The sequence below is a fragment of the Micromonospora sp. WMMD956 genome (assembly GCF_029626125.1).
GTDB classification, from domain to species: domain Bacteria; phylum Actinomycetota; class Actinomycetes; order Mycobacteriales; family Micromonosporaceae; genus Micromonospora; species Micromonospora carbonacea.
Genome location: NZ_JARUBI010000005.1, coordinates 6,410,001 through 6,467,671, shown reverse-complemented (window position 1 = coordinate 6,467,671; position 57,671 = coordinate 6,410,001). Strand labels below are relative to the sequence as shown.

Below are 57,671 nucleotides of genomic sequence, written 5' to 3'. Positions count from 1 at the left end.
CAGGTCGAAGATCGTCGCCCGCAGCTGCGGCAGCCGGCGGCAGAACTCGATCGGGAACGCCCCGGCCCCGCCGCCGACGTCGAGCAGCCGGGTGTGCGCCCCGAAGTCGTACGCGTCGGCCAGCGCGCGGGCGGTGAAGCTGGAGGTGGAGAACATGGCGTCCCAGAACTGCGCCAGCATCTCCGGGTCGACGGTGTCGAACAGCGACTCCTGCGCCTGCGGGTCCCAGGTCAGCGGCCGGTTGGTGCGCAGCGCGTCGGCGATGCGGTGCCACGGCAGATAGGTGCGCAGGTCGGAGTAGCGCACCTGGGCGCCGAAGTAGTAGGGCCGCCCCTCCACCAGGAACTGCTCGGCCAGCTCGGTGTTGCGGTAGCCGTCGCCGGCCCGCTCCAGCAGGCCGAGGGACGCGCTCGCGGCCAGCAGGAGGTCGGCGGGGCGCTCGTCGAGCCCGAACTCGGCGGCGGCCTCGGCGAGGGTGATCGTCCGGCCGCCCGCGAGGCGGGTGAACAGCCCGAACTCGACGCCGACGGCGAGGGTCTTGAATCCCCACACGCCGGCCACCAGGCGCATGAGAGGAGAGGGATTGATCATGAAAGCATGAGATCACAGCCCTCGCCTGATCCACAGTAGACACTCCGGGGCGGGTCGCCCGGCCACCGGCCGGGCCCGCCGCCGCGGGCACTCGGGTGACGGCGGGCACCCGCGCGGGCCACCTGCGCGCCTGCCGCCGCGGGCGCTCAGGTCGGGGCGGGCACCCGCGCGGGCCACCCGTGCGCCCGCCGCAACGACCGGCCGCGCCGCCGCCCCGACGCCCCGCCGGATCGCGCGGGAACCACGCCGCGCCGCCGAGCGACTATCCGTACATGCGGTGCGAGCGGTGGCGGGAGATGCTGTCGGCCCAGTTGGACGGGGAGGAGACCCCGGCCGAGCGGGTCGCGGCCGAGGGGCATTTGATCACGTGCGGTGACTGCCGGGTGTGGTTCGAGACGGCCGCGGCCGTGACCCGCCGGGCGCGTACCCGGGTGGTGACGGCGACGCCCGACCTGGCCGACGCGGTGCTCGCCGCCGTGGCCGGCGGGCCGCCGCGACGGCCACGGCGGTGGGCGCAACGGTGGCGGGAGCGGCTGGTCGCCGGGCTGCGGGCAACGCTGGGGCTGGTGGGGGCGGTGCAGGTGGTGCTGGGCCTGGTGCAGGTCGGCCGGGGCACCAGCGTCGCCCACGCGCACGCCACCGGGCAGCACCTGTGGCACGAGTCGGCGGCGTGGAACGTCGCCGTGGGCGCCGGATTCCTGTTCGTGGCGGTACGCCGGTTTCCGCCGACCGGCGTGCTGCCGATGCTCAGCGCCTTCGTCGCGACCCTGGTGCTGCTGTCGGTCAACGACCTGGTGACCGGCCAGGTCGCCGTGTCGCGGCTGGTCAGCCACGCGATCCTGGTGTTCGGCTGGGTGCTCACCGCGCTGCTGTCGCGCCCCGGTCTGCGGCCGGGTGGGCCCGCGCCCCGGCAGGGCCGGTCGCCGGGATCCCGCTGGCGGGTCGAGCTGGACGCGCCCGAGCCGTCGACGCCGACGCTGCGGCTGCTGCCCCCGCACCCGTACTCGGCGCAGGCCCTCGCCCGCGGCGGCGCGGCCGGCGGGGGGCGGGACGACCGACGGGCCGCCTGACCGGGCTGCGGGGGGGTCGGCTTCAGCCGGCCCGCGTCGACCGGGTGTCGGCGTGCCAGGCGGCGACGAGGTCCTCCCGCGCCCGCGCGACCCGGGAGCGGATCGTCCCGACGGGGCAGCCGCAGACCTGCGCCGCCTCGGCGTACGACAGGCCGGCGACCTGGGTGGCGACGAACGCCTCCCGGCGCTCCGGGGCCAGGTCCGCGATGAGCTGGCGCAGGACGACCCCGTCCTCGGCCCCCGGCCCGGTCGCGGTCGCGTCCTCCGCCGCCGCCTGCCAGTCCGGCAGCGCCGCCGTGCGCGGGCGGGTCATCGCCGTGCGGACGTGGTCGACGGCGACCCGGCGGGCGATGCTGAACACCCAGGTGCGGGCCGAGGAGCGCCCGGCGAAGCCGGGCAGGCTGCGCAGGGCGCGCAGGAACGTCTCCTGGGTCAGGTCGTCGGCCTCCCCCGGCCCGGCGAGGTGGGCCAGGAACCGCCACACCGGGCCCTGGAGCGCCCGGACGAAGGCGGCGGCAGCCGGCTGGTCGCCCGCGCCGGCCAGCCGCGCCCAGCGGGTCACCTGCTCGTCGTCGGCCCCCGCGCCGACCGCCCACCCGGGGCCGCTCACGGGCAGCCGTCCGTGCCGGTGCCGATCGTCGGCCGCGACGGGCGGTGCCGTCGGGCGCTCACCTGGACCGGTACGGTCCGCGACGCTGCTCGGTTCACGTGGTCTGTCTCCCGGCCCAGCTCCGGCGGTTGGCACCCCCCGCCGGAGCGGAGGGCCGTTCTCGATACGCCGCCCGGAAGCGCCGCACCCCGGTTGGTCGGTGGCCGGGGCGGAAAAGTTCCCGGACCCGACGCGCCGGGCCGCCTGCCCGTGGGCCGCCGCCCGGCCGGATGGCGGTGGTGGCGGCGCGCCGCCACCACATCGGACGACCACCCGGCGCACCCTATTGGACTAATTCCGGCAATTCGGTCTATAGTTGACAGGTGCCTACGTTACTCGCGTCGCTGGGCGTCGCCCTGACCCTCGCCCGGGTCGCCGCCCCGGTCGAGGGGGTGGCCCCGCCCCGCACCGTCCAGCTCGCCCTCACCGTGGGCATCGACATCACGGTGCCCGCCTCGGCCAACCTCGGCACCGGTTTCGTGGGCGGCGTGCTCACCGGCCAGCTGGGCACGGTCCAGGTGCGCGACCAGCGCGGCAACGTGAATCCCAACCTCTGGGTCGCGACCGTGAGCGCGACGGCCTTCACCACCGCGGGCGGCGGGACGCAGCGCACCATCACCAACGGGCAGATCGCGTACTGGTCCGGGCCGGTGGTCCACAGCTCCGGGGGCGGCACCCTGGTGCCGGGCCAGCCCACCTCGGCCCAGGCGGTGACGCTCAACGTGACCCGCGAGGCGTTCCGCAAGACCGCCGGCAACGGCAACAACACGGTGAGCTGGGCGCCGACGATCCGGGTGACCGTGCCGGCCACGGTCGTCGCGGGCACCTACCAGGGCACTATCACCCACTCTGTCGCCTAATGGGCGAATTTCCCTGTTCCTGCACGCCGGCCGGCCCGCCGGCCCCTACCTTCGCGGTCATGAGGAAACCACTTCTTACCCTGTCCGCCGCCGCGGCCGCCGTGCTGGCCCTGGCCGCGCCCGCCGCCGCCGCGCCGTCCGGCGACACCATCGTCACCTTCACCATCTCGACCGCGAACCTGGACATCGCGGTGCCGCCCTCGGTCAACCTCGGCGCCGTGTTCGCCGGCTCCACGGTGAACGGCCAGCTCGGCAACGTCACCGTCACGGACAGCCGGGCCGCCCTCAGCGCCACCTGGACCGCGACCGTCAGCAGCACCGCGTTCACCACCGGCAGCGGCAGCCCTGCGGAGACGATCCTGCCCAACCTGGTGGAGTACTGGTCCGGTCCGGCGATCTCCACCACGGGCACCGGCACGTTCGTGCCGGGCCAGCTCACCTCCGCGGACGCGGTGACGCTGAACTTCCCGCGCACGGCGTTCAGCAAGACCTCCGGCAGCGGCAACAACTCCGCGACCTGGAACCCGACGTTGCGCATCACCATCCCGGCCGACGCGGTCGGCGGCACCTACACAGGGGTGATCACCCATTCGGTGGCATGAACTCCGCCGCGCCCGCGCGCTGGCGGTCGTCCTCGCGGTCGCCGGGGCGGCCGTGCCCGGCCCGGCGACCGCCGGGCCCGTCGAGGCGGTCACGACGCAAGCGGGCGCGCCCGATCCGGGCCGGGCCCCCGGGCGGGACGGCTCGCCCCGGCCCTCGCCCGGCAACGCCGACGAGGACGTGCCGGCTGCCGTCGGCGTGCGGCTGCTCGACGCTCCGCTCAACCGGCGCGACGACACCCGCGCGCACAAGTACATCGTGGACCACGTCCGCCCCGGCACCACCATCCGGCGACGCATCGTGGTGGAGAACGCCTCACCGGTCAGCCGCACCGTCGACATCTACCCCGCGGCGGCGGAGGTCACCGACGAGGGCTTCGTCCTCGCGCCCGGCCGGACCGAGAACGAGCTCAGCAGCTGGATCAGCGTCGACGAGACCCAGGCCGAGCTGGGCCCGGACGACGAGACCACGGTCTGGGTCACCATCGAGGTGCCGAAGCGGGCCGAGGCCGGCGAACGGTACGCGGTCGTCTGGGCCGAGACCACCGGCGGCGGCGACAAGACGGTGCAGCAGGTGGCCCGCGCCGGGATCCGCGTCTACCTGTCGGTGGGGCCGGGCGGCGAGCCACCCTCCGGCTTCGAGGTGGCTCCGCTCACGGGTGGGCGGGACGCGGACGGCACCCCGTTCGTCGCCGCCGAGGTGCACAACACCGGCCGGCGCGCCCTGGATCTGGCCGGCGAGCTGTGGCTGGCCGACGGGCCCGGCGGGCTGTCGGTCGGACCGGTGCGGGCCGAGGCGAGGACGCTCCCGCTCGACGGCCGGACCACGATCCGGGTCGCGCTGGACCGCCGGCTGCCCGACGGCCCCTGGCAGGCGCGGCTGGCGCTGGCCAGCGGGTGGACGAAGCGGACCGCGACCGGCGAGGTGAGCTTCGGTGTCGTCCCGGCGGCGGCCGCGGCGAAGGTGGACCGTTCCCGGCTCGCGCTCGCCTCCGGGGCCGCCGCCTCGCTGCTGGTCCTGCTGCTGTTCGGCCTCCACACCTACCGCCGTCGGGCGCGCCAGCCGAGGCGGGTCGTCGGCTCGGGCAGGTCCGGTATTCCCCTGCCCGATTAGCGGCCGGACACACCCGTGCGGGCCGCCCCTCACCGGGACGGCCCGCACGGGTGTGCCGTTACCGGCCGGCTCAGTCGTCGTCGCGGTCGTCGGCGTCGTCGCCGTGGTCGTCGCGGTCGTCCGCGTCGTCGTGGTCGTCGTCGGCGTCGACCGGCTCCCGCTCGGCGTCGACCACGGTGCCGTCGTTGCGGTCGACGTCGATCTCGTGCTCGGTCTGCCCGTCGACGATCTCGACGCTCCACACCGCCCGGCCGTTCTCGTCGTCGGCCTCGATCTCGACGATCCGCCCGCCGCCGGCCCGCGCGAGGGCGATCTCGCCGGCCCGCTGCCGGTCGACCTTGGCGGCCGGGGCGCCGGTCTCCGCCGGGGCGCCGGTGGCCGACGGCACGCCGGTGGCCGAGGGAGCACCGGTCGGGGTGCCGGTCGCGCCGTCGCCCGGGGTCGTGGTGTCCGCCGGGGCGGCGGTGGCGGCGGTCAGGGTGGTGCGGGCCACCCGGTCGTCGGCGGCGGTGACGCCGACGGCCACCCCGGCCGCCGCCAGCATCGCCGCGCCGCCCAGGGACGCCATGATCAGGGAGTTGCGCTTCATCTCGGGCACCTTTCCTCGTGGTTCCTGCCAAGAAGGATCGGTCCCGGCGCGATAGCGGCGCGCTGCACCGACGCTAAGGCCCGGTTAAGGCCGCGGCGGCGCTAGGAGCGCGGCGGCGCGCCGAGCCAGAGCCGCACCTCCGCACCGCCGCCGGGGGCGGTGCGCAGCTCCAGCCGGCCCCCGGCGGCCTCCGCCGCCCGCCGGGCGATGTCCAGGCCCAGGCCGGTCGACCCGGCCGGGCTCGCGCCCCGGGCCACGGTGGCCGCGGGCATGCCGGGGCCGGAGTCGGCAACGGCGAGCAGCACCCGCCCGTCCCGCCGGGCGAGCCGGACGGTGAACGCGGTGCCGTCCGGGGTGTGCGCGAAGACGTTGCCGAGCAGCGCGTCGACCGCGGCGGCCAGCTCGTCGGCGGGCACCCCGACCGGCAGCGGCCCGCCGGCCAGGTCACGGTGGACCTCCCGCCCGGTGTCCTCGGCCAGCACCGACCAGAAGGCCACCCGGTCGGCGACCACGGCCGCCGCGTCGCAGGCGGCCGGGGCGGCGGCCGGTGACCGGTCGCGGCGGGCCTGGCGGATCAGGCCGGTCACGGCCCGCTCCAGCGCGTCCGTCGCGGCGGCGATGCGGGCCGCGTCCTGCGGGTCGGGCAGCGACTCGGCCTCCAGCCGCAGGGCGGTGAGCGGGGTGCGCAACCGGTGCGACAGGTCGGCCACCTGCTCGCGCTCCTGCGCCAGGAGCACCTGGATGCGGCCGGCCAGGTGGTTGAGCGCGCCGGCCACCTCGCGCAGCTCGGCCGGGCCGGCGGGGGTGACCCGCGCGTCCAGCTCGGCGTTGGCGAGCCGGTGCGACACCGCCGACAGCTCGGTGATCGGCCGGACCAGGGTGCGTGCCAGCCGGTCGGCCACGGCCAGCCCCACCAGCACGAGCAGCACGCCGAGCAGGGCCAGCACGAGCCAGGACCGGGTCACCCCGGCCGTCAGCTCGGCGTGGGGCACGACCGTGCGGATCACCCCGGTGCCGTCCGGCCGGCCCTGCACGGCGATCACCACCTCGCGGCCCGCGTCGGACTCCGCGGTGAGGCTCTGCCCACGCTCGGCCAGGGCCACCGCGGGGGTACGCGGGACGGGCGTGCCGAGCACGGTGTCGCCGGGCAGGTAGACGCTGACCGGGCGGCCCGACTCGGCGGCGAGCTGCTCGACGGTCAGCCGGATGGTCTCGGCGTCGGCGGTGCCCACCACGGGCACCAGGCTCTGCGCGTCGGCGGTGGCCCGGACGGTGGCCCGGTCCTCGGCCACGGCGCGCACCAGCAGCGCCAGCGGCACGAGGAACGCCACGAGGGTGAGCACGCTGACGGCGGCGGCCAGCAGCGCCAGGCGGGCCCTCACGCCGCGCCGCCCGGCGGCTCCAGCCGCACGCCCACGCCCCGCACGGTGTGCAGGTAGCGGGGCTCCTGGGCGCTCTCGCCCAGCTTGCGGCGCAGCCACGACAGGTGCACGTCGACGGTCTTGTCCGCGCCGCCGTACGGGATCTGCCAGACCTCGGTGAGCAGCTCCCGCTTGGTGACCACCTCGCCGGGCCGGGCGGCGAGGTGGTGCAGCAGGTCGAACTCGCGCGGGGTGAGCTCGACCGCGACGCCGTCGAGGGTCACCTGCCGGGCCCGCGGGTCGACGCGCAGGCCACCCACCACGAGCGTGGGATCCGCCGCCCCGGCGGCCGCGCCGCGGCGCAGCACCGCGCGGACCCGCGCGTCGAGCTGGGCGGCGGTGAACGGCTTCACCACGTAGTCGTCGGCGCCGGCGTCGAGGACCCGGACGATCTCCGTCTCGTCGTCCCGGGCGGTGGCCACGATGACCGGCACCGCGCTGACCGCCCGCAGCATCCGCAGCAGCTCCCGCCCGTCCAGGTCGGGCAGGCCCAGGTCGAGCACGACCAGGTCCGGCCGGTTGTCCAGGGCGTCGCGCAGCCCGTCCATCGCGGTCGACGCGGCGGCCACCGCGTGACCCCGGTCCCGCAGCGCCCGCACCAGCGGCGTGCGGATGGTCAGGTCGTCCTCGATCAGCAGCAGGCGGGGCACACGACGAGGCTAGCCGCACCGGCCGGCGGCGGCCGGCGTTCTTAACCGTCCCTTAGCGTCGTCCCACGCCGCGGCCAACATTCGATCGGGGATAGTCGGGGCATGCGTCGTCGTTCGTTGTTGGCGGTCGCGGGGTGGCTGGCCACCGCCGTGCTCGCCACCGTGATCGGGCTGGCCGCGATCCGGCTGGTCGGGGAGAGCATCACCGGCACCCCGGGCGGGGTGCGCAGCCAGGAGGAGGTCGAGCGGGCGCTGGCCGCCCCGGCGTCCACCGCAGCCGCCTCCCCGACGCAGGCCCCCTCCCCCGGCGCGCCGGGGCCGACCGGATCCAATCCGCCGGAGCCGACCGGGTCGGGCGGGCCGGAGCCGACCGGGCCGGGCGCGCGGCGGGTCCTGGCGACCACCGGTGGCACGGCCGTGGCCGAGTGCGTCCCGGGCGGGGTGCGGCTGGTCTCCTGGGCCCCCGCGCAGGACCACCGGGTCGCCGACGTCGACCGGGGGCCGGACGACGACGTCGAGGTCACCTTCGTCGGGCCAGGCGGGGAGCACGAGCTGAAGGTGCGCTGCGTCGGCGGCGAGCCGGTCGCCGTCGCCGACGACGACTGAGGCCGCGTCGGCCCCGCACCGGGGCGGCTCAGACGCCCGAGGTGACCCGGTAGGCGTCGAACACCCCGTCGACCCTGCGGACCGCGGCCAGCAGGTGCCCCAGGTGCAACGGGTCGGCCAACTCGAAGCTGAAGCGGCTCACCGCAACCCGGTCGCGGGTGGTGGTGACCGTCGCGGAGAGGATGTCGACCCGCTCGTCGGAGAGCACCCGGCTGACGTCCGCGAGGAGCCGGTGCCGGTCGAGGGCCTCCACCTGGATGGCCACCAGGAACGCCGAGGTGGCGGTGAGGCTCCAGCTCACCTCGACCACCCGCTCGGCCTGGGCCCGCAGGTCGGCGGCCTTGGCGCAGTCGTCGCGGTGCACGCTGACCCCGCCGGAGCGGGTGAGGAACCCGAAGACCGAGTCGGGCGGCACCGGCGTGCAGCAGCGGGCCAGCTTGATCCGCCTGTCGCCGACGCCCCGCACCACCACGCCCGGGTCGTGGCCGTTCATCCGGACCCGGGGCGGCCGGGTGGCCACGGCGGTCTCGGACATGTCCTCCGCCGCGCCCTCCTCGCCCCCGTACGCGGCCATCAGCCGCCGCACGACCGACTGCGCGGATACCCGGCTGTCGCCGACCGCCGCGTAGAGCGACGCCACGTCGGCCAGGTGCAGGTCCCGCGCGATCGCCAGCAACGCCTCGGGGGTGAGCATCCGCTGCACGGGGACTCCCTGCCGGCCTCGATCGCCTCCTCCCGCCCCTCGAGGCTGAAGAACTGGCGGATCTTGGTCTGGGCGCGGGGGCTCTTGACGAAGCCCAGCCAGGCCCGTGACGGCCCCGCCGTGTCGGACTTCGACGTGAAGATCTCGATCACGTCGCCGTTGGACAGCCTCGACTCCAGGGGCACCAGCTTGCCGTTGACCCGCGCCCCGATGCACGTGTGCCCCACCTGGGTGTGCACCGCGTACGCGAAGTCCACCGGCGTCGACCCCGTCGGCAGGGGGATGACGTCACCCTTCTGGGTGAAGACGTACAGCTCCTGGCTCGACAGGTCGAAACGCAACGCGTCGAGGAACTCGCTCGGATCCGCCGCCTCCCGCTGCCAGTCGAGCAGCAGGCGCAGCCACGTCATCTCGTCGACGTGCGCGGGGCCGCCCTGCGCCTGTGCGCCGTGCCGCCACCGGGCCATGATCCCGTACTCGGCGACGCGGTGCATCGCGTGGGTCCGGATCTGCACCTCCAGGTGCCGCCCCGTGGGCCCGACGACCGTAGTGTGCAGCGACTGGTACATGTTGGACTTGGGCATCGCGACGTAGTCCTTGATCCGGCCCGGCACCGGCGGCCAGTTGGCGTGCACCACACCCAGGGCCGCGTAGCAGTCGCGCACCGTGTCGACCAGGATCCGCACCCCGGCCAGGTCGTAGACCTCGGCGAAGTCGCGGCCCTGCACGATCATCTTCTGGTAGATCGCGTACATGTGCCTCGGCTGGCCCGTCGTCTGCGCCCGGATCCTGGCGGCCCTCAGGTCCGCGTCCACCTTGACGGTGATCTGGCGCAGCAGCGCCTCCCGCCGGGGCCGGCGCGCCTCGACCAGGCGGGCGATCTCCTCGTACCGCTTGGGGAACAGCGTGCTGAACGCGAGGTCCTCCAGCTCCCACTTGATCGTGTTCATGCCGAGCCGGTGCGCCAGGGGCGCGAGGATCTCCAGCGTCTCGGTCGCCTTCTGCTCCTGCTTGGGCCGGGGCAGGAAGGACAGGGTGCGCATGTTGTGCAGCCGGTCGGCCAGCTTGATCACCAGGACCCGCGGGTCCTTCGCCGTCGCCACGACCATCTTGCGGATCGACTCCGCCTCGGCGACGTCGCCGAACGTGACCCGGTCGAGCTTGGTCACCCCGTCGACGAGCGCCGCCACCTCGTCGCCGAACTCGGCCCGGAGCTGGTGCAGGGGGTACGCGGCGTCCTCGACGGTGTCGCCGAGCAGCCCCGCGACCAGCGTCGTGGTGTCCATGCCCAGTTCGGCCAGGATGGTTGCCACCGAGAGCGGGTGGGTGATGTAGGGGTCGCCGGACTTGCGGTACTGGCCGGAGTGCCACCAGGACGCGGTGTCAAACGCGCGTTGCAACAGCAGGACGTCGGCGTCGGGGTGGCACTGCCGATGGGCGGCCACCACCGGTTCGAGGGCCTCGCTGACCTGTGCGGCGTCGCCGCCCAGGAGGCCGTCGATGCCCATCCGGCGGGCCAGCCGCCGCACGGGCGAGACGCGGTGTGGCTCCGCGCCGCCGGCCCGCGCCGCGCCGGGCGCGGCCGCGTCGGGGACGGGTTCACCGGGCGGGGGCGCTGCCTCGACGCCGTCGAGGTGGGCGAGCGCGGTGACGGCCACGCGGCGCTCCAACGGCGCCAGGCCCGCGTGTCGCGCGAGGCGGACCAGCAGCTCGCGGCCCCGCCCGTCGCCCGCACGGGCGAGCGAGTCGGCGGCCCAGACGCGCTGCCCGCCCTCGAACGCCTCGTCCTGGCCGACCACGGCGAGCAGAGCGGGACCGTCGACGTCGACGAGACGCGCCACCTGCTCCATGATCCATTTGTCGCCGCCGTCGCCGACCGTCCCGTCCGGGTCGACGGGGCGGGGCGGCGTCGGGTGCGGCGCGAGGTCGGCCAGCGTGCGCAGGGCGCCGACCCGCAGCCGGCGGTCGATCCTCGGGTCGGTCACGACGGCCCGGGCCAGGTCGGCTCCGGCGGGCCGGCTGAGGTGGACGCAGGTGTCGACGGCCACCTGCCGGTCGTCGACGGGTACGCGCTCGTCGTGGGCGATGACACGCAGCGCCCGTACGGCGTTGTCCACGACCTCCACGGTCAGGTCGTGGCCGTCGTCGACGAGCGCGCCGACGAACAGGGCCGCGCCGAGGCCACCGGTGGCCGTCATGGCCCGCAGGGCCGAGGCGACGGCGTCGGGCTGCGGCCACGCCGCGACCAGGAACCGGGCGAAGGACTGCCGCCAGGCGGGCGGGGGCGCCGCCCGGCCCGACACCGTGCGCTGCAGCAGGTCGCGGAACGCGGGCCCGGCCCGTTCGGGGTCGTGGGCGACGACCTGCGCGGCCAGGTACTCCTGGATGGTCTGGTGCAGGAAGACGAAGTCGTCACCCCGCTCCAGCAGCACCCCGCTGCGGCGCAGGAGATCGGCGAGCAGGTCCCGCCAGGTGCCCGTCGGCACCGACGGCGGGGGCAGGTGGCGGGTCCACCGGGCGAGCTTGTCGACGGCCGGTTGCGCGTCGCCGTCCAGCCGGTCCGCGGCGAGGCGGCCGATGAGGGCGTCGCGCTCGACGATGAGCCGCTCCCCCGCCTCCTCCGCCTGCCGGCCGTAGCGGCGCAGCCGCCGCAGCACCTGCTGGCGGATCCCGCCGTCGGCGTCGCTGTACTGGCGTTCGCTGAGCAGTTGCACGAAGTCGTGGAAGATCCTGCTGCGCCCGCGCGGCAGGCGACGCGGCGCGCTCGCCACGAACAGCTGGCACAGCATGGTGGCCATCAGCGGGTTGCGGGCCAGCTCCCCCAGCCCGAGCCGGTCGAGCTCCCGGTCGAACTCGTCGGCGGTGTCACCGGGGCGATCGACCGCGAGGCGGCTGAACCAGCCCTCGGTGAACCGGCGGCGCTGCTCCTCGTCGAAGGCGAGCAGCTCGAACCGCAGCGGCTCCCAGTCCGCCCCCGAGGCGTGCAGGTCGGCGGCCGGCCGGGTGGCGATGACGAACCGGTGCACGCTGCGCGGCGTCGCCCGGTGGGCGGCGAGGAAGGCGAGGACGTCCTGCCGCCGGCCGGAGTCCATGATCTCGTCGAGGCCGTCGACCAGGACCAGCCAGGTCCCGTCCGACATGGGCGGGGCGTCGAAGAAGCCCGGGGGCCAGGACCCGCCGTTGCCCGCCAACCCGAAGTCGGCCCGCACGCTCCGGGCGACCGCCGCGCCGAGGCTGTCCGCCTCTAGCAGGTCGGTGGCCTGCACCCGGACCGGGACATCGGTGACGTCGGTGCTCTGCTGACGCCGGACCAGATCGCGCGTGACGACCTGGAAGAGGCTGGACTTGCCGGCGCCGGCGCCGCCCACGAGGAACGCGTCCCGGTCGCCGTCGAAGACGACCTCGGCGGGGCGGATCGGCGCGGGCACCGACCACGCCGCCGTGGGTGTCTCGTGCAGCCGGGTCGTCTGCCGGACGTAGACGGCGGACAGGGGCGGCAGCTGGGTGGTCGCGGGCATCCGGTACGGGTGCCGGGCCGATGCCCGCTCCGCGAGCGCCAGGTAGGCCCGTAGCTGGGGGCCGGGGAAGCGCCACCGGCCGGCGGCGAGCTGCCGGTCGGTCAGCAGGCTCAGCCAGTGCCGGTGGTGGGGCTGGACGGTGGCGAGACGCGGGTCGGCGTGCCCGCAGCGGGCGACGATCTCGCCGACGGGCAGCATGTGGGCGCTGCCGGTGGTGCTCGACGTGCAGATCATGCCGCACACCGCGCCGGTGCGGTGGTTGACCACCGGGCTGCCGCTGAACCCCGCCGTGACCGGGGTGCCGCGCAGCCGGAGCAGGCGCAGCGGGTCGTCCTCGCTGCGTCTCGACTGGCCCTCGTAGACGAACGTCGCCGGCTGGCCGCTGCGGAACATGCCGTCGGGGTGCCCGTACGCCCAGAGCGCGTCGCCGACGCTGATCACGGGGCTGGACAGCACGGGCGTCAGCTCGGCCGACGGCGCCGACTGGTCGACGGCCAGCAGGGCGAGGTCCAGCCCGGCCCGGCTGCGGTGGACGGCGTCCGGGACGATCCGCAGGGTGAGGCTGACCCCGGCGGCGACCACCCGCCCGAGCGCGGTCTCCGGTGTCGGCTGCCCGTCGGCGGCGAGCACGTGCGCGCAGGTCGCCACGGTCGCCGGGGCGACGAGGAAGCCGGTGCCGCGGCTCGGCGGGCCCCCGGACGGCGACGGCACCTCGATGGCCACCGTGGCGGCGTGGAGGAGTTCCTCCCAGCTCGCGTCGACCGCGGTCGCTAGGTCGTCGGCTTTTCCCACTCGAGGCCCACCTTGACGCCGGACTTGGCCGAGGCCTTGCCCAGGATCGCCACGAACTTGCCCGACTCGACGGCGAACTCGCAGCTGAACTCGACCGACAGCCGGGTCACGTCCGCCCCGCGCAGCGAGTCGGCGACCTTGCCGGCGAAGGCGGCCAGCCCGGCGAGCGCCTCGTCCAGGCTGGCCGGACGGGCGGCGACCTCGGCCTCGTCGCTGGACGCCCCCGCCCGCAGGACCCCGGTGGACAGGTAGACGACATGCCCGTCGACCCGCAACGGCACCAGGCTCTCCGGCCCGTCCACGGCAACGCCGTCCTCGTTCACGCAACCCACCTCACGTCGCTCGTCGGGTGACGAAGGAGATTCGAACGGTAGTCGCTCGGCGCAACGTCCGGGGCCCGCCAGGCCGGGCAAGCCCTTTCCCGCCCGTCGCGACGCCCTTGACATCCGCCGACGCCCTCGACAGCATCGTGACAACGCATTGACCTGAACCAATGAGGGCGTCCCTGTCGCCCGGCCACCGCCACCGCCACCGGCCGGGCGAACGCCAGCGAAACCCGCCCGGGCCCGGCGGGCCGCGGGCACCGCCACCGTCCCGAGAAGGAGGCCCGATGCCGACCGTGAGCGCGCGCGGCAGGTCGCCACGCCTGGTCCTGCTGGTCACGACGATCCTCGCCCTGGTCGGTGCGAGCGTGGCGGTCGGCCCGCAGGCCGCCTCCGCCGCCACCGTCGACACCGGCGCGACGTACGTGTTCGTCAACCGGCACAGCGGCAAGGCCATGGACCTCTACAACTGGTCCACCGCCGACGGCGCGCCGGTCAACCAGTACGCCCGCAACGACCTCGCCGTGCAGCAGTGGCGCTTCGTGGACGTGGGCGGCGGCTACTACCAGATCCGCTCCGTGCACAGCGGCAAGGTCCTCGAACTGCCCAACGCCGTCGACGGCACGCCGCTCGTGCAGAACCCGGCGGTCAGCGGCAACACCCGCCAGCACTTCGGCCTGGCCGACTCCGACGGCGGACACGTCCGGTTCGTCAACCGGCACTCCGGCAAGGCCCTCGACGTGTGGGGCTGGTCCACCGCCGACGGTGGCATGATCTCGCAGTACCAGGACCTGGGCGGGGCCAACCAGCAGTGGCAGCTCGTCCGGGTGGGCGGCGCCGCCGCCGACTGCGGGTCGGGCTCGTTCCAGGCCGAGGCGGTGCTCAGCGGCGGCACCTGGACGGTCCGCAACGGCGGCAGCACCGTCCACACCGGCACCGACCTGCGCGCCGCCGTGCAGGCCGCCGTGAACAGCCTGACCGCCGGGCGCACCAGCAAGCAGCGGGTCGTGGTACGCGGCTCCGGCTCGATGAGCGCCGGCTCCCGGATCTCGCTGCCCAGCTACACCGCCATCGACGTCTGCGGCACGATCAACGTGACCGGCACCGGCTCCGGCGACCAGGCGCCGATCTACTCCCGGGGCACCACGCAGGTCGAGGTGCAGCACCTCACCGTCACGGGCAGCCCGCTGTACGGGATCTTCCTGCGCAACGTCACCAACGTGGTCCTCGGGCAGATCGACATGCGGCTGACCGCCGGCCTGGGCGTCCGCATCGACAACCGCGGCGACACCAGCCAGTGGACCCGCAACGTGCGCATCGACAACGTCTACGTCTCCGGGGCCAGCTCGCACGCCGTCGAGACCTACGGCGTCGACGGCCTGACCATCGGCACCGTCACCGCCCGCAACGTCGGCGAGTCGGGGCTGCTGCTCAACCAGACGATCAACGCCACCGTCACCACCGTGGACGCGGAGAACGCCGGCGCCGGCACCGGCTACGCGGCGTTCCGCATGGCCAACCGCAACGGCCGCATCGGCGACAGCTACCCGACCAACGTCCGGGTCGGCACCGTGCGGGCCCGGGGCGGTGGCCGGGGGATCTTCTGCGTCTCCGAGTCCGGCGGGGCGGCGATCGACCGGGTCGACATCGCCAACACCGGCAACAACGCCATCCTGATCGAGAACTGCTACGGGGTGAACATCGCCTCCGGCGGCGGCACGATCAGCGGCGGCGGCGAGGTGCGGCTCGCCGAGCGCACCGAGTTCCCCGGCACCCGCGACATCACGCTGCGCAACTTCACGCTGGTCAACAACCGGATCGTGGAGAACCCGTGCGTGGACAACCTGACCATCAGCAACGTCACGTTGAACAACTCGTCGATCAGCCGCTGCTGACCGGGCGGCGCACGGGGGCCGCCGCCGGGCGCGGGCGCGCCGGCGGCGGCTCAGGCGGGGTCGGCCCGGCCCAGCCGCCAGTACCCCATGAACGCCACCGCCCGCCGGTCCAGCCCCCGCTCGGCCACCAGGTGCCGGCGCAGCGTCCGGATGACGCCGGCCTCCCCTGCGAGCCACGCGTACAGCGGCACCGGCGCCGCCGGGACCGGCACCTCCCAGAGGAGTTCCCGGTCCACGTCGACGTCGGTGACCGGGCCGGCAGCCGGCGTGGGGCCGCAGAGCTCGCCGGCCGCCGCCGCGACGGCGGGCACGAGGCGGCTGCCGTGCCGCCCACCGGCCCGGGGCAGCCAGGCGACCCGCACGCCGGGCGGCGCGGCGACGCCGAGCGCGTCGGCGGGCTCGGGCACCTCCAGCAGCGCCCGCCCCCGGGCGTCGGCCGGGAGCCGCTCCAGGATGGCGGTGATCGCCGGCACGGCGGTCTCGTCGCCGGCCAGCAGCAGCCGGCCCGCCGGCGGCGGCCGGAACTCGATGCCGCCGTGCTCGCCGTCGAAGCCGGCGTCGGGGCCGAGCAGGGCCGCCCGGTCGCCGGGGCACACCCGGCGGGCCCACCGGGTCGCGGGGCCGCCGTCGCCGTGCAGGACGAGGTCGACGTCCACCTCCGCCAGGTGCGGGCGGGCCGCCCGGACGGTGTACGTGCGGACCGGGTTGCGCAGGTGCTCGGGCAGGGCCCGGTAGCGGACGTACCAGTCGGGGCCCCCGGGCAGGTCGACCTCGGCCCGCCCGGGCAACGGCAGCGCCAGCTTGATCCGCTGGTCGTAGCCGTTGTCGGCGAAGCGGTCGAGGTCGACGCCGGTGAAGGTGACGCGGACGAACGACGGGCTGAGCCGCCGCACGGCGCGGACCTCGACGTCGAACAGCCGCCACGGCGCGATGGGCAGGGTCTGGGTCATGGCGCCTCTCGGACGTGGGCGGGTTCCGTCCCACGGCACCCGGCGTCGATCATCGGACACCGGTCAGGTTAGCCTACCCTTACACGGGCGCGCGCGGGGGTGGGGCGTCGTCCCCCCACCGGGCGACCCGGCGACCGGATCAGCCTTGGGCGGCCACCCGGTCGAGGAAGACCGACCGGTCCAGGAAGAGCAGCTGGGCCCGCTTCTCCGGCAGGTCGATCTGGGGCCCGGGCACGAACCCGGCACGGACCAGCCGGGCGAGCGCCCGGTCGTTGCGCGCGTCCGGCTCGGCGACGATGCGCAGCCGGGCCGGGTCGGCCAGCACGAAGGCGAGGAACGCGTCGAGGAGGGCTCCGGTGAAGCCGGGCTCGACGCCGCCGTCGGGCGGACCGATCAGCAGGTGGACGCCGAAGTCGCCGGGGCGCACGTCGTAGCACTCCCCGACCGGGTCGGCCGCCGGCTCGTAGGTCTGGAACAGCGCCGCCGGCCGGCCGTCGCGGTGCACCAGGTAGGCGTGGTGGGTGGCGAGCGAGTCGAGGTACTCGTAGATCTCGCGCACCCGCTCGCGGCTGGCCTCGCGCATGCCCCAGAACCGCGACCGCTCCCGGGTGACCCAGTCGTGGATCACGTCGACGTCGCGGGCCGGCTCGACGGGGCGGATGAGCACCTCGCCGAACCCCTCGACGCGTCGCCGGCAGGTGGTCGTTGCGGTCGTCATGGGACTCCTCGGTGGACCGACACCGTGACGGACAGTCACGTAAGGGTAGCTTAACCAGCACATCGCCGGGCGCACCCGCCGCCCCGTCCACCCGCGACGTCCGGGTGCGCACGCGGACGGGCGGCCGGCCCCCGTCGGTGTCGGGGCCGGCCGCCCGCGTCGCCGCGTGGCGCGGCGGCTACCTCCAGGTGTCGGTGTTGGTCCGGACGCCGCCGGCCGGGGTGGTGAAGGTGCGGTTGCCCCCGGACTCCCAGGTGACGGTGCCGTCGGGGTTCTTCTTCACGTACTTGTACTCGACGGCGGTGTTCGGGGGCAGGTCGACCGTCGCCCGCCAGACCGGGTAGTCGGCCGGGGAGAGCGCCACGGCGTTGGCCGGGTTCCACCCGCCGAGGGCCGCGACGTTGCCGACGACGTAGACGTTCTGGCCGTAGCTGGTCGTGACGGTGGCGTGGAACGAGGTGGCGACCTGCCCGCTCGTGACGGTGTCGCCGCGGAAGGTCTCGGTGACCGCGTAGGTGCCGCTGGCGGGGGTGGTGAACGCGCGGTTCGCCCCGGACTCCCAGGTGACCACGCCGGCGGCGGTCTTCTTGATGAACTTGTACTCCACCGCCGTGGACCGGGGCAGGTCGACCACGGCCCGGTAGCTGCCGCCGCCCTGCGCGGTCAGCTTGACGGCGCCGGCCGGGGCCCACGAGCCCAGCTCGGCGAGGCTGCCGACGACGTAGAGGTCCTGGCCGGCGGCCGGGGTCGCGCCGACGGTGAAGGTCGTGGCGATCCTGTCGGTCGGGTTGCTGGTCGGGGTGGCCGTCGGCGACGCGGTCGGGGACACCGTGGGGCTGGCCGTCGGCGACGGGGTCGCGCCGGGGCGGGCGTTCACGTGGATCGCGACCGCGTTGTTGGCGGGGATCGTCACCGACGCCCGGCCGCCGGAGACGGTCACCGTGGCGCCGGCGCAGCCGGACGCGGTGGCGGGGCCGGAGACGACGTCGCAGTAGCGGCCGTCGGCGAGGCCGGTGGCGAACGTGGCGGTGGCGGCGCTGCCGGAGTCGTTGATGCCGATCCAGGCGCGGTCGCCGCGGTGGAAGCCGATGACGTTGCTGTTCACCGCCGTGAAGTCCGAGACGGTCCTGACCGACCGCGCGGCGTTGGCCCAGCCGACCATGCCCTTGATGCCGGTGGACTGGGTCAGGCAGTTCCAGGAGCTGCCGCAGACGGTGTCGGTGACGTAGCCGTTGCCGTCGGCAGGCGGGGACTGGTTGCGGTCGGACCAGGAGAAGCTGTCGTAGACCGACGGCTTGCCGTGCGGGTAGGCCAGGGCGAAGTAGTTGGCCAGGGTGTAGTCGCTGCCGTTCTTGTAGGACAGCACGACCCCGTCGCGCTCCAGGTCGTGGTTGGTGACCATGGCGAAGACGTTGGCGCTGGGCGCGTCGAGGTTCCAGCTGCCGACGTTGGCGAGCGTGGAGATCGAGCCCTGGAAGGCCGACTTCAGGCCCTTCGCGTACGCGAAGTCGAGCACGTCGCCGTTGCCGGTGAAGGCCCGCGCCTTGAGGGCGTCGTTGCTCGCGCCGTCGAAGATCTCCTGGGCGACGTACGGGCGCTTGTTCTCGGCGACGGTGTTGTTGAGCTTGCCGAGGATCGCCGCGAAGTCCTCCTTCTTGACGTGCTTGACGGCGTCCACCCGGAACCCGTCAACGCCGAGGCCGATCAGGTCGTTGAGGAAGGCGGCGATCTTGGTGCGGACGCTGTCCTTCTCGGTGTACAGGTCCGTCAGGGACAGCAGCTCGCAGCTGGTGACCTGGGCCTCGTTGTTCCAGTCGGTGATGGTGCCGTTGGTCGGGCAGTTGTCGCCCGGCCGGTGGAAGTCGCCGGTGCCGTAGGGCACCGCGGGGAAGCTGTAGCCGGGGCCGGAGAAGTCGGTGCCGGCGTAGCCGACGACGGACTCCGGGTTGTTCGCGCCGGCCATGTGGTTGACGACCGCGTCGACGTAGACCCGCACGCCGGCGTCGTGGCAGGCGGTGACCATGGCCGCGAACTGCGCGCGGGTGCCGAAGCGGCTCTCCAGCTTGTACGACACCGGCTGGTACACCTCGTACCAGGGGTGCACGCCGTCGGCGCTGGTGGGCAGGCTGACCGACTCCTGGGGCGGCGCGACCTGGACCGCGCCGTAGCCGGCGGGGCCGAGGTGGTTGGTGCAGGCGGCGGAGACGGAGGTCCAGTTCCACTCCCACAGGTTCGCCGTCACCTCGCTGTCGTTGAGGGCGACGGCGGCGCGGGCGGGGGTGGCGGTGGTGGTGGCGGCGACGACGATCGCCGGCGTCGCGCCGGCCGCGACGATCGCGGCGGCGAGCAGCAGGCGACCGGCGCGGCCACGGGGGTGTGGCCCTACGGGTTCCATGACAGGGGGGACCTTCTTCCGGGGTCGAAGAGGCACTGACGCGTGTGGACGGCCGTCCGGGTAGCGAAACGATGCGGCATACCTGAAAGAGATTGCAAGACCTTGCGGCAAGATTCTTGAAACTCAGCGGCAACATGACCGCCGCGCGGACGATCGCACTTCCCCGGAAAGAAGCAGGCCAGCCGCCGCGTGCCCGCTCCGGTGGGTCACCGGAGGGACACGCGGCGTGCCTCGAAAACTGGGACGGCGTTGACGCGCCAGCCGGCCCGCCGTAGCTTCCTCCGCAAGAGGTTCCAGCGGCTTTCAGACCCGGCGTCGCCGCGTCGCGTCCCGCCTCAGCCGGCCCGCTGGGCGCGGCGCAGCAGCCACGCGGCGAGCAGCCCGCCGGCGAGGACCGCGCCGGCCCCGACGGTCTGCCCGGTCTCCGACGCGGCGCGGAAGGCGGCGGTGACCTGGCCGCGCTCGGCGTCCGTGGCGGCGGCCGCCAGCGCCGCGGGGAACGAACCGGCCCCGGCGAGCGCGGCGGGCAGGAGGGCGGCGAACCGCGCGTTGAGCACCGCCCCCAGCACGGCCACGCCGAGGCTGCTGCCGACCTCCGTCATCGTGCCGTCCACGCCGGCGCCCGAGCCGGCCTTCTCCGGCGGGATCGCGCTCATCACCGCCTCCACGATCGCCGGGTTGGCCAGGGCGCAGCCGGTGCCCATCGTGAGCAGCCCGGCCAGCAGCACGCCGTAGCCGTCGGACGGGGCGTGGGTGACCAGCAGGAGGCCGCCGGCGAGCAGCGTCATGCCGACGGCGATGGCGGCGGCCGTCCCGAGCCGGTGGATCAGCCGCGCGGCCACCCCGGCGAGGTTGAGCACGACGATGGACAGCGCGAACGGGACCATCCGCAGCCCGGCCTCCCAGGCGGGGTAGCCGCGGACGAACTGGAGGTGCTGGGTGAGCAGGAACAGCGCGCCGGTCGCGCCGAAGGTGATCAGGACGACCCCGGAGATCGCGCCGACGAAGCGGCGGTTGCGGAACAGGCCCATGTCCAGCATGGGGTGGGCGACCCGCAGCTCCCACCGGACGAAGGCGGCGAGCAGCAGCGCGCCGCCGACGGCCGCGCCGAGCACCGGGGCGGAGGACCAGCCCCGCTCCGGGCCCGCGATGATGGCGTACACCACCGCGGTCAGGCCGGCGGTGGACAGCGCCACCCCGGCCACGTCGAACCGCCCGCCGGCCGGGTCCCGGGACTCCGGCACCAGGACCGCGCCCGCCGCCAGGCAGAGCAGCACGATCGGGATGTTGACCAGGAAGATCGCCTCCCACGGGAAGTGGGCGAGGATGGCGCCGCCGACGGGCGGCCCGGCCGCGAAGCCCAGCGCGCTCGCCGCCGCCCACACGCCGATGGCCCGGGGGCGCTCGGCGGCGTCGAAGACCTGCATCGCCACCGCCAGGGTGGAGGTGACCAGCAGGGCCCCGCCGACGCCCATCCCGGCGCGGGCGGCGACGAGCTGGCCGGTGGACCCGGCGAGCGCGGCCAGCAGCGAGCCCAGTCCGAACAGGACGAGGCCGGCGAGCAGCATCCGGCGGCGGCCGTACCGGTCGACGACGCCGCCGGCGGTGATCAGCAGCCCGGACTGCACCAGCGCGTACGCGTTGATGGTCCACTGCACGTCGGCGGTGCTGGCCCCCAGCTCGGCGGTGAGCACGGGCACCGCCACGGTCAGCACGGTGTTGTCGAGCACCACGGTGACCTGGGCGAGGCAGAGCACCGCCAGGATCAGCCACCGGGTGCGCAGCGGGCGGGCGGGGGCGGCCGGGGGCACCTCCGCGGCCGGGGCGGGCAGGCTCACGGGCCGGTCCGCACGGTCGCCGGGGCCACGGGCGCAGCGGGCCCGGCGGCGGGGGCCGGCGCGGGGCGCGGGTGGCGGCGCTGGTGCGCCACGCCCACGGCGACGCCGGCCGCGACCAGCGCGACCGAGCCGACCGCGACGGCCGGGTAGCCGACCCGGTCGGCGGCGGCGAGCCCCACGGAGGCCGCGGCGAAGGAGCAGACCAGCCCGAACGACGACAGCACCGTGAAGTCGGTGCCGCCGCTGCCCGGCCGGGAGTAGTCCATGTTGACGGTGTAGAGCACGACGTTCGCGGCCGTGTACGCGGCCATGAAGGCCGACAGCGCCAGCACCGTCGGCGCGAGCGGGGCGCGACCGGTCAGCAGCGGCAGCAGCGCCGCCGTGGACGCCGCCAGGGCCACCCCGGCGGCGACGAGAACCCCGGCGCGGCCGAGCCGGCCGACCAGCGCGCCGGCGGCCAGCCCCGCCACGACGGCCGGCACGCTGGTCACGACGCCGGTGACGACGCCGATCCGCTCCAGCGACCAGCCCGCGTCGACCAGGGCGGGCGACACGAGGGCGTACGCCGCGCCCGCTCCGGTGTAGACCAGCGGCACGACGCCGAAGGTCCACCAGCGGCACCCGGGCTGCCCGAGCACCGACCACAGCGCCCGGTACGCCGGCCCGACGCCGGCGGGACGGGCGACGCGCGGGGGCTCCCGGAAGCGCCACACCACCAGCAGCCCGACGGCGGTCAGCCCGGCCAGCAGCAGGATCGCCGGCACCCACCCGTACCGGTCGTAGACGACCACGCAGGCGCCCCCGCCGAGCAGGTTGCCCACGTAGCTGGCCGACACCTGGACGCCGTTGCCGACGCCCCGGGCGCGCTCGGCGAGCACCCGGACGGCGACGGCGTCGACGGCGATGTCCTGGGTGGCCGACAGCAGCACGTACGCGGCGCAGATCGCCACGATGGGCCCGAGCTGCCCGGCGGGCCGGGGGTACGGCAGCAGGGCGAGCAGCGCGAGCACGAGGCCGCCCTGCAACGCCAGCAGCCAGGACCGGTAGTGGCCCAGGCGGCGGGAGCCGAACCGGTCGAGCAGCGGCGCCCAGAGGAACTTGATCGGCCAGATCAGGCCGACGAACTGCAACAGGGCGAGGGTGTCCAGCGAGGTGCCGCCGTCGCGCAGGATCGCGGTCAGGCCGACGGTGATGAACCCGATGCCGAGGTACTGGGTGACGTAGAGGGTGGTGAGGGTGCCCAGCGGTGACCTCACCGGGCGCTCCAGTAGCCCAGCGCGGTGAGCTGGTGCCGGCCGACGCCGAGGGTACGGCGCAGGTGCCGGGTGATGTCCCGGGTGCTGGCGGCCTCGCAGGCCACCCAGTAGTGCGCGTCGTCGACGCCGGGCAGCGCCGAGCGGACGGTGTCGACCAGGTGCCGGCCCTCGTCGCGGCGCGGCACCCAGACGACCTCGTGGTGCTCGCGGGCCCGGGGCGGCAGCGCCTTCTCGTCGTCGTGGGCGTACTCGACCCAGACCGTCGCCGGCACGTCGGGGGCGGCGTCGAGCAGGCTGTTCACGGCCGGCAGCGACGCGGCGTCGCCGACCAGGTAGAGGTGGCGCGGGGCGGGGTCGGGCAGGCGGAACCCGCTGCCCTGCACGGTGGCCTCGATGGTGTCGCCGACGCGGGCGGCGCTCGCCCAGCGGGCCGCGACGCCGTCGTGCAGGGCGAACTCCAGGCTGAACCGCCCGGCCGCCGGGTCCGGGTCCACGAGGGTGTAGGCGCGCTGGTGGGGCCGGCCGTCGTTGTCGAACCACAGCCGGATCCACATGGTGGGGTGGACGCCGCACTCGGCGAGCAGGCCGCCGTCGTCGACGTGGAGCCGCTGGTAGCGCCCGCCCACCGACTCGGTCCCCCGCACCGTGAGCCGGAAGGTCCGGCCGCCCATCGCGCGCAGCACCAGGGCTTCCCAGTTCCGTTTCACGCACCCCTCCAGTAAGGTCTGCCTAAGTTAGGGGAGGGTAACCTAAATGACGCTGTTACGGGAGTCGACGCCACCGCCGGCGTCGCTCGCGCCGCCCGTCGGGCCGCCGGTCCGCGCCGCCGGCATCCACCGCGACACCTGGGGCGTGCCGCACCTGTGGGCCGACACCGTGGACGACCTCGCCCGCCTCCAGGGCCGGGCCACCGCGCTCGACCGGGCCTGGCAGATCGAGGTGGAGCGGTGGCGCTGCGAGGGGCGGCTCGCCGAGCACGTCGGCCCCGCCGAGGTGGGCTGGGACCGCTTCGCCCGCCGGGCCCGCCTCGACGACACCGCCCGGCGCTGCTACGCCCGGCTCGACCCGGCCACCCGGCGCTGGGTCGCCGCGTACGCGCAGGGGGTCAACGACGGGCTCGCCGAGGGCGCCGCCGCGGCCCCGGAGTTCGCGGCGGCCGGCTGCGCCCCCGGCCGGTGGCGGCCGTGGTCGCCGCTCGGCGTCTTCCTGGTGCAGCACGTGCTCTTCTCGACGTTCCCCAACAAACTGTGGCGGGCCCACGTCGCCGCCACGCTCGGGCCGGCGGCCACCGCCCTGTTCGACGTCGAGGCCCCCGGCGGCTCGGGCAGCAACGCCTGGGTGACGCCGGCCGACCCGGCCACCGGCCGCGGCCCGGTCGTCGCCGGCGACCCGCACCGGATCCTCGAACTGCCCGGCGTCTACCAGCAGGTCCGCCTGGCCTGCCCCGAGTTCGACGTGCTCGGCTTCGCGTTCCCGGGGGTGCCGGGCCTGCCCCACTTCGGCCACGCCGGCGACGTCGCCTGGGCGGTCACCAACGCGATGGCCGACTACCAGGATGTCTACCGCGAGCGGCTGCGCCGCGACGGCGACGTGGTCCTGGTCCGCGAGGCCGACGGCTGGGCGCCGGCCCGCCGCCGGGTCGAACACGTCGTGGTACGCGACGGCGAGCCCCTCCCCGTCGAGGTGATCGAGACGGCCCGGGGGCCGGTGGTCGACCACGACCGGGACACCGGCGAGGCGCTGAGCCTGCGCGCGCCCAGCCGGGTCGAGCAGCGCTGCGGCTTCGACGCGCTGCTGCCGCTGCTGCGGTCGCGGACCGTCGACGACGTCGCCGCCGCGCTCAAGGACTGGGTCGAGCCGGTCAACAGCGTGCTCGTCGCCGACCGGTCGGGCGCGGTCACCCAGCTCGTCGCCGGCCTGGTGCCGGTGCGCGACGAGCGGTGCCGCCGCGAGCCGGTGCCCGCCTGGGAGCCCCGCTACCGCTGGAGCGGCCGGTACGCGGCACTGCCCCGCACGACGGTCACCGGGCCCACGGCCTGCGCCAACGACCGCCGGCCCGACGTGGCGGCGCTGGGCCGCGACTTCGCCCCGCCGCACCGGGCCCGCCGCATCCGCGCCCTGCTCGCCGAGGGCGCCGCGCCGGCGGCCGTGCACATGGACACCCAGCTCGACGCGGGCGTGCTGCGCGGCGTCCTCGACCGGCTCGACCCCGACGCCCGCACCGGCCCGGCCCGCGACCTGTGGAAGCGGCTGGCCGACTGGGACGGGCGGATGGCCGCCGACAGCGCCGACGCCGCCGCCTACGCCGCCTGGCGGGCGGCCCTCGCCCGGGGGCTGCACGAGCACCCGGCGCTGCGCCCGCTGCGCGCCCCGGGCGCGTACGACGAGCTGTTCCGGCCGTGGACGAACCCCCTCGGGCGGATCGGCCACGCCCTCGACGCCGTGGTGGCGGGGCTGCCCGGCCTCGGCGTCGACGTCGGGCCCGTGGCCGCCGCCGCCCTGGAGGAGGTCGCGCACGGCGACCCGCCCGGCACCTGGGGTCAGCGGCACGCCCTGCACCCCGTCCACCTGCCGGTCTGCCCCGAGGTCGACGCGGCGGTGGCGGCGATGCGCGACCGCGTCGCGCTGGCCGGCGACAGCGACTGCGTGCTCGCCACCAGCAGCGTCCCCGGCCTGTCGGACGCCTGCTGGCGCGGCCCGGTCGCCCGCTACGTGTGGGACCTGACCGACCGGGCGGCGAGCCGGTGGGTGGTGCCCTTCGGCGCGTCGGGCCGCCCCGACGACCCGCACTTCGCCGACCAGTTGCCGCTGTGGGCCACCGGCGACCTCGTCCCGGTGGAGACCGACTGGCGGCTGCTGACCCGTGAATCCGAGAAGAGGGACACGTGACGTACCAGGAGACCCTGCCCGGCCTCGGCGAGCTGTCCCTCGTCGAGGTCGACCCGCAGGCCCACGCCGAGCTGCTGCACGGCTGGGTCACCCAGCCCCGGGCCGTGTACTGGGGCATGGGCGGCTACACCGTCGAGGAGGTCCGCGAGGTCTACGCCTTCGTCGACGGGCTGGCGACGCACCACGCGTACCTGATCCTGCTCGACGGCGCGCCGGTCGGGCTGTTCCAGACCTACCGGCCGGAGGCCGACCCGGTCGGCGAGCGGTACGCGGTGCTGCCCGGCGACATCGGCATGCACCTGCTGCTGTCCCCCGGTCGACGCCCGCCGCGTGACCTCACCGGCACGCTGGGGCAGGCGCTGGTGCGGTTCCTGTTCCGGGACCCGACCCGGCAGCGGGTCGTGGTCGAGCCGGACGTGCGCAACGAGCTGGCGCTGCGGCGGCTGGCGCGCTCCGGCTTCACGTTCGACGACGAGATCGACATGCCGGACAAGCGGGCGCGGCTGGCGTTCCTGACCCGGGACCGCTTCGAGGCCCTCTTCCCCGCCCCGCTACCCGGCTGACCGACGCCGGGGGCGTCACCTCGCCGGGCGGTGCGACCGGGCGGCCCCGGGACGGCCGGCGGCAGCCTCGCCCAGCGGGTCGCCGGCGAGCCAGGTGCGCAGCGCCCACCACCAGCGCACCGTCTGCGGCACCGGCCACCGGCCGCCCGGCTCGGCGAGGGTCGGCGGCATCCCGGTCAGCTCCTGCAGCCGGCGCAGCCGGTAGCGCACCGTGTTCGGGTGCAGGTGCAGGGCCTCGGCCGTGCGGTCCAGCCGCTGGCCGTGGTCGAGGTAGGTCAGCGCGGTCGAGGCGAGCTGCCGGTGGAACTCGTCGGCCGCGTCGAGGGCCGCCAGCAGCTCCCCGCTGACCAGGTCGGCCAGGGCCGGCTGGGCGGCCAGCGCGGTCTCCCCGGCGAGGTCGACCACCCGGTGCAGGCCACGCAGCCCGGCCCGGGACGCGGCGCGCAGGGCGGCCACGCAGAGCCGGTGCAGGGCCGGGGCCTGCGCCAGGGGCCGCGCCGGGGCGGCCACCACGAGCCCGGCCGCGTCGGCGAGGTCGGCGGGCGGCAGTCGTACGCACAGGCCGGCGAGCCGGTCGTCGACGGCGCCGAACAGCGCGCCGCCGCCGCAGAGCTGCCGCTCCACCGCCGCGATCCGGGCCGGGTCGGTCAGCTCGGTGACGACGCAGTGGTAGCGGCCGTCGGGGCGCAGCCCGAAGGCGGCCAGGTCGTCGGGGCGCGGCCCGAGGGCGTCCCCGGGGCACGCATCGCCCGCCTCGTCGAGCAGCAGCCGCCGCAGCAGCCGGTTGCGGGCGTCGCGGCGGGATCGGGCCAGCTCCAGCTCCGCCGTGTGGTGGCCGTCGACCAGGGCGCGTTCCAGCGCGCTGGCGTACCGGCCGAGCTCCAGCAGGGCGTCCAGCAGCGCGGTGTCGGGTATCCCGGCGGCCCGCCCCCGGTCCAGCGCGATCTCGATCACGCGCTGCCGGCCGGCCTGCACCCCGCGCAGCAGGCCGGCGACCGAGACGCCCTGCGCCGCCCGGTCGGCGCCGAGGCGTCGGGCCTCGGCGAAGTCCCGCTCGCTGGGCTCCGTCAGCCGCTCGAACGACGCCAGCCCGGCGGCCAGCAGCGCCGCCACGTGCCGGCGGTTCTCGGCCGTCGGCAGCCGGGCCACCTCGGGCGAGTGCACCCGGGCCGCCTCGACCATCTCGTCCACCACCCGCCGGTCGGTCGCCAGGTCGCGCAGCAGCGCGCCGAGGGCACCGGCCCGCTCCGGCATCGTCATCGGCCCGCTTCCCTCCGCCCGGGCCACTGTGGCCCGTCCACAACGACCCGGCCGGGTTTTGGCCCCCGTGCCCTACCGGGAGTCCGGCTTCGGTTGGTTTCCTTCTGTTACCGCAAAGTAACACCGCACCAGCGCACGCGGAACGCCACCATCGGTCGCCCCACCGGCAGGAGCAGCCCATGACCGCAGCAGCACCGTCGTCCCCGCCCGTCCGCCGTCCCCGCGCCCGCCGGTACGGGGCCGTCGCCCTCGCCGTCGTGGCCGTCGCCGCGCCGGCCCCGGCCGTCGCCGCCCCCGCCGACCCGGTGGGCCCCGCCGCTCTGGAGGAGGTGATGTTCGTCGGCAACAACTGGGAGGGCACCGTCGACGTCATCCGCTCCCGGGGCGACTACGCCCGCCTCGGCCGGGTCAACGTCGTGCCCGACAAGCAGCAGCGGCTCTGGGAGATCTACCTCAACCCGATCAAGCTCGCCTTCTACCTGGGCATCCAGCAGGGCCCCGGCGAGGGGCACGACCAGCTCGTCGACGACATGTACACCACGCCGGACGGCACCGCGCTGGTGGCGTCCCGGCCCAGCTTCGCCGACGTCGTCTCGATCGACCTGCGCACGGGCGCGGTGCGCTGGCGGTTCCCCGTCTCCGGGTTCCGCTCCGACCACATGGCCGTCTCCCCGGACGGCACCCGCGTCGCGGTGTCGGCGTCCACCTCGGACACGGTGCACGTGCTCGACATCGACACCGGCAAGCAGCTCGGCTCGTTCGGCACCGGCGACACCCCGCACGAGAACATCTTCACCGGCGGCGGCCGGTACATCTGGAACATGTCCATCGGGGACGTCAACAGCTCCTTCGACGCCCCGTCGCAGGACTGGACCAAGGGCGACCGCAAGATCACCATCGCCGACGCGGGCACCTTCGCGAAGGTGAAGGAGATCGACATGCGGCCCCGGCTCGACGCGTACGGCCGCAGCGACCTCTCCGACGCCGTCCGGCCGGCGGTCTTCACCCCGGACGAGAGCAGGCTCTACTTCCAGGTGTCGTTCTTCAACGGATTCGTCGAGTACGACGTGGCCGGCGACCGGGTCACCCGGGTCGCCACGCTGCCGAAGAACCCGAACACCACCGAGGACCGCACGAAGTGGGTCAACGACTCGCGGCACCACGGCATGTCGATCAGCCCGGACGGGGCGAAGCTCTGCGTCGCCGGAACGATGGACGACTACACCACGATCGTCGACCGTTCCACCCTAACCCCGGGTCCGCTGGTCACGGCCAGCAAGCCGTACTGGGCGACGGTGAGCGGCGACGGCCGCGACTGCGTCATCTCCGAGTCGGGCGCCGACCAGGTCACGGCGATCAGCTTCGCCACGGGCCAGAAGGTGGTCAGCGTGCCCGTCGGCGACCACCCGCAGCGGGTGCGGATCGGGCACCTCCCCGCCGGCTGGACCCCGCCGGCCGCCCGGTAGTCCCCCGCGCGGGCGCGGCCCGGCCGGATCACCGGCCGGGCCGCGCCCGTCTGTCGGGGTGGTCAGCCGCCGAGGCTGGCGGCGGCCGAGGCGATCGCGGAGGCGAAGTAGCTCACCTGCGTGTAGACGCCCGGGTAGTTGGGGCGGGCGCAGCCGTTGCCCCAGCTGACGATGCCCACCTGGATCCAGGCGTTGCTGGCGTCGCGGCGGAACATCGGGCCGCCCGAGTCGCCCTGGCAGGTGTCGGTGCCGCCGGAGGCGTAGCCGGCGCAGATCTCCTCGGCCGGGATGATGTCGCCGCCGTAGTTGGCGTTGCAGACGGAGTCGCTGACGAACGGCACGGTGGCCTTGAGCAGGTAGCGCTGCTGGGCGCCGCCCTCGCGCGCCGCGCCCCAGCCGGCGACGGTGAAGGTGCCGCTGTCGTACGCGCCCGAGGTGGCGATGGGCAGGGTGGCCAGGCCGGTGACCGGGGTGGCCAGGCGGATCAGCGCCCAGTCCTTGCCGTTGCCGTTGTAGCCCGGCGCGCGGTAGACGTAGTTGGACCGGACGGTGATCCGGCTGGCCGACTGGAGGTCGACCACGCCGAGCGTGGCGGTGATGCTGGTGTTGGCGCCGGTGCGGCTGACGCAGTGCGCGGCGGTGAGGACCAGGGTGGGGCTGTAGAGCGCGCCGCCGCAGCCCATGGAGAGCCGCACCATGAAGGGGAACTCGCCCTGGGCGGCGGGCGTGCCGCCGACCACGTTCGGGGTGACCGTGGCGTCGCCCGCCGCGGCGGCGGGTGCGGCGAGGGTGAGGCTGCCCGCGGTCACCGCGGCCAGCGCGGTGGCCAACAGGCCGGTGAGGGTGCGCCAGCGAACCATGTGTTCCTCCGCATCATCTGCGGTGCGCCGGGGGTGACGCGCCGCCTTCGGATGACGGGAATCATATTTACGACAGTCGATTACCAATCATCCTCACCTGGTCATACGACGGTGCTATCGCCGCGCTCAGCCTGCGCCGAAGCAGACGAAGGCCGCCGCCGTGGCCAGGGCGGCGGCGTCGCCCGTCGCCACGAACGCGGCCTGGGCGTCGGCCAGGGCCCGCGCCGGCCGCGCGCCGCCCCGCATCCTCCGGTGCAGGTCGAGCATCAGCGCGGTGGTGGGCTCGGCCGGCACCGGCAGCACGGTGGCCACCAGGCAGCGGGCGCCCCGGGCCAGCAGCACCGCCGTGAAGCCCATGACCTCGTCGCCGGGGCGCACCCCGGACAGCCCCGAGTCGCACGCGGACAGCACGACGCAGCCGGGCGGCCGGGGCAGCCGCTCCAGCTCGTAGGCCAGCAGCGGGCCGTCGGCCAGCTCCAGGCGGGAGAAGAGCGGGTTGTCGGCCCGGAACGTGCCGTGCGCGGCGATGTGGGCCAGCGCCGCACCGTCCAGCGCGGCGGTCAGCGCGCCGGCGGTGGCGTCCGCCCCGGTGAACACCCGCGCGCCGGGCAGCACGCCGGCGAGCTGGCACACCTCGGTCTGCGCGGCCGGCAGGCGCGGCCCCGCCGCCAGCACCGGGGGCCCGGCCGGCGCGTCCCGGCGGTCCGCGGCCAGCCAGGCCGTCGCCGAGGGGGCGACGGTGACCGGCCGGCCGGCGCAGCTGGGCAGGCCCGCCCACGGCACGGCGTGCAGGGCCCCGATCGGGACGACGACCAGGGGACGGTCGCCCAGGTGCCGGCGCAGCGGATCGAACAGCTGCCGGTCCAGCGCCGTCGCCGCGTGCGCCACCCCGGCCCGCACGCCCGCCGAGTCGCCGGTGGTGACCAGCCGGCGCAGGCCGAACCGCAGCAGCCGGGCCCGGTTCGCCGCCTCGGCGAGCGGGCCGAGGTCGTGCAGCGTCGCCCGGCCGTCGCGGACCAGCACCGCCCGCAGCCGCTCCCCGTGCGCCACCAGCTCGACCAGCACGCGCGGGCCGAGCCGCCCGGCCAGCGTCGACACGCCGGGCGGGGCCGCCACGGCACCGCCGCCGGGCACCCGGCGGGACAGGTCGCGGATGTGCTGCTCCAGCCGCGCCTGCCGGCCCCGCAGCGCGTGCGCCGGCCGACCGGCCAGCAGGTCGTCCTCCAGCAGACTGCTGACCAGTCGCAGCTCGGTGAGCGCGGCGAGCAGGTCCGGGTCGGCCGGCGGCAGCGCCGCCCGGGTGCGCACCGCGCTGGCCCGCCACCGCTCCGCCCAGGCCAGCACCCGCGCCGGCGCGCCCGAGCGGACCGCGATGTCGAGGCCCTCGGCGGCCAGCTCCTGCCCGTACGCCCCGCTGTGCGCCCGCAGCTCGGTGGCGCCGAGCGAGGCCCGGTGGCTGTCCAGCACGGCCAGCCCGCGCCGCAGCGCCCGCGCCGCGGCCCGGTCGTCCCCGGCGAGGCGGTGCGACAACGCCAGGGCGTACCACCCCTGGGCCCGGCCGGGCGCGGTGCCCCACCGGCGGGCGCGGGCCGCGGCCCCCAGCAGCTCCGCCGCGCGGTCGGCGCGGCCCAGCGCGGCGGCCAGCCGGCCGGCGTCGATCCGGGTGGTCAGCGCGGGGCCGGGCCAGCCGGTCGCGTCGAGCTGACCGGCGGTACGCACCAGCGCCGTCAACAGGGCCGCCGACCGGGTGCCCCGGCGGAACTCCGCGCGCAACTCGACGTGCCGGGCGAAGGCCGCCCAGGTGCGGCGGCCCTGGCGGCGGAACCGGGCCCGCGCCTGCGCGGCCGTGCCGATGGCGGTGTCCAGGTCGCCGGCGAGCAGCGCGGCCCGGGCCCGGGCCAGCAGCGCCTCGGCTAGGTCGGAGGCCATGCCCCGGCGGTTCAGCTCCCGCACGGCCACGGCGGCGACCTCGACCGCCTCGTCGAGCAGGGGCACCGACAGCAGCAGCTCGAAGCGGTCCAGCAGCAGCGCCGGCCGGGGCACGGCCAGCCGGCCGTACTCCTGCTCGACCTCGGCGAAGCAGCGCAGCGCCCCCACCGTGTCGCCGCGCTGGCCGACCGCGATGCCCAGGTTCCAGCGGGCGTCGGCGGCGGCCAGGTCCAGCCCCAGCCCCTCGAAGATCGCCGCCGACCGGGCGAGGTCGTCGTCGCGGCCCCGCGCGCCCCGGTGGGCGTTGAGCAGGCCCCGGTTGTTGCGGGCCCGGGCCTCCAGCAGCCGGTCGCCCTCGCGCTGGGCGATGTCGACGGCGAGGGAGTAGTCGCGCACCGCCTCGTCGTAGCGGCCCCGGTAGTGCAGCACCACGCCCCGCTGCATCCGGGCGCGCCCGGCGTCGGCGCCGGTGAGCTGCGGCAGGGCGGCGGTCACCGCCCGCAGCGCCGCGGCGGTGCGGCCGGCGTTGGCCAGCACGTAGCCGAGGCTCATCCGGGCCAGGGCACGCGCCCGGGGCGTCGTGGCGGCCCGTTCCGCCCGGCGCAGGTGACGCAGCGCCCCGGGCAGGTCGTTGAGCTCCCGCAGGGCCAGGCCGATCGCCCGTTCGGCGGTGGACCGCTCGTCACCCGCGACGGCGCGACCCCCGGCGAGCACCCGCTGCGCGACCGCGATCGCCTCGCGGGGATAGCGCTGCACGGCGTCGAGCGCGGACTGGGCCGCGCCGGCGGAACCGGCGCTGTCGGCCATGGCAGACAGCGTTCCCGATGGACCCGGCCACCGTCAATCCGGGGTCCGACAGTGGAAATTGCCGGCATTGGACCGCCCATTCCTCCAATTGACTTTCAACTATGCTTTGGAAGAATCGACAGCGCCCCGACGTGCTGTCGCACCGGGACACCGCCGACCGCGCACGTCGCGACCGCCTGGAGGACCGGTGCTTCCTGACCGCCCCCGCACGCCATTGCCCGCCGGTCGACTGTCCCGGCGAGGGCTGCTCGCCCTCGCCGCGTGCGCCGCGGCGGTGCCGCTCGGCGGCGGGGCGCGACCGGCCGCCGCCGAGGGCACGGACGACGATGCTTACCAGAAGGCGTTCTCCACGGCGTTGGCCGCCGACCCCGACGTGCGGCGCTTCACCACGCAGGGCCGGGAGTTCCTCTACCGCCCCCGGCAGCTGCTCGCCGCCAACGCCGACGTCCAACGGGTCCTGTCCTGGCTGCGCTCGCGCGGGCACCAGGTGAACGCCGGGGCCGGCTTCGCCGGGGTCACCCGCCTGCTGTTCGCCAAGGAGACCGACGTGCCGGCGGTGGTGACGGCGCTGCGCGACCCGAGGCAGTGGCCCGGCCAGCAGGTCCCCCGGGTGCAGCCGCACCACGTGCTGCTGGGCCTGGGCAACATCATGGGCAACCCCGGCAGCCCGCCCCGCGCCGCGGCGGCGCTGCCGCCGCCGGACCCGTCCCGCCTCGGCGAGGGGGCCGGCGTCACCGTCGGGGTCTGCGACACCGGGATCTGGCAGCAGGCCGGCGCCTGGCACCCCCAGTGGCTCGGCGGCAGCTACCTGCCGGAGGCCGACGACCTGGACGCGCTCTACGTCTCCGGCACCACGCTGGCCCCGCAGGGCGGGCACGGCACCTTCGTCGCCGGGGTCGTCCGGCAGGCCGCGCCGGGGGTACGGGTGGACCCCGAGCAGGCGTTGAACCCCACCGGCGTCGGCGACGAGGCGATGCTGGTGGCCGCCATGTCCCGCCTCGGCTCGCAGGTGACCGTGATCAACCTGTCCCTCGGCGGTTTCACCCAGGACGACGTGCCCCCGCTGCCGCTGGTCAACGCCGTGGCCGCGCTGCCGGCGCAGACCGCCGTGGTGGCCGCCGCCGGCAACGCCGGCAGCAGCCGTCCCGCCTGGCCGGCCGCCCTGGAACGGGTGCTCGCCGTGGCCGCGGTGCGCCGCGACGGCGGGGTCCTCGCGCCGGCGTCCTACAGCGGCTTCGGCCCGTGGGTCGACGCCTGCGCCCTCGGCGAGCGCGACAGCACGTACGTCGAAGGCCAACTGCCGCTGCCCGGGCGACCGACCCTGGTGTTCCACGGCTTCGCGACGTGGGCCGGCAGCTCCTTCGCCACGGGCCACGTCTCCGGTAGGCTCGCCGCGATGATGACCGCCGGTGGCCTGAGCGCCGACGCGGCGCGGCTCGCGCTGCTGACGAATCCCCGCTGGCATCCCGACTACGGGGTGTTCGTCGCATGAGCCGCGCGACGGGCCACGGGGAGGCGCGGTGACCGACACGACGGCGACCCGCCTGGTGGCGGCGGCCTCCGACGGCGACGAGGCGGCCTGGGCGGAGCTGGTGCGCCGCTACACGCCGCTGGTGGTGGCGGTGATCCGGGCCCACGGGATGAGCCGCGCCGACGCCGCCGACGTCAACCAGACGGTGTGGCTGCGCCTGGTGGAGCGGCTCGGTCAACTGCGCGACCCGGAGGCGCTGGCCGCCTGGCTGGCGACCACGACCCGGCGCGAGTGCTACCGGCTGTCCCGCCTCGACCGCCGCATGCGGCCCGTCGACCCCTACGACGACACGCTCGACGCCCGGCACGGGTCGCTGGTAGACGCGGTGACGCCCGACGAGGAGCTGCTGCGCGCCGAGCGGCGGCAGGCGCTGCGGGAGGGCTTCGCGCAGCTCCCGCCCCGCTGCCAGGACCTGCTGGCGCTGCTGACGGCCGACCCGCCGGCCAGCTACCGGGAGATCGGCGAACGGCTGGGCATGCCGGTGGGTAGCATCGGCCCGACCCAGGCGCGCTGCCTGCGCAAGCTGCGCGCCTGCCCGGCGCTGGCCCCGTTCCTCGGGGTGCGCCGTGGCCTGGACACGAGCGGGGGTGAACGCGATGGCGCCGTGGCCGCCGGCCGATGACGACGCCCTGACCGTGGAGCTGGGCGCCGCGCTGTGGGACACCGGGCCCGTCCCGGAGGAGTTCCTCACCGCGGCGCGGGCCGCGTTCGCCTGGCGGACGGTCGACGCCGAACTGGCGGTCGCCGAGCTGATGTTCGACTCGGCGTGCGACGCCGAACCGGCCGGCCTGACCCGCTCGGGCGGCTCCGCCCGCACGCTGTCGTTCCGCAGCGGGCAGGTGGTGCTGGAGATCGAGGTGACCGAGGCCGGGATAGTCGGCCAGCTCTCCCCGCCCCGGGGCGGGCGGGTCACCGCCCGCACGGCCACCGGCCCCTACGACGAGTCGGCGGTCGACGAGGTGGGCTTCTTCTCGCTGGGCGCTCCCCCGTCGGGCCCGGTCCGGCTGTCGGCCCGCGCCGACGGGTACGCCGTCGCCACCGACTGGGTCAGCCTGGGCTGAGCAGCCCCCCGCCGGAACCGCCCCGGCCGGCCGACGCCCTCGGGCGTCGGCCGGCCGGAGCACGGCTCAGCGGAGGCCGGACTCGATGGCCTCGATGATCCGGGGCCGCAGCTCGGCGGCGCGGATGACGGCGTCAACGGAGCCGACCTCGACCGCGCGCTGGATGTTGTGCACCCGGTCGAACTCGGCGGCGACCTCGCCCAGCTTCTCGGCCCGCACCGACGAGCGCAGCTCGTCCAGCTCGGCGGTCAGGGCGGCCCGGTCGGTGCCGGCGGCCGCCGCGACGCGGGCCTCCAGGTCCCGCACCCGCGGGTCGGCGGCGGTGCGCGCGTTGACGTCGCCGGAGAAGACCACGGCGGCGGCGGGCGCGCCGCCCAGCACCGACGCGAACGAGCCCTCCAGCGCCAGCACGGTCATGTTCGGGTTCAGCGCCTTCGAGAAGACCACGAACGCGCCGCCGTGATAGCGGGAGATCACGCAGAACACGATCGGGCCGCGGAAGTTGACGATCGCCCGGCCGATCTCCGCGCCGTACTCCAGCTGGAGCTTGCGCATCGACTCCGGCGAGCCGTCGAAGCCGGACAGGTTCGCCAGCACGACCAGGGGCCGGTTGCCGCTGGCCGTGTTGATCGCCCGCGCGGCCTTCTTCGACGAACGCGGGAACAGCGTGCCCGCCGTGTAGGTGTCCGGGCCGTCGGTGGGCGGGAAGCCGCGCCGGGGCACCGACCGCGACTCGATGCCGAGCAGGCACACCGGCATGCCGCCCAGGTGCACGTCCTGCACCACCGCGGTCTCCGCGTCGGCCATCCCCGCCCAGCGCTCCAGCACCGGGTGGTCCTGGTCGGACAGGGCCCGCATGACGCTGCGGATGTCGAACGGCTTCTTGCGGTCGGGGTTGGCCTCGGCGGAGAAGATCTCGCCGACCGTGGCGAAGTCGCTGCCCGCCATGATGTGCGGGAAGTCGGAGACGTCACGGTCGACGGGGTCGGTCGTGGTCGCCCGACGCGGCCCGGACTCGCCGGGGACGACGTACGTGTGGTCGTAGTGCGCCATCAGCACGTCCCGCGCGGCGGTCAGGTTCGGCGCCCAGTACTGCGCCTGCCCGTTGGGCCCCATCACCCGGTCGTAGCCGCCGATGCCGAAGTTGTCCTCCGCCGAGACGCCGCCGGAGAAGTCGAGCGACTGCTTGCCGGTGAGCACCATCGCCGAGTCCGGCGTCATCACCAGGACGCCCTTGGTGTGCATGAGCATCGTCGCCTCGGCGTTCCAGTACGGCTGCGCGCCGACGTTGATGCCCGCGACCACGATGTTGATCTCGCCGCCGTCCTGGGTGAACTCGACGATCCGCTTGAGCGCCGCGGCCACCCAGTCCATGTTCTCCGTGCCGGACTCCATGGAGATCCGCGCGCCGGAGGACAGCGCGTACCACTCCAGCGGCACCCGCATCGACTCGGCCAGGTCCAGCGCGGCGATCACCCGCCGGCACTCCGGCTCCGACAGCGCGCCGAGCGACTTCGTCGGGTCGCCGAGCAGCACGACCCGGGTGACGCCCTCCGGGTGGCGCGTCGTGCGGGTGGTGACCACGCCCGCGACGAGCGCCGCGCGGTTGCGGCCCCGGGGCCGGTCGACCGGCACCAGAGCGTGCCGCTCGTCGAGGTCGTGCTCGACGAACTCGCCGAGCAGGCCGGTCAGCTCGTAGGGGTAGACCGTGTTGCGGCTGGCGGCCCGCAACACCTTCTGCCGGTAGTCGTCGAGCGGCTCGACCGGCTCGTCGGACGGCTCGCCGACGGTCAGCTCGGCCGCGCCGGTGGCGTCGAAGGAGACCCGCACGGCGATCTTGGTCAGCTCGCCGGTCTCCCGGTCGCGCTGCCGCGCGATGAACAGGATCTCCTCCAGCCCCGCGCCGGCGGTCGTCGGCAGCACCCGACCGGCGATCGTCTCCAGCTCGGCGCGGGTGATGTCGCTCGGCGGCCAGACGTAGACCACGATCCGGTTGGTGTTGGCCCGCTTGTTCGACGGCCGCCGCGACAGCGCGCGCCGGATCGAGTCCAGGCAGGTGGCCACGGTGTCCTCGGCCGTCGGCAGCGACACCAGCCGGCCGTCGTGCTCGCGCAGCTCGGTCAGGTCGCGCACCTGGGCGAACGCGACGAGGCGCTCGTCGGACGGGTTCTCCCGGGCCACGCACCGGAAGAGGTAGACCTCCTCGTCCGACGACGGCAGCCGGGTCAGGTCGAACTTGCGCAGCCGCTCCAGCTGCATCCGCTGCGCGATGTACGGGTGCAGGAAGCGGACCAGCCGCTCCTCGGCCATCCCGGTGGTCGACGGGCGGAACGTGAAGTGGTGGTGCATCACCGCGCCGCTGCGGCCGGCGACCGTTGCGGTGATCCGGCGGACTCCGGCAGGCAGCGGGTGGGCCCCGATGACCTCGTGCAGCGCCGCCGCCATCGCGTCGGGGTCCTCCGGCTGCCGCTCCCAGGCGAGGTAGACGTCGGCGTCGACGGCCTCCTCGCCGCCGGCCAGCTCCGCCAGCCCGCGCAGCGCGTCGCCCAGCGCCTCGAACCGCACCGCGGCGGAGACCACCCGCGAGTCGGCCCGGTCGGCGACGACGAACGTGCAGCCGGCGACGGAGCTGGTGCGTACGTCGGTGAGGCCCTTGTTGCCGTAGTAACGGCGGGTCAGCACCTCCAGCATCACCGCGTTGTCGAGGTGGTCGCGGACCAGCCGCTGGCCGAGCAGCCGCACCAGCGGCTCGGTGCTGCGGACCATCTCGGCGACGCGCTCGGCGCGGTCCGGCGCGTCGGGCTGGGCGTCGAGGTGGCGCAGGTGCCGGCGCACGGCGGCGTAGACGCGGGCCCGGTTGCGGCGCAGCAGCGGCTGGCCCAGCCAGGCGAACACCACCCCGCGCGCGAGGTCGGCGACGACGGGGAAGCGGACCTGCGTGGCGGCCACCAGCCGCTCCAGCGCGAGGCCGGCGGGCTCGCGCAGCACGTCGTCCGGCGGGGGCTCGCGCAGCCACTCGCGCAGCAGCGTCGCGACGACCGTGGCGTCGGCGGCGGCGCGCTGCTGGGCGAGGAAGATCCGGAACACGGCGGCCTCGAGGGCGGGCGTGCGCTCCAGCTCGGTGACGCCGTAGTGCCCGAGGGCCTTGGCCAGCTTGGCCTGGAACGTGTCCGGCAGGCCGGCGCGCTCGACGTCGAGGCACTGCAGGTAGGTGTGGAAGTATTCGCGGGCGCTGAAGACGTGGCCGTCGCCGTCCTCGCCGGCCGGCCGGTTGCGGCTCAGCTCGGCGAGGTCGGCGAACACGTCGACGAGCCCGAACTCCTCGGCCAGCGGCCGGTAGCCGGCCTCGGCGGCGGCCCGGCGGGCGACCAGGTAGTCGTCGAGGACCCGCCGGTCGTCGTGCGGGTCGACGTCGAAGCCGAGCAGCAGGCTGCGCAGGTCCTCCTGGCCGCGCGTGGCGCGCTCGCGCGCCGGGACCGTCGCGGGGGCAGCGGGCAGGTCCAGGTCGACGGCCGGGCCGGACGAGGCGTCCTCGGCGGCGTCGTCGTCGGCGAGGGGCTCCAGCCGCAGCAGCGGCGCGCCCGTCTCGACCTGGCTGCCGACGGAGACGGCGCACTCCTTGAGCCGCGCCCGGAACGGCGCGCGCAGCACCGTCTCCATCTTCATGCTCTCCAGCACCAGCACCGGCGCGCCCGCCTCGACCTCCGCGCCGACCTCCAGCGGCGTGGCGACGACCAGCGCGGGCGCGGGCGAGCGGACGACGCCGCCCTCGTCGCGGCTGACCCGGTGGGTCACCCCGTCGACCTCGACCAGGTGCACCGGCCCGTGGGTGCCGGTGAGCAGGCGGTAGCGCGTGCCGTTGACGGCGATCTGCCCGGTGTGCCGGTCGAAGCGGTCGAGCTCGACGTCGGCGGTGCGCACGCCGTCGCCGGCCTCGATGCCGACGCGGAACCGGTGCGCGCCGACGCGCGCCACCCGGACCCGGTAGCCGACGCCGCGCAGCTTCAGGTCCAGCGGCCGGCCGCTGGCGTGCTGCACCTGCGGACGCCCGCCGAACGCCGTCGACAGCAGCCGCTGCCGCTCGGCGCGCTCCTCCTCCTCGTACGCCTCGATGGCGGCGGCGGCCAGCGCGACGGCGGAGTGCCGGTGCGTCACCAGCCGGCCCTCGCCCCGGACGCGGTCGATCCAGCCGGTGTCGGCGCTGGCGTCGATCACCTCGGGCTGGTCGAGCAGGTCGAGCACGAAGCTCTTGTTCGTCGCGCCGCCCTCGATGATCACGGTGGTCTCCGCCATGGCGCGGCGCAGCCGGCCGAGCGCCTCGTGGCGGTCGCGGCCGTACGCGATGATCTTGGCGATCATGGAGTCGAAGTCGGCGGGGATGGTGTCGCCCGCGCTGACGCCGGTGTCGACCCGGATGCCGGGCCCGGCGGGCAGATCGAGCCGGGCGATGCGGCCCGGGGAGGGGGCGAAGTCGCGGTCCGGGTCCTCGGCGTTGAGCCGGGCCTCGATGGCGTGCCCGCGCTCGACCGGCGGCGCGCCGTCGAGCCGGCCGCCGGAGGCCACGTGCAGCTGCGCCTTGACCAGGTCGAACCCGCAGGTCACCTCGGTGATCGGGTGCTCGACCTGCAACCGGGTGTTGACCTCCAGGAACGCGAACAGCCGGTCGCCGGGGTGGTAGAGGAACTCGACGGTGGCGGCGCCCCGGTAGCCGACGGCGACGGCGAGCCGCTCGGCCGACGCCTTGAGCTCGGCGGCCTGCTCGGGGCTGAGCACCGGCGACGCCGACTCCTCGATGACCTTCTGGTTGCGCCGCTGCACGGAGCAGTCGCGCACGCCCAGCGCCCACGCGGTGCCGCCGTCGGCGATCACCTGCACCTCGACGTGCCGGGCGCCGGTGACGAGGCGCTCCAGGAACACCACGCCACTGCCGAACGCGCGCGCCGCCTCCTGGCTGGTGCGCTCGTAGGCGTCGGCCAGCTCGGCGGAGCTGGTGACCACCCGGATGCCGCGCCCGCCGCCGCCCGCCGTGGCCTTGAGCATCAGCGGGTAGCCGATCCGCTCCGCGGCGGCCAGGGCGTCGTCGAGGGTCTCGACCGCGCCCCGGCTCCACGGCGCGACCGGCACGCCGACCTCCTCGGCGATCAGCTTCGCGCCGATCTTGTCGCCGAGCTTGCGCATGGCGTCCGCGCTCGGCCCGACGAAGGTGACGCCGACCCGCTCGCACAGCTCCGCGAACGCCGGGTCCTCCGCGACGAAGCCCCAGCCGACCCACGCGGCGTCGGCCCCGGTCTCCACCAGCGCGCGCTCCAGGGCCTTCAGGTCGAGGTACGGCCGCGCCGAGGCGGGACCCAGGTCGTACGACAGGTCGGCCTCGCGGACGAAGGTGGCCGTGCGGTCGACGTCGGTGTGCAGGGCGACGGTCTCGATCCGTGTCCCGGTCTCGGCGGCCAGGTCCCGGACGGCGTGGATGAGGCGCATCGCGGCCTCTCCACGGTTGACGATGGCGACACGACTGAACACCGACCCAGCCCTCCTGTAGACCGACGACGGGCGCACGCGACACTGCGACCCCGGCAGTGTTCACCCTTCCCTCTACCGGCGGGCAGCGCCATGTCGCAGACAGCGCAGGCTGCGCGGCCGACGTTGTAGGAAACCACCAAAGACCGTTGGCCGCACACGCCTAACCAGGGCACTCGTCGCCGGGGCCGGCGGGCGACGGCGACCACGGCCACGGGACGTCCCGGCAGGCCGCCTCGACGAGCAGGGCCTCGACGGCGCGCAGGAACCCCTCGGCCCGCTCCGGCGGCAGGTAGCGGGTGTCCACGGTCACGGAGAGCTCGACCGCGCCGGGGGCGTCGACGACCTGGAGGCGGCAGCGCCAGCTGAACGCGTCCAGCTCCTCCACCCAGCGGAACGCGCTGCGCTCCGCCGCCGCCCGCAGCGTCGCCTCGTCCCAGCCGGCGGGGTCGGCGTCGACGGCGGGCGGCAGCCGGATGTCGTTGAGGTAGCAGAACGGGGCCAGGGCAGTGTGGTAGTCGAGGCCCCGCTCGGCGAACGCGCGTTCCAGCTCCCCCGGGTCGTAGTAGGCGTGCCGGTAGGCGTCCAGCGACGCCGCGCGGGCCCGGGTGAGCAGCTCGGCGAAGGCGGGCCGGCCGGCCAGGTCGATCCGGCAGAGCCCGATCTGGTTGAGCTTGCTGACCGCGCCGTCGTACTCGGGCTGGAAGCGGTTGTTGACCATCGTGAACACGCCGCAGACGTCGCCGCCGCCACCGGCGGCGAGCACGGCGGCGGTGGCCGCGAGCAGCACCGTGGCGTTGCTGACCCCGTGCCGGGCGGCGACGAGCCGGGCCGCGTGGCGCACGGCCGACGAGACCAGCGAGCCCCGGCGGTAGCGGGGGGTCAGGCCGGGGCCGACCGGGTCGAACAGGCCCACGGCGAGGTCGGGGAAGTGCCGCGTCCAGTACGCCACCGCCCGGTCGCCGCGGCGGCGCTCGCCGGTGCCCTCCCGCTCGGCGACGTCGAGCGACTGCGGGCCCGCCGGGGTGGGCACCGACCCCCGCAGCAGGAGCATCCGCAGGTCGCGCAGCACCGTCTCGGTGGCGTGGAAGTCGACGGTGGAGTGGCTGAAGACCAGCACGACCTGGCGCACCCGGCCGGCCACGGTGGCCAGGGCGGCCCGCACCGGCCACTCGGCGGCGTGGTCGAACCGGGGGTCGCCCAGCCGCGCGGCCAGCGCCGAGGCGGCGACCCGGCCGTCGGGATCCGCGACGGCGTCGGCCACCGGGTGCACCAGCACGGGCAGCCGGCCCGCCCCGGTGGCCGCCTGGAACAGCTCGCCGTCGACCGAGCGGACCCGGGTGCGCAGCGACTCGTGCCGCCGCGCCAGGGCCGCGACGGCCCGCACGGCCCGCGCCACGTCGACGTCGGCGCGCCGGGACACGCCCAGCGTGCGGCGCAGGTTGAGCACGCTGTGGCGCGGCGACTCGAACACCTCGACGGCCCGCCACATCGCCCGCTGGCCCCAGGTGAGCGGGCCGGTCGCGTCCCGGCCGCCGGTGAACTCCGCGTATGCCAGCTCCTCGCCGGCGGCGGCCGGGAGCAGGGCGGGCGGCGGCGTCGGCGGGGGCGTCGCCGGGGCGGGCGACGGCCAGGGCACCTCGGCGAACGCGGCGTCCACCAGCAACTCCTCCAACTCGCGCAGGAAAACCTCGACCGCGTCGAGGGCGACGTGCCGGGTGTCGGCGCTCAGGGTGAGCCCCACCCCGCCCGGTGCGTCGACCACGTGGGTCAACAGGTGCCAGGAGGACCGGCCCAGCCCGGCCGTCCAGGAGAAGCAGCTGCGCGCCGCGGCGGCCCGCAGCTCGCCCCGGGTCGCCTCCGGCACGGCGGCGGGGCCGCCGACGGGCAGCCGGACGTCGTTGAAATAGTAGTGGGGCAGGAATGCCGAGTCGTAATCGCGCCCGGCCGCGGCGAATGCGGCGCGCAGCGCGGCCGGATCGTAATAGGCGTTCCGCAGGCCGTTCAGCGACGCCCGCCACACGCGGGAGAGCACCTCCGGGAATGCCGGCCGGCCGCTCAGGTCCAGCACGCAGAATCCGATCTGGCCGAGGTTGGCCACGGCATTCGCGTAACCGGCCGGGAACCGATTGTGCGCCATCGGGAAAACGCCGCAGAGTTCCCGGCCGGAGCGGGCGGCGGCCAGGGTGCTCACCCCGGCGAGCAGCACCGCCGAGGTGCTGACCCGGTGCCGGGCGGCGATCATCCGGGACGCCACGTCGACGGCCGAGGAGACCAGCACGCCCCGGCGCAGCCGGGGGGTCAGGCCGGGGCCGCCGTCCGGCAGCGGCCCGACCGGGAGCCGGTCGAACTCCCGCAGCCAGTACGCCACCGTCCGGGCGGAGCGCCGCCCGTCGGCGGTGTGCTGGAGCCGGGCCACGTCCGCCGACTGGGGGCCGGGCGGGGTGTCGAGACGCCCGCGCAGCAGGAGCAGCCGCAGGTCCCGCAGCACCACCTCGGCGGCGTGGGCGTCCACCGTCGAGTGGCTGAACACCAGCACGACCTGGCGTACCCGGTCGGCCACGGTGACCACCGCGGCCCGCACCGGCCACTCCTGCGCGTGGTCGAACGCGACGTCGGCGAACCGGTCGGCGACGTCGCGGGCGGCGGCAGCACCGTCGTCCACGCCGGGCACGACCAGCACCGGCAGGTGTCCCGTCGCGGCCTCCTGCTGGCACGGCCCGCCGTCGACCACCCGGACCCGGGTGCGCAGCGAGGCGTGCCGGCCCACCAGCGCGCCGAGCGCCCGGACGGCGCGCTCGGGGTCCACCCCGGCCCGGGCCGACAGCGACACCGTGCGGCGCAGGCTGAGGAAGCGGTGGCTGGAGCCGTACCGGGCGTCCGCCCGCCACGTCACCTGCTGCGCCCAGGTCAGCGGGGCCGGCGGGGAGCCGACGCCACGGAACGGCGCGGACAGCAGCGTCTCGTGCGCCCACTCGGCGGGCACGACCGCATCGACGAATCGCATTCCCGACCGTACGACGGGCGGTAGGGCGCCGGGTCGGTCGATCGGATTTTCCACAGTAGACCGATCAGACGACGCGATGCTCCGTTTGCAGCATGCAGACTACTGCTTCCGACCGACCCGGCGTGTGAGAAGGCTTCCGCGTGACCAATGTTGACGTACCGACGCGGGCCACATACACCCCGCCGAAAACGACGTTCCACCGTTCTGCGGAGAAACCGTCGCTGTCATTCGGGCAGGAGCGGATCTGGTTCACCGAGCAGCTGACCCCCGGCACCGCCGCGTACCTCGTCTGGTCGACGACCCGGCTGCGCGGCCCCCTGGCGGTCGACCTGCTGCGCGCGGCCCTCGACGGCGCCGCCGCCCGGCACGACAGCCTGCGCATGCGGTTCGCCGAGAACGCCGACGGCGAGCCCGTCGTGGCGGTGCTGCCCGAGGCGCGGGTGCCGGTCACCGTGGTCGACGCGCCGTCGCTGGCCGACGCCCGCGAGCTGGTGGCCGCCTCCGTGCGCACCCCGTTCGACCTCGGCGTCGCTCCCCTGCTGCGGGCGCTGGTGATCCGCCTCGCCGACGACGACCACGTGCTGCACCTGGCCATGCACCACATCGTCAGCGACGGCTGGTCGCTGGACCTGCTGCTGGGCGACGTGGCCGCCGGCTACGCCGCGCTGCGCGACGGCGGGCCGCCGCCACCGGCCCCCACCGTGGGGTACGTCGACTACGCCGCCTGGCAGCGCGACCGCCTCGACGGGCCCGCGTCCGGGGACGGGTTCGCGTACTGGGCCGGCGCGCTGGCCGGGGTGCCCCCGCTGGAGCTGCCCACCGACCGGCCCCGACCGGCCGTGCAGTCGTACGCGGGCGGCACGCACCGGTTCACCGTCGACGCCGACCTGACCGACGGGCTGCGCCGGCTCAGCCGCGCGCACCGGGCCACCCTTTACATGACCCTGCTCACCGGGCTGCAGGCGGTGCTTTTCCGCTACAGCGGCCAGCGGGACTTCGCCATCGGCTCCCCCGTCGCCGGCCGGGTGGTGCCGGAGCTGGAGAACCTGGTCGGCCTGTTCGTCAACACCCTCGCGCTGCGCGCCGACCTCGCCCCGATCGGCGCGACCGCCGACTCCCCCGCCGCCGAGCCGAGCTTCGCCGACCTGCTGCGGCGCACCCGCGGCACCGTCGTGCGCGCCCTGGCCCACCAGGAGATCCCCTTCGAACGGCTGGTCCGGGAGCTGAACGTGCCCCGCGACGTCAGCCGCTCCCCCGTGTTCCAGGTCCTGTTCACGTTGCAGAACTACGCCCGAGGCGGCGGCCGGTGGCCACGGGAGCTGAGCAGCGAGAGCCTCGGCGCGGACGCCGCCGCGGCCCGGTTCGACCTGTCGCTGTACGTCAGCGAGGCCGCCGACGGGCTGCGCGGCATGGTCGTCTACAACAGCGACCTGTTCGACGCCGACACGGTCGCCCGGCTGGCCGCGAGCCTCGACGCCCTGCTGCGCGCGGCGGTCGCCCGGCCGGACCTGCCGGTGGTCGACCTGGACCTGCTCGGCGACGCCGGACGCGACCGGGTGCTGGCGCTGGCCCGCCCCGACGGCGACGACCCGACGCCCGGCGGCGACCCGAAACCCGGCGACGACCCCGCGGCCGACGGCGGGCCCGGGGTCACCGGCGCGGCGGCCACCCTGGCCGACCTGGTCGCCCCGCACGCCGCCGCGACCCCCGACGCGCCGGCCGTGGTGTGCGGCGCGGACGCGATCACCTACCGGGAGCTGGACCGGCGGGCCAATCGGCTGGCGCACTGGCTGCGCGGGCGCGGGGTCGGCCCCGACGTCCTGGTCGGGGTGCTGCTGGAACAGTCGGTGGAGCTGGCCGTGACGCTGCTGGGGGTGCTGCGGGCCGGCGGGGCGTACCTGCCGCTGGACCCGGAGCAGCCGCCGGCCCGGACGGGCCTGATGCTCGCCGACGCCCGGCCCGCCGTGGTGCTGACCAGCGCCGGGCTGCGCGACCGGCTGCCGGCGGAACCGGCCGCCACGCGGGCGGCCGACCCGGACGCCCCGGGCGTCGCGGTGGCCTGCCTGGAGCAGATCGCCGCCGAGGTGGCCGCCCGGCCCGACACGCCGCCCGTAGCCGGCAGCGGCGGCGACCTGGCGTACGTGATCTACACCTCCGGGTCCACCGGCGTCCCGAAGGGGGTGGCCGTCGCGCACCGGCAGGTGCTGCGCTACCTCGACGGGGTGGCCGACCGGTTCGCCGTCGTCCCGGCCGCCCGGTACGCGCTGTTGCAGTCGATGTCGTTCGACTTCGCCGTCACCGTCTTCTACCTGGCGCTGGCCACCGGCGGGACGGTGCACCTGGTGCCGCGCCGGTGCACCGGCGCGGAGCTGGCCGAGCAGCTCCGCGCGCACCGCATCGACTACCTCAAGATCACCCCGTCGCACCTGGCGGCGCTGGCCGCCGACGCCGGGCCGGGCGACCTGCTGCCCGCCCGGGCGCTGATCCTCGGCGGCGAGGCGTCCGACCTGGAACGGATCGCGCCGCTGGCCGCCGCCGGGACGGCCCGGGTGTTCAACCACTACGGCCCCACCGAGGCCACGGTCGGCGTCGCCACCTACGAGGTGACCGCCGACGGGCCCGCCGCCGGCCCGGTGCCGACCGGCAGGCCGCTGCCGCACGCGCGGATCCACCTGCTCGACGAGCGGATGCGGCCGGTGCCCGTGGGGGTGCCCGGCGAGCTGTACCTGGGCGGGGACCGCCTGGCGCGCGGCTACCTCCACCGGCCCGGCCTGACCGCCGAACGGTTCGTGCCCGACCCGTACGGGCCGCCGGGGGCGCGCCTGTACCGCACCGGCGACCTGGGCCGGTGGCGCGCCGACGGGCAGCTCGTGTTCCTGGGCCGCCGCGACCACCAGGTGAAGATCCGCGGCTACCGGGTGGAGCTCGGCGAGGTCGAGGCCGCCCTGCGCGACTGCCCCGGCGTGCACCAGGCGGCGGTGCTGCTGCGCGACGACCGGCTCGTCGCCTACCTGGAGCCGACGCCCGACGCCGACGCCCCGGAGCCGGCGCGGCTGCGCCGCGTCCTGGCCGACCGGCTGCCCGAGCACATGGTGCCCTCCCGGTGGGTGGTGCTGGACCGGCTGCCGTTGCAGGAGCACGGCAAGGTGGACCGGCGGGCACTGCCCGCGCCGACCGACGAGGTCCCCGCCGGCGAGCGGGTGCCGCCGGCCGGGCCGGTGGAGACGCTGGTCGCCGCGATCTGGCAGGCCGTGCTGGGGGTGGCCGAGGTCGGCGCGACCGACGACTTCTTCGACCTCGGCGGGCACTCGCTGCTGGCCACGCAGGTGGTGGCCCGGCTGCGCCGGGAGCTGCCCGCCGTGGCCGGCGGCGCGGCGGGCACGGTCAGCGTGATGGACCTGTTCCGGCACCGGACCGTCCGCGAGCTGGCCGCCCTGGCCGCCGGGGGCGACACCGGGCCGGCGGGGCTGCTGCACGAGCTGACCCCGCCGGTGGCCGCCGCCGACCGCGTGGCCACGCTCGTCTGCGTCCCGTACGGCGGCGGCAGCGCCGTGGTCTACCAGCCGCTGGCCGACGCGCTGCCCGCCGGGTACCGGCTGCTGTCGGTGGCCATGCCGGGCCACGACATCGGGCTGGCCGACGACCCCGCGCCGATCGACCAGGTCGCCGCCGGGGTCGCCGAGGAGATCCTGGCCCGGGTGCCGGGCCCGGTGATCCTGTACGGGCACTGCGGCCCCGGCGGCGCCCTCGCCGTGGAGGTGGCCCGGCTGTTGGAGGCGCGGGGACGCGACCTCGACGCCGTGTACCTCGGCGCGGTGTTCCCGTTCGGCCGTCCCGCCGGGGGGCCGCTCGGGCCGCTGCTGCGGCTGCGGCTGGCCGAGCGGATCCGCAGCGACCGGATCTATCGCACCTGGTTGCAGGCGCAGGGCACCTCCGTCGGCTCGCTCGCCCCGGACGAGGTGGCGTTCCTGATCCGGGCGATGCGCCACGACGCCCGGGTCTCCGAGGAGTACTTCACCGAGCTGATGCGCCGGCGGGTCGTCCCGCTGCGCGCCCCGCTGATCTCGGTGGTCGGCGAGCGGGACCGCAGCACCGACTACCACGCCGAGCGGTTCCGGGAGTGGCACTTCCTCAGCGACCGCACCGCCCTCGCCGTGGTCGACGAGGCCGGGCACTACTTCCTGAAGTACCGGGCCGCCGAGCTGGCCGAGATCGTCACGACCGTGCACCGGCAGCTCGACGCCCCGGCCCCGCCCGCGCCCCCGGCCGCCGCGCCGTCGCCGGCCGACGCGCCGCGAGCCGATCCCGGGGCCGGGGACGCGGCCGCCGGGCCCGGCGCGGAGCCCGCGTGGCAGCTCGCCGGGATCTCCCGCCGGCCCGCCGGCCCGGCCGGGGCGGCGCAGGCTCCGGGGTCCGCGGCCGCCCCGGAGCCGAGCATGCGCCGGTTCGGCCTGGTCGCCGCCGGCCAGGTGGTCTCCGGCATGGGCACCGCGCTGACCAATTTCGCGATCCCCCTGTGGATCTACCTGGAGACCGGGTCGCTGGCCCGGTTCGCCCTGTTCGCCGTGCTCGGCCTGCTGCCGGGGCTGCTGGTCGCGCCGCTGGCCGGGGCCGTGATCGACCGGAGCAGCCGGCGGCGGGTGCTGCTGGCCGCCGGCGTCGCCGCCGGGGGCGCGAACGCCGTGCTGGCCGCCCTGGTGCTGGCCGACCGGGCGCAGGTGTGGCACTTCTACCCGCTGGTCGCCTGGCTGTCGGTGGCGCTGGCGTTCCAACGCCTGGCGTTCGTCTCGGCGGTGCCGCAGCTCGTGCCCAAGCGCTTCCTCGGCCACGCCAACGGCGTCACCCAGACCGCGATGGGGCTGACCCAGTTCACCGTCCCGCTGGTCGCGGTGGCCCTGCTCGACGCCGTCGGGCTGCGCGGCATCCTGCTCATCGACGTGGCCTCGTACGTGTTCGCGGTCGGGGTGCTGGGGCTCGTCAGGTTCCCCCGCACCATGGCGCTGCAACGCCGCGAGGGCATCGGCGAGGAGATGGCCGCCGGCCTGCGGTACGCGCTGCGCCGCCGCGAGTTCCGGGCGATGCTGGCGTTCTTCGCCGCCCTCAACCTGTTCCTGTTCCCGGCGCTGTACCTGCTCTCCCCGCTGGTGCTGGGCTTCGCCGACCTGGACCAGGTGGCGCGGATCGCGCTGACCGGCGGCGTCGGCGCGGCCGTCGGCGGCCTGCTGATGCTGGTCTGGGGCGGCCCGAGCCGCCGCCGGATGCGGGCGGTGCTGCTGGGCACCCTCGGCATCGCGGCGGCGGCCGTGCTGACCGGGCTGCGGCCGGATCCGCTGGTGGTCGGGGCGGGCGCGTTCGGCATGTACCTGGCGCTCGGCGTCGTCAACGGCGTCTACAACACGATCATCCAGACGAAGGTGCCGCCGCGCTTCCACGGCCGGGTGTTCGCGCTCAACCAGATGATCGCCTGGTCGACCATGCCGCTGGGCTGGGGGCTCGTCGCCCCGTTCGCGGCGCGGGTCGCCGAGCCGCTGCTGCTGCCCGGCGGCGCGCTGGCCGGCACGGTCGGCGCGGTCATCGGCGTCGGCCCCGGCCGGGGCCACGGCCTGCTCTACGTCGTGTTCGGGGTGTGCATCGCGCTGACCGCCCTCGTCGCGCTGGCCACGCCGGCGCTGGCCCGGTTCGACGACGAGGTGCCCGACGCGCCGCCGGACGACCTGGTCGGCATCGCCGAACGCGAGGCCCGCGCCGCCGGGCGTCCGGCCCGCGCCGCCGCCGACGCGGGGCAGGCCCAGGGCGCTTCGGGCGGGTCGCGGTGAGCGCGGCGACTGCCGCCCCGCCGGCCGCCCGGACCGTGCCGGAGCTGCTGGCCTGGCGCACCGCCCTGCACCCCGACCGGGTCGCCGTCGAGGTGGCCGGGGTGCGGGCGCTGACCTTCGCCGACTGGTCGGCCGGCGCGGCGGCCGTCGCCGCCGGCCTGCACGGCCGGGGGGTGCGCCCCGGCGACCGGGTCGGCCTGGTGTTCGGCCCCCGCGACTGGACCGGCTTCGCGGTGGCGTACTGCGGGGTGTTGCGGGCCGGCGCGGTCGCGGTGCCGCTGTCGGACCGGCTCGCCGCCGGGCAGCTCGGCCACGCGCTGACCCACTGCGGGGCCGCCGCCGTCGTGCACGGCGACGCCACGGCCGCGCCGCCCGCCCCCGCGGGGCTGCCGGTGTGGCGGGCCGCCGACCTGGCCGCCGGGCCCGCCGACGGGGCCGACCCCCCGCCGGTACGCCCCGGCGACCTCGCGCAGATCCTCTACACCTCCGGCACGACCGGCCGCCCGAAGGGCGTCGCCGCCAGCCACGCCAACCTGACCGCCGGCGCGCCGACGCACCCGCGCCGGTTGGCGCTGGCCCATTCCGAGCGGTTCCTGCACGCGTTCGCCATCGGCACCAACGCCGGGCAGACGATGCTGTTCAACGCGCTGACCGCGAAGGCCGGCGCGCTCACCCTGCCCACGTTCACGCCGGTCCGGTTCGCCCGGCTGGTGGAGACCCCGGGCACGGGGACGCTGTTCGTCGTCCCGTCGATGGCCATCGAGCTGCTCGACTCGGGGGCGCTGCGCGGCCGGGACGCCTCCGGCGTACACCTGATCGGGTCGACCGCGGCGGCGCTGCCGCCGGCCGTGGCGGCCCGGCTCGCCGCGGCCTTCCCCGAGGCCACCATCGTCAACTACTACACCTCCACCGAGGCCGCCCCCGCCCAGACCACGATGATCTGGGATCCGGCGCGCCGGGACGCGGTGGGCCGCCCGGTCGGCGGGCAGCTGCGCGTCGCCGACGCCGACGGCAACCCGCTGCCGCCCGGCGTCACCGGCGACGTGTGGCTGCGCGCGCCGTACCCCCGCGCCTACTACCGCGACGACGACGCCAACCGGGCCACCTTCCGGGCCGGGTGGGTGCGGATGGGCGACGTCGGACGCGTCGACGCCGACGGCTACCTCTACCTCACCGACCGGCACCAGGACGTCATCAAGTCCGGCGCGTTCAAGGTCTCCAGCCTGGAGGTCGAGGCGGCGCTGCACGAGCACCCCCTCGTCGCCGAGGCGGCCGTCGTCGGCGTGCCGCACCCGGTGCTCGGCTCGGCCGTCGCCGCCGCCGTGGTGGCCCGGCCGCACGCCGACGCCGCCGGGCTGACCCTGCCGGCGCTGCGCGCCTTCCTCGCCGACCGGCTCGCCGACTACCAGCTTCCCGCCCGGCTGCTGCTGCTCGCCGAGCTGCCCCGCAACGAGGGCGGCAAGGTGCTCAAGCGGCAGCTCACCGGCCTGTTCGACAACTGATCCACCCCGACACCGATCCATGGGAGAGCATGTGGGCACCGCCGAGGCGACATCCGCGCAGCACGCCGTCTGGTTCACCGAGCAGGCCGGGGTCGCCGGCACGGCGTACCACATGGCGCTCGGCGTCCGGTTCGCCGCCGGCCTGGACCGCCGGGCCCTGGTCGAGGCGTGCGCCGCCGTGGCCGACCGGCACCCCGTGCTGGGCGCCCGGGTCGTCACCGACGCCGACGGCACGCCGGGGCTGGCCCCCGCCGCAGGGCGCGCCTCGGTGGCCTTCGGCGAGTGGACCGACGCCCGGGTCGCCGAGGAGCTGGCCCGCCCGCACGACCTGCGGGTCGGCCCGCTGGCCCGGTTCACGCTGCTGACCGCCGCCGACGGGCGGCACCTGCTGCTGGTCTGCGTCCACCACCTCGCCTTCGACGGCATGTCGAAGGACGTGCTGGCGCGCGACCTGGCCGACGCGTACGCCGCCGCGCTCGCCGGGACGGCGGCGCAGGCCACGCCCCGCCCCGACGGGTACGCCGGGGACGCGGCGGCCGAACGGGACCGCGTCGCCGTCGACCTGCCGGCCGCCCGCGAGTTCTGGGCGCGGCACCGGCCCGACGCCGCCGACGTGGTCCTGCCGGGGCTGCGCCGGGTGCCCACCGGCGCGGAGCCGGGCGGCGTCGTGGCCGTGGCGCTGCCCGCCGACCTGGTCGACGGCGTGGGCCGGGCCGCCGCCAGCCTCGGGGTGACCCGCTTCGAGCTGCTGCTCGCCGCCGTGCACGCCCTGCTGCACCGCTACGGCAACCGGGGCGTGCCCGTCGGCGTCACGCTCTCCACCCGCACCCCGGGGCAGGCCGACCGGGTCGGGTTGTTCGTCAACGAGCTGCCGGTCACCGCCGACGACCCCGCCGACGGCTCGTTCGCCGCGCACGCCCGCGCGGTGCGGGCCCGGCTGCGCGAGGTGTACCGGTTCCGGCACGTGCCGCTGGCCCACGCCGTGCCGGGGCTGCGCCCCGCGCCCGCGCTCACCGCGGTGTCGGTCGGCTACCGCCGGCGCGGCGACGACCCCGCGTTCGCCGGGGTGGCCGCCGAGGTGGAGTGGACCCTGTTCGGCGGCACCGCCCGCAACGCGCTGCACGTGCAGGTCGTGGACGGCCCGACGGGCATCGACGTCGGCCTCCAGCACAGCCCGGCCGCCATCGACACCGACGCGGTCGACCGCATCGGCGGCCACCTGCGCACCCTGCTCGCCGCCGTCGTGGCCGACCCCCGGCGGCCGGTGGCCGACCTGCCGGTGCTGCCCGCCGACGAGCGGGACCGGGTCGTCCGGGCCGGCGTCGGCGTCACGCGGGCGTACCCGGACACCACCGTGCCCGAGCTGTTCGCCGCCCGGGTCGCCGCCGACCCGGACGCGGTGGCCGTCGTCGACGGCGACCTGCGGCTCGGCTACGCCCAGCTCGACGCCGCCGCCGGCCGGCTCGCGGCGCTGCTGCGCGGGCGGGGCGTCGGCCCGGGCTCGCTGGTCGCGGTGGCGCTGGACCGGTCCTGGCGGACGGTGGCGACGATGCTGGCGGTGCTGCGCTGCGGGGCGGCGTACCTGCCTGTCGACCCGGGCCACCCGGCAGCGCGGCAGCGGCTGGTGCTCGCCGACGCCGCCCCGGCGCTGGTGGTGACCGCCGCCGCGCCGGACGCCGGCCCGGACGCCGGCCCGCCGGTGCTCGCCCTCGACGGGGTGGACCTGCTCGCCGGCGCGCGCCCGGGGCCGGACGCCGACGCCCCGACGGCCGCCGACCTCGCGTACGTGCTCTACACCTCCGGCTCGACCGGCCACCCCAAGGGCGTGGCGGTCGGTCACGGCGCGCTGACCAACCTGCTGCTGGGCCTGCGGGACCTGCTGGACGCCGGGCCCGCGCACCGCTGGCTGCACCTGACCTCGCCGTCGTTCGACATCTCCGTCGTGGAGGTGTTCCTGCCGCTGGTCACCGGCGGCCGGGTGGTCGTCGCCTCGGGCGTCAACGCGCTCGACGGCGCGGCCGTGCTGCGGCTGGTCCGCGCCGCCGGGGTGACCCACGCCCAGGCCACCCCGGCGGGCTGGCGGGTGCTGCTGGACGCGGGCCTCGGCGCGGACCACGCGGCGGGCGCGGCCGGGCCGCTGGTCGCGGTCTGCGGCGGGGAGGCGCTGCCGGTCGCCCTCGCCCGCGAGCTGCGGGCCCGCACGGCCCGGCTGGTCAACGGGTACGGTCCGACGGAGGCCACCGTCTACGCCACCGTCGAGGACGTCCCCGCCGACCCGGACACGGTGACCATCGGCCGGCCGCTGCCGAACGTGCGGGCGTACATGCTGGACGCCGCGCTGCGGCCGACGCCGATCGGGGTGCCCGGCGAGCTGTACCTGGCCGGGGCGGGGCTCGCCGACGGCTACCTGGGGCGCGACGACCTGACCGCCGAGCGGTTCGTGCCGGACCCGTCCGGCGCGGCCGACGGCCGCATGTACCGCACCGGGGACCGCTGCCGGTGGCTGCCGGACGGCCGGATCGACTTCCTCGGCCGCGCCGACGACCAGGTGAAGGTGCGGGGGCACCGCCTCGAACTGGGCGAGGTGACCGCCCGCCTGCTGGAGCACCCGGGGGTGGCCGGGGCGGCCGCGACACTGCACCGCGACGACGACGGCGAGGCCCGCCTCGTCGCGTACGCGGTGCCCCGCGCCGGCTCGGTCGTCGACCCGGCGGAGCTGCGGCGGCACCTGGCGCTCAGCCTCCCGGCGGCGGTCCTGCCCACCGACTGGGTGCTGCTGGACCGGCTGCCCGTCGGCCCCACCGGAAAGGTCGACCGGGCCGCGCTACCCGCGCCGGCGCGCCGCGACGCCCCCGCGGCGACGCCCGCCGCACCGCAGGACGCCGCCGACCCGGTGGTGGAGGGCCCCGCCGACCCGGTGGTGGAGACGCTGCGCGAGATCTGGCAGGACGTCTTGAAGATCCCCGACATCGGGCTGCACGAGGACCTGTTCGACCTGGGCGGGCACTCGCTGACCATCACCCGGATCAGCGGGCGGATCCAGCAGCGGCTCGGCGTCGAGGTGCCGCTCGACGCCTTCTTCGACACCCCCACGATCGCGGAGATCGCCGAGATCGTCCGCCAGTCCCGAGAGGAGCCCTGATGGGCGTCACCGACCCACGTACCCGGATCGCCGCGATGGTCAGCGAGGCCACCGGGGGCGACGTGTCCGCCGTCGACGTGCTCGATGGCGGCTCGCTGACGGCCCTGGGCGTCGACTCCCTCGGCCTGCTGCGCCTCGTCGACGCCCTCGAGCTGGAGTACGGCGTCGAGGTGGAGCTGACCGCGCCCGGACAGCGGGTGGACACGGTCGACGACCTGGTGGCGATCGTCGCGCGGGGCTGAACGTCGGGTGGCGGTGGCGCCCCCCGGGCCGCGCCACCGCCACCCCTGCCGGCGTCACCGCAGCCGGCGACGCCCGCTCAACCACTCCCGCGCGGGCCGTGTGTTGAGCGACCAGAGGACCCAGGCCAGCAGCCCCAGCCCGACGATCGTGATCGCGCCGAAGAGGCCCAGCGAGGCCGCGGCGAACAGCCCGGACAGCGCGTACGCCGGGTAGGCCGCCCACGGCCGGCGGGCCGCCAGGGTGCCGGCCACCAGCGCGCAGGCCGCCGCCATGACGGCGAAGAACACCGCGGCGCCCAGCGAGCCGTCCTGTACCAGCAGCCGGTGCACCGTCGCCAGGGCGAACAGCAGCGTCAGGACCGCGAACACGAGCACGGTGATCCGCACGGGGCCGGGCATCGGCGGGGAACCCAGCAGGTCCCCGTATCCGCCCCCACGAAACGATCGAACGGCCATGGGACAACGATGGACGTCTACTTTTACGTCTCTTGAACACTGTCAGGAAGACGACAGGTCGGGGCGGGGGCCTAAGCTTCCCGCCATGGCGAAGTACCTCGACGTGCACCCGGACAACCCGCAGCCCCGCACCATCGGCCAGGTGGCCGACCTCACCCGCCGGGACGGGCTGATCGCCTACCCCACGGACTCCTGCTTCGCCCTGGGCTGCCGGCTCGGCAACAAGGACGGCATGGACCGGATCCGGGAGATCCGCCACCTCGACAGCGGCCACCACTTCACCCTGGTGTGCCGCGACTTCGCGCAGCTCGGCCAGTTCGTGCACCTCGGCAACGCCGTCTTCCGGGCCGTCAAGGCGGCCACCCCCGGCAGCTACACCTTCATCCTGCCCGCCACGAAGGAGGTGCCGCGCCGGCTGCTGCACCCGAAGAAGAAGACCGTCGGCGTCCGCATCCCCGCGCACACCGTCGCCCAGGCCCTGCTCACCGAGCTGGGCGAACCGCTGCTGTCGAGCACCCTGCTGCTGCCCGGTGACGACGAGCCGATGACCCAGGGCTGGGAGATCAAGGAACGCCTCGACCACGTCATCGACGCGGTCGTCGACTCCGGCGACTGCGGCACCGAACCCACCACGGTGGTGGACTTCTCCGACGGGGAACCCGAGATCGTCCGCGTCGGCGCCGGGGACCCGTCCCGCTTCGCCTAGCCGACCGGGGCGAAGCCGAGGGAGGCGCGGTGTGGGCCGGACCAGCCGGAGCCGAACGAGCCGTCGGGCTGCCCCTGCGCGTCGTACACCACCACGTGCAGCTCGCACGTCGTCATGAAGTCATCCGGCGCGCAGCTGGGCCAGTACCGGACGTTCACGGAGGCCGTGAACGTGTCGTCCTCGGTGAGCGGCACCGTGGCCAGCGGCGTGTCGTCGTAACAGCCGCTGCCCTGGATGATGTCGAAGCAGGCGGTCTGCACGATGGCCACGTACCGGCTGGGTGAGCCCTTCGCGGTGCCGGCGACCTCGACCGGTTGCCCGTCGACCAGGCCGCTGTTCGGGGTCGCGGTGATGGTGGCGGGGTCGCCGGTGAACTCCAGGGGCGCGGTGGCGACCGAATGCCGAACACCGTCGACGACCCATTCGACGAGGAACCGGCAGATGTCCGCGCGGCAGTAGACCGGCTCGTCGTCGCCGTAGGGGCGGCTGCGGTAGACCCTGGCGCTGGCGTTCACCCGCTCCGAGATCCGCCCCAGCCGGCTGGTGGTCGTCGTGTGCACGACCGGGCAGCCGATGCGGCTGCCGTCGTCGTCGTAGGTTTCCTGGTCGCACTGGACGATGTCGACCTCGGTCTTCCCGGGCAGGCCGGTCGCCGTGACCCTGACGACCGACGAGGCCGACAGCCCTGCCGCCGGGCGCGCCGTGACCGACGGCGCGGGGTCGAGCTGGGCCGACGCCGCAGGGGCGGGCGGGCTCACGGCCACCAGGCCCACCGCCAGGACCACTGCGGACAACCATGACCGGAGCTTCACATGGCGCCCCTTCCGCAACAGCCCACCATCGACGCTCGCCGTAGCAGCATCGACCCTAGTCCCAGAGACGGGACCGGTCGCTGTCGGCTGCCGGACAGCGCCGCACACACCGCAACCCCCACGCCGGCGCCACCGCGTGCTGCGGGCGGTGTTCGGGCCGGAATGCGTTTCAGGGCCACCCCTCATGGGGTGGCCCTGAAACGAAAGAATGTCCGGCGGTGTCCTACTCTCCCACACCCTCCCGAGTGCAGTACCATCGGCGCTGGAGGGCTTAGCTTCCGGGTTCGGAATGTAACCGGGCGTTTCCCCTCCGCCATGACCGCCGTAACTCTATGAACATATCAAACAACCCCTCGGGCCGTCTGTTTGTTCAGAGTTGCACAGTGGACGCGTAGCAGCTTTGTAGTCAAGTCCTCGGCCTATTAGTACCGGTCAACTCAACCCGTTACCGAGCTTACATCTCCGGCCTATCAACCCAGTCGTCTAGCTGGGGGCCTTACCCCACCAAAGGTGGGTGGGATACCTCATCTTGAAGCAGGCTTCCCGCTTAGATGCTTTCAGCGGTTATCCCTTCCGAACGTAGCCAACCAGCCGTGCCCCTGGCGGGACAACTGGCACACCAGAGGTTCGTCCGTCCCGGTCCTCTCGTACTAGGGACAGCCCTTCTCAAGTATCCTACGCGCACGGCGGATAGGGACCGAACTGTCTCACGACGTTCTAAACCCAGCTCGCGTACCGCTTTAATGGGCGAACAGCCCAACCCTTGGGACCTGCTACAGCCCCAGGATGCGACGAGCCGACATCGAGGTGCCAAACCATCCCGTCGATATGGACTCTTGGGGAAGATCAGCCTGTTATCCCCGGGGTACCTTTTATCCGTTGAGCGACACCGCTTCCACACGCAAGTGCCGGATCACTAGTCCCGACTTTCGTCCCTGCTCGACCTGTCAGTCTCACAGTCAAGCCCCCTTGTGCACTTGCACTCAACACCTGATTGCCAACCAGGCTGAGGGAACCTTTGGGCGCCTCCGTTACCCTTTAGGAGGCAACCGCCCCAGTTAAACTACCCACCAGACACTGTCCCTGAACCGGATAACGGCCCGAAGTTAGATACCCGAATCAACCAGAGTGGTATTTCAAGATTGCCTCCACCCATACTGGCGTATGAGCTTCACCGGCTCCCACCTATCCTACACAAGCTAACTCAGATACCAATGTCAAGCTATAGTAAAGGTCCCGGGGTCTTTCCGTCCTGCCGCGCGTAACGAGCATCTTTACTCGTAATGCAATTTCGCCGGGCCTGTGGTTGAGACAGTGGGGAAGTCGTTACGCCATTCGTGCAGGTCGGAACTTACCCGACAAGGAATTTCGCTACCTTAGGATGGTTATAGTTACCACCGCCGTTTACTGGCGCTTAAGTTCTCCGCTTCGCCCCCGAAAGAGCTAACAGGTCCCCTTAACGTTCCAGCACCGGGCAGGCGTCAGTCCATATACATCGAATTACTTCTTCGCATGGACCTGTGTTTTTAGTAAACAGTCGCTTCCCCCTGCTCTCTGCGGCCATACAA

36 protein-coding genes, 2 rRNA genes and 2 pseudogenes (2 of these 40 cut by a window edge) are annotated in these 57,671 nt (G+C 75.3%); 17 read left to right on the top strand and 23 right to left on the bottom strand.

Going from position 1 to position 57,671, the window contains the following annotated elements; genetic code table 11:
• On the bottom strand, nt 1-591 hold the 5' portion of the coding sequence (locus O7628_RS27970; RefSeq protein WP_278135131.1) for a methyltransferase. The gene continues 426 nt to the left of window position 1, outside the view; 591 of the gene's 1,017 nt are visible here — the first part of the coding sequence; it begins with the start codon at nt 589-591; its stop codon lies off the left edge, out of view.
• Nucleotides 592-863: 272 nt separating this feature from the next.
• Between O7628_RS27970 and O7628_RS27965 the strand changes: the two genes are divergently transcribed.
• A complete protein-coding gene (locus O7628_RS27965) occupies nt 864-1,661 on the top strand; it encodes a zf-HC2 domain-containing protein (RefSeq protein WP_278135130.1) in 798 nt (265 codons plus the stop codon).
• Nucleotides 1,662-1,683: 22 nt separating this feature from the next.
• Here the strand turns inward: O7628_RS27965 and O7628_RS27960 are convergent, their stop codons facing one another.
• Nucleotides 1,684-2,271 (bottom strand): sigma-70 family RNA polymerase sigma factor, encoded by a 588-nt coding sequence (locus tag O7628_RS27960; RefSeq protein ID WP_278135128.1) that lies wholly within the window; start codon nt 2,269-2,271, stop codon nt 1,684-1,686.
• 362 nt (nt 2,272-2,633) lie between these two features.
• Between O7628_RS27960 and O7628_RS27955 the strand changes: the two genes are divergently transcribed.
• The 3 genes from O7628_RS27955 to O7628_RS27945 are packed head-to-tail and all read left to right on the top strand — an operon-like array spanning nt 2,634 to nt 4,883.
• The gene (locus tag O7628_RS27955) at nt 2,634-3,170 is read left to right on the top strand and encodes a hypothetical protein (protein WP_278135126.1); all 537 of its coding nucleotides are present in this window, start codon (nt 2,634-2,636) and stop codon (nt 3,168-3,170) included.
• Between the two features lie 59 nt (nt 3,171-3,229).
• Complete coding sequence (locus O7628_RS27950; protein ID WP_278135124.1) at nt 3,230-3,772, top strand: hypothetical protein; 543 nt, start codon at nt 3,230-3,232, stop codon at nt 3,770-3,772.
• A gap of 52 nt (nt 3,773-3,824) precedes the next feature.
• Complete coding sequence (locus tag O7628_RS27945) at nt 3,825-4,883, top strand: hypothetical protein (RefSeq protein WP_278135122.1); 1,059 nt, start codon at nt 3,825-3,827, stop codon at nt 4,881-4,883.
• A 70-nt stretch (nt 4,884-4,953) separates the two neighbouring features.
• Here O7628_RS27945 and O7628_RS27940 read toward each other — a convergent pair whose 3' ends face one another.
• The 3 genes from O7628_RS27940 to O7628_RS27930 form a co-directional block, all read right to left on the bottom strand.
• A complete protein-coding gene (locus tag O7628_RS27940) occupies nt 4,954-5,472 on the bottom strand; it encodes a PepSY domain-containing protein (protein ID WP_278135120.1) in 519 nt (172 codons plus the stop codon).
• A 101-nt stretch (nt 5,473-5,573) separates the two neighbouring features.
• The gene (locus tag O7628_RS27935; protein WP_178065486.1) at nt 5,574-6,854 is read right to left on the bottom strand and encodes a HAMP domain-containing sensor histidine kinase; all 1,281 of its coding nucleotides are present in this window, start codon (nt 6,852-6,854) and stop codon (nt 5,574-5,576) included.
• The gene (locus tag O7628_RS27930; protein WP_074476467.1) at nt 6,851-7,543 is read right to left on the bottom strand and encodes a response regulator transcription factor; all 693 of its coding nucleotides are present in this window, start codon (nt 7,541-7,543) and stop codon (nt 6,851-6,853) included. The genes O7628_RS27935 and O7628_RS27930 overlap by 4 nt, the downstream gene beginning before the upstream one ends.
• Before the next feature lie 102 nt (nt 7,544-7,645).
• Between O7628_RS27930 and O7628_RS27925 the strand changes: the two genes are divergently transcribed.
• Nucleotides 7,646-8,149, top strand: coding sequence for a septum formation initiator (locus O7628_RS27925; RefSeq protein WP_278135116.1), 504 nt, complete (start codon nt 7,646-7,648; stop codon nt 8,147-8,149).
• 28 nt (nt 8,150-8,177) lie between these two features.
• Here O7628_RS27925 and O7628_RS27920 read toward each other — a convergent pair.
• From O7628_RS27920 to O7628_RS27910, 3 genes and pseudogenes are all read right to left on the bottom strand, one after another.
• Nucleotides 8,178-10,330: pseudogene (locus tag O7628_RS27920) on the bottom strand (bifunctional (p)ppGpp synthetase/guanosine-3',5'-bis(diphosphate) 3'-pyrophosphohydrolase); the annotation flags it as partial.
• Nucleotides 10,331-12,613: 2,283 nt separating this feature from the next.
• Nucleotides 12,614-13,081: pseudogene (locus O7628_RS27915) on the bottom strand (serine protease); the annotation flags it as partial.
• Nucleotides 13,082-13,140: 59 nt separating this feature from the next.
• Nucleotides 13,141-13,485: a CU044_2847 family protein gene (locus O7628_RS27910; RefSeq protein ID WP_278135115.1), complete on the bottom strand. Its 345-nt coding sequence runs from the start codon at nt 13,483-13,485 to the stop codon at nt 13,141-13,143.
• A gap of 287 nt (nt 13,486-13,772) precedes the next feature.
• Between O7628_RS27910 and O7628_RS27905 the strand changes: the two genes are divergently transcribed.
• The gene (locus tag O7628_RS27905; RefSeq protein ID WP_278135113.1) at nt 13,773-15,380 is read left to right on the top strand and encodes an RICIN domain-containing protein; all 1,608 of its coding nucleotides are present in this window, start codon (nt 13,773-13,775) and stop codon (nt 15,378-15,380) included.
• A gap of 50 nt (nt 15,381-15,430) precedes the next feature.
• Here O7628_RS27905 and O7628_RS27900 read toward each other — a convergent pair whose 3' ends face one another.
• The 6 genes from O7628_RS27900 to O7628_RS27875 all read right to left on the bottom strand — a co-directional run bounded on the left by O7628_RS27900 (nt 15,431) and on the right by O7628_RS27875 (nt 23,244).
• Complete coding sequence (locus O7628_RS27900; protein WP_278135111.1) at nt 15,431-16,330, bottom strand: siderophore-interacting protein; 900 nt, start codon at nt 16,328-16,330, stop codon at nt 15,431-15,433.
• 139 nt (nt 16,331-16,469) lie between these two features.
• Nucleotides 16,470-17,048 carry a GNAT family N-acetyltransferase gene (locus O7628_RS27895; protein WP_278135109.1) on the bottom strand — a complete coding sequence of 193 codons (579 nt, stop codon included), beginning with the start codon at nt 17,046-17,048 and terminating at the stop codon, nt 16,470-16,472.
• A gap of 178 nt (nt 17,049-17,226) precedes the next feature.
• On the bottom strand, nt 17,227-19,443 hold the full coding sequence (locus tag O7628_RS27890; protein WP_278135108.1) for a carbohydrate-binding module family 20 domain-containing protein: 2,217 nt from the start codon (nt 19,441-19,443) through the stop codon (nt 17,227-17,229).
• A 335-nt stretch (nt 19,444-19,778) separates the two neighbouring features.
• Nucleotides 19,779-21,275 carry an MFS transporter gene (locus O7628_RS27885; RefSeq protein WP_347405248.1) on the bottom strand — a complete coding sequence of 499 codons (1,497 nt, stop codon included), beginning with the start codon at nt 21,273-21,275 and terminating at the stop codon, nt 19,779-19,781.
• 2 nt (nt 21,276-21,277) lie between these two features.
• The gene (locus tag O7628_RS27880; protein ID WP_278135107.1) at nt 21,278-22,537 is read right to left on the bottom strand and encodes an MFS transporter; all 1,260 of its coding nucleotides are present in this window, start codon (nt 22,535-22,537) and stop codon (nt 21,278-21,280) included.
• Entirely contained in the window at nt 22,534-23,244 is a 711-nt protein-coding gene (locus tag O7628_RS27875) for a siderophore-interacting protein (protein ID WP_074476473.1), read from the bottom strand. Before O7628_RS27875 ends, O7628_RS27880 begins: the two co-directional genes overlap by 4 nt.
• Before the next feature lie 46 nt (nt 23,245-23,290).
• Here O7628_RS27875 and O7628_RS27870 point away from each other — a divergent pair, with 46 nt between their 5' ends.
• Together O7628_RS27870 and O7628_RS27865 are read left to right on the top strand one after the other, a co-directional pair.
• Nucleotides 23,291-25,426: a penicillin acylase family protein gene (locus O7628_RS27870; RefSeq protein ID WP_278135104.1), complete on the top strand. Its 2,136-nt coding sequence runs from the start codon at nt 23,291-23,293 to the stop codon at nt 25,424-25,426.
• A complete protein-coding gene (locus O7628_RS27865; RefSeq protein ID WP_278135102.1) occupies nt 25,423-25,989 on the top strand; it encodes a GNAT family N-acetyltransferase in 567 nt (188 codons plus the stop codon). The genes O7628_RS27870 and O7628_RS27865 overlap by 4 nt, the downstream gene beginning before the upstream one ends.
• A 15-nt stretch (nt 25,990-26,004) precedes the next feature.
• On the opposite strand, the gene O7628_RS27860 is transcribed toward O7628_RS27865, so the two are convergent.
• Entirely contained in the window at nt 26,005-27,249 is a 1,245-nt protein-coding gene (locus O7628_RS27860) for a PucR family transcriptional regulator (RefSeq protein WP_278135099.1), read from the bottom strand.
• A gap of 179 nt (nt 27,250-27,428) precedes the next feature.
• Between O7628_RS27860 and O7628_RS27855 the strand changes: the two genes are divergently transcribed.
• Nucleotides 27,429-28,715, top strand: coding sequence for a YncE family protein (locus O7628_RS27855; protein WP_278135097.1), 1,287 nt, complete (start codon nt 27,429-27,431; stop codon nt 28,713-28,715).
• 62 nt (nt 28,716-28,777) lie between these two features.
• Here O7628_RS27855 and O7628_RS27850 read toward each other — a convergent pair whose 3' ends face one another.
• Together O7628_RS27850 and O7628_RS27845 are read right to left on the bottom strand one after the other, a co-directional pair.
• Entirely contained in the window at nt 28,778-29,575 is a 798-nt protein-coding gene (locus tag O7628_RS27850; protein WP_278135095.1) for a serine protease, read from the bottom strand.
• A 126-nt stretch (nt 29,576-29,701) separates the two neighbouring features.
• Nucleotides 29,702-32,311, bottom strand: a complete 2,610-nt coding sequence (locus O7628_RS27845) for a CHAT domain-containing tetratricopeptide repeat protein (RefSeq protein WP_278135094.1) — start codon at nt 32,309-32,311, stop codon at nt 29,702-29,704.
• Nucleotides 32,312-32,498: 187 nt separating this feature from the next.
• Between O7628_RS27845 and O7628_RS27840 the strand changes: the two genes are divergently transcribed.
• Genes O7628_RS27840 through O7628_RS27830 form a run of 3 tightly spaced genes read left to right on the top strand, consistent with a single transcriptional unit; the run spans nt 32,499 to nt 34,903 of the window.
• Entirely contained in the window at nt 32,499-33,803 is a 1,305-nt protein-coding gene (locus tag O7628_RS27840) for a S8/S53 family peptidase (RefSeq protein ID WP_278135091.1), read from the top strand.
• A gap of 28 nt (nt 33,804-33,831) precedes the next feature.
• Entirely contained in the window at nt 33,832-34,464 is a 633-nt protein-coding gene (locus O7628_RS27835; RefSeq protein ID WP_278135089.1) for a sigma-70 family RNA polymerase sigma factor, read from the top strand.
• Nucleotides 34,439-34,903, top strand: coding sequence for a hypothetical protein (locus O7628_RS27830; RefSeq protein WP_074476481.1), 465 nt, complete (start codon nt 34,439-34,441; stop codon nt 34,901-34,903). Before O7628_RS27835 ends, O7628_RS27830 begins: the two co-directional genes overlap by 26 nt.
• Nucleotides 34,904-34,969: 66 nt before the next feature.
• Here O7628_RS27830 and O7628_RS27825 read toward each other — a convergent pair whose 3' ends face one another.
• Nucleotides 34,970-40,423, bottom strand: a complete 5,454-nt coding sequence (locus O7628_RS27825; protein WP_278135087.1) for a carboxyl transferase domain-containing protein — start codon at nt 40,421-40,423, stop codon at nt 34,970-34,972.
• 160 nt (nt 40,424-40,583) lie between these two features.
• Nucleotides 40,584-43,427, bottom strand: coding sequence for a condensation domain-containing protein (locus O7628_RS27820; protein WP_278135086.1), 2,844 nt, complete (start codon nt 43,425-43,427; stop codon nt 40,584-40,586).
• 140 nt (nt 43,428-43,567) lie between these two features.
• On the opposite strand from O7628_RS27820, the gene O7628_RS27815 reads away from it, so the two are divergent.
• Genes O7628_RS27815 through O7628_RS27800 form a run of 4 tightly spaced genes read left to right on the top strand, consistent with a single transcriptional unit; the run spans nt 43,568 to nt 54,129 of the window.
• Nucleotides 43,568-49,243, top strand: coding sequence for a non-ribosomal peptide synthetase/MFS transporter (locus O7628_RS27815; RefSeq protein ID WP_278135084.1), 5,676 nt, complete (start codon nt 43,568-43,570; stop codon nt 49,241-49,243).
• Complete coding sequence (locus tag O7628_RS27810; protein WP_278135082.1) at nt 49,240-50,745, top strand: AMP-binding protein; 1,506 nt, start codon at nt 49,240-49,242, stop codon at nt 50,743-50,745. Before O7628_RS27815 ends, O7628_RS27810 begins: the two co-directional genes overlap by 4 nt.
• A 19-nt stretch (nt 50,746-50,764) precedes the next feature.
• Nucleotides 50,765-53,887: an amino acid adenylation domain-containing protein gene (locus O7628_RS27805; RefSeq protein WP_278135080.1), complete on the top strand. Its 3,123-nt coding sequence runs from the start codon at nt 50,765-50,767 to the stop codon at nt 53,885-53,887.
• Nucleotides 53,887-54,129: an acyl carrier protein gene (locus O7628_RS27800; protein ID WP_178065507.1), complete on the top strand. Its 243-nt coding sequence runs from the start codon at nt 53,887-53,889 to the stop codon at nt 54,127-54,129. The genes O7628_RS27805 and O7628_RS27800 overlap by 1 nt, the downstream gene beginning before the upstream one ends.
• A 54-nt stretch (nt 54,130-54,183) precedes the next feature.
• Here O7628_RS27800 and O7628_RS27795 read toward each other — a convergent pair whose 3' ends face one another.
• On the bottom strand, nt 54,184-54,585 hold the full coding sequence (locus tag O7628_RS27795) for a hypothetical protein (protein WP_074476487.1): 402 nt from the start codon (nt 54,583-54,585) through the stop codon (nt 54,184-54,186).
• 85 nt (nt 54,586-54,670) lie between these two features.
• Here O7628_RS27795 and O7628_RS27790 point away from each other — a divergent pair, with 85 nt between their 5' ends.
• Nucleotides 54,671-55,291, top strand: coding sequence for an L-threonylcarbamoyladenylate synthase (locus O7628_RS27790; protein ID WP_278135077.1), 621 nt, complete (start codon nt 54,671-54,673; stop codon nt 55,289-55,291).
• Here the strand turns inward: O7628_RS27790 and O7628_RS27785 are convergent.
• From O7628_RS27785 to O7628_RS27775, 3 genes are all read right to left on the bottom strand, one after another.
• Nucleotides 55,288-56,085: a hypothetical protein gene (locus O7628_RS27785; RefSeq protein WP_278135075.1), complete on the bottom strand. Its 798-nt coding sequence runs from the start codon at nt 56,083-56,085 to the stop codon at nt 55,288-55,290. The genes O7628_RS27790 and O7628_RS27785 overlap by 4 nt on opposite strands.
• 228 nt (nt 56,086-56,313) lie before the next feature.
• Nucleotides 56,314-56,430: ribosomal RNA gene (gene rrf, locus O7628_RS27780) — 5S ribosomal RNA — on the bottom strand.
• A 75-nt stretch (nt 56,431-56,505) separates the two neighbouring features.
• A 23S ribosomal RNA gene (locus O7628_RS27775) occupies nt 56,506-57,671 on the bottom strand (it continues 1,944 nt past the right edge of the window).

Bases quoted from the DNA above. Each gene is read 5' to 3' on its own strand.
- O7628_RS27965 (WP_278135130.1), top strand. From the start codon at position 864: ATGCGGTGCGAGCGGTGGCGGGAGATGCTGTCGGCCCAGTTGGACGGG.
- O7628_RS27950 (WP_278135124.1), top strand. From the start codon at position 3,230: ATGAGGAAACCACTTCTTACCCTGTCCGCCGCCGCGGCCGCCGTGCTG.
- O7628_RS27940 (WP_278135120.1), bottom strand. From the start codon at position 5,472: ATGAAGCGCAACTCCCTGATCATGGCGTCCCTGGGCGGCGCGGCGATG.
- O7628_RS27925 (WP_278135116.1), top strand. From the start codon at position 7,646: ATGCGTCGTCGTTCGTTGTTGGCGGTCGCGGGGTGGCTGGCCACCGCC.
- O7628_RS27905 (WP_278135113.1), top strand. From the start codon at position 13,773: ATGCCGACCGTGAGCGCGCGCGGCAGGTCGCCACGCCTGGTCCTGCTG.
- O7628_RS27900 (WP_278135111.1), bottom strand. From the start codon at position 16,330: ATGACCCAGACCCTGCCCATCGCGCCGTGGCGGCTGTTCGACGTCGAG.
- O7628_RS27895 (WP_278135109.1), bottom strand. From the start codon at position 17,048: ATGACGACCGCAACGACCACCTGCCGGCGACGCGTCGAGGGGTTCGGC.
- O7628_RS27890 (WP_278135108.1), bottom strand. From the start codon at position 19,443: ATGGAACCCGTAGGGCCACACCCCCGTGGCCGCGCCGGTCGCCTGCTG.
- O7628_RS27870 (WP_278135104.1), top strand. From the start codon at position 23,291: ATGACGCTGTTACGGGAGTCGACGCCACCGCCGGCGTCGCTCGCGCCG.
- O7628_RS27860 (WP_278135099.1), bottom strand. From the start codon at position 27,249: ATGACGATGCCGGAGCGGGCCGGTGCCCTCGGCGCGCTGCTGCGCGAC.
- O7628_RS27855 (WP_278135097.1), top strand. From the start codon at position 27,429: ATGACCGCAGCAGCACCGTCGTCCCCGCCCGTCCGCCGTCCCCGCGCC.
- O7628_RS27850 (WP_278135095.1), bottom strand. From the start codon at position 29,575: ATGGTTCGCTGGCGCACCCTCACCGGCCTGTTGGCCACCGCGCTGGCC.
- O7628_RS27845 (WP_278135094.1), bottom strand. From the start codon at position 32,311: ATGGCCGACAGCGCCGGTTCCGCCGGCGCGGCCCAGTCCGCGCTCGAC.
- O7628_RS27830 (WP_074476481.1), top strand. From the start codon at position 34,439: ATGGCGCCGTGGCCGCCGGCCGATGACGACGCCCTGACCGTGGAGCTG.
- O7628_RS27820 (WP_278135086.1), bottom strand. From the start codon at position 43,427: ATGCGATTCGTCGATGCGGTCGTGCCCGCCGAGTGGGCGCACGAGACG.
- O7628_RS27805 (WP_278135080.1), top strand. From the start codon at position 50,765: ATGGGAGAGCATGTGGGCACCGCCGAGGCGACATCCGCGCAGCACGCC.
- O7628_RS27800 (WP_178065507.1), top strand. From the start codon at position 53,887: ATGGGCGTCACCGACCCACGTACCCGGATCGCCGCGATGGTCAGCGAG.
- O7628_RS27795 (WP_074476487.1), bottom strand. From the start codon at position 54,585: ATGGCCGTTCGATCGTTTCGTGGGGGCGGATACGGGGACCTGCTGGGT.
- O7628_RS27790 (WP_278135077.1), top strand. From the start codon at position 54,671: ATGGCGAAGTACCTCGACGTGCACCCGGACAACCCGCAGCCCCGCACC.